The 51,921-nt window shown below is 38.3% G+C and carries 53 protein-coding genes and 1 tRNA gene; 53 read left to right on the top strand and 1 reads right to left on the bottom strand.

Annotation, left to right across the window (positions count from 1 at the left end; genetic code table 11):
- The 10 genes from TR08_RS33020 to rsmI form a co-directional block, all read left to right on the top strand.
- Positions 1-183, top strand: a 183-nt coding sequence (locus TR08_RS33020) for a hypothetical protein (RefSeq protein ID WP_045515598.1), incomplete at its 5' end; no start/stop codon positions are given.
- A 418-nt stretch (positions 184-601) separates the two neighbouring features.
- The gene (locus tag TR08_RS02810; protein WP_045515596.1) at positions 602-817 is read left to right on the top strand and encodes a sigma factor G inhibitor Gin; all 216 of its coding nucleotides are present in this window, start codon (positions 602-604) and stop codon (positions 815-817) included.
- Between the two features lie 93 nt (positions 818-910).
- Positions 911-2,350 carry an aminotransferase class I/II-fold pyridoxal phosphate-dependent enzyme gene (locus TR08_RS02805; RefSeq protein WP_045515595.1) on the top strand — a complete coding sequence of 480 codons (1,440 nt, stop codon included), beginning with the start codon at positions 911-913 and terminating at the stop codon, positions 2,348-2,350.
- A 21-nt stretch (positions 2,351-2,371) separates the two neighbouring features.
- Positions 2,372-2,989, top strand: coding sequence for a dTMP kinase (gene tmk, locus TR08_RS02800; RefSeq protein WP_045515594.1), 618 nt, complete (start codon positions 2,372-2,374; stop codon positions 2,987-2,989).
- Between the two features lie 138 nt (positions 2,990-3,127).
- A complete protein-coding gene (locus TR08_RS02795; protein WP_045515592.1) occupies positions 3,128-3,457 on the top strand; it encodes a cyclic-di-AMP receptor in 330 nt (109 codons plus the stop codon).
- Between the two features lie 30 nt (positions 3,458-3,487).
- The gene (holB, locus tag TR08_RS02790; RefSeq protein WP_045515591.1) at positions 3,488-4,495 is read left to right on the top strand and encodes a DNA polymerase III subunit delta'; all 1,008 of its coding nucleotides are present in this window, start codon (positions 3,488-3,490) and stop codon (positions 4,493-4,495) included.
- Positions 4,488-5,315, top strand: a complete 828-nt coding sequence (locus tag TR08_RS02785) for a PSP1 domain-containing protein (RefSeq protein WP_045515590.1) — start codon at positions 4,488-4,490, stop codon at positions 5,313-5,315. The genes holB and TR08_RS02785 overlap by 8 nt, the downstream gene beginning before the upstream one ends.
- A 12-nt stretch (positions 5,316-5,327) precedes the next feature.
- Entirely contained in the window at positions 5,328-5,699 is a 372-nt protein-coding gene (yabA, locus tag TR08_RS02780; protein ID WP_045515589.1) for a DNA replication initiation control protein YabA, read from the top strand.
- Positions 5,700-5,754: 55 nt separating this feature from the next.
- Positions 5,755-6,501, top strand: coding sequence for a tRNA1(Val) (adenine(37)-N6)-methyltransferase (locus TR08_RS02775; protein WP_045515588.1), 747 nt, complete (start codon positions 5,755-5,757; stop codon positions 6,499-6,501).
- 18 nt (positions 6,502-6,519) lie between these two features.
- Positions 6,520-7,401 (top strand): 16S rRNA (cytidine(1402)-2'-O)-methyltransferase, encoded by an 882-nt coding sequence (rsmI, locus tag TR08_RS02770; RefSeq protein ID WP_045515587.1) that lies wholly within the window; start codon positions 6,520-6,522, stop codon positions 7,399-7,401.
- Between the two features lie 44 nt (positions 7,402-7,445).
- Here rsmI and TR08_RS02765 read toward each other — a convergent pair whose 3' ends face one another.
- Positions 7,446-7,736, bottom strand: coding sequence for an AbrB/MazE/SpoVT family DNA-binding domain-containing protein (locus tag TR08_RS02765; RefSeq protein WP_174524443.1), 291 nt, complete (start codon positions 7,734-7,736; stop codon positions 7,446-7,448).
- Between the two features lie 474 nt (positions 7,737-8,210).
- Here TR08_RS02765 and metG point away from each other — a divergent pair, with 474 nt between their 5' ends.
- The 43 genes from metG (at position 8,211) to lysS (ending at position 51,588) form a co-directional block, all read left to right on the top strand.
- Complete coding sequence (gene metG, locus TR08_RS02760) at positions 8,211-10,178, top strand: methionine--tRNA ligase (RefSeq protein WP_045515585.1); 1,968 nt, start codon at positions 8,211-8,213, stop codon at positions 10,176-10,178.
- A gap of 315 nt (positions 10,179-10,493) precedes the next feature.
- Entirely contained in the window at positions 10,494-11,261 is a 768-nt protein-coding gene (locus TR08_RS02755; RefSeq protein WP_045515584.1) for a TatD family hydrolase, read from the top strand.
- A gap of 237 nt (positions 11,262-11,498) precedes the next feature.
- Positions 11,499-12,677, top strand: coding sequence for a G5 and 3D domain-containing protein (locus TR08_RS02750; protein ID WP_045515583.1), 1,179 nt, complete (start codon positions 11,499-11,501; stop codon positions 12,675-12,677).
- Between the two features lie 267 nt (positions 12,678-12,944).
- Positions 12,945-13,505 (top strand): ribonuclease M5, encoded by a 561-nt coding sequence (gene rnmV, locus TR08_RS02745; RefSeq protein WP_045515582.1) that lies wholly within the window; start codon positions 12,945-12,947, stop codon positions 13,503-13,505.
- A complete protein-coding gene (gene rsmA / locus TR08_RS02740) occupies positions 13,498-14,376 on the top strand; it encodes a 16S rRNA (adenine(1518)-N(6)/adenine(1519)-N(6))-dimethyltransferase RsmA (protein WP_045515580.1) in 879 nt (292 codons plus the stop codon). Before rnmV ends, rsmA begins: the two co-directional genes overlap by 8 nt.
- Positions 14,377-14,764: 388 nt before the next feature.
- Positions 14,765-15,649 (top strand): sporulation peptidase YabG, encoded by an 885-nt coding sequence (yabG, locus tag TR08_RS02735; protein WP_045515602.1) that lies wholly within the window; start codon positions 14,765-14,767, stop codon positions 15,647-15,649.
- 346 nt (positions 15,650-15,995) lie between these two features.
- Entirely contained in the window at positions 15,996-16,259 is a 264-nt protein-coding gene (gene veg, locus TR08_RS02730) for a biofilm formation stimulator Veg (protein ID WP_045515579.1), read from the top strand.
- Positions 16,260-16,603: 344 nt separating this feature from the next.
- Positions 16,604-16,789 (top strand): small, acid-soluble spore protein, alpha/beta type, encoded by a 186-nt coding sequence (locus tag TR08_RS02725; protein WP_045515578.1) that lies wholly within the window; start codon positions 16,604-16,606, stop codon positions 16,787-16,789.
- Between the two features lie 194 nt (positions 16,790-16,983).
- Positions 16,984-17,853: a 4-(cytidine 5'-diphospho)-2-C-methyl-D-erythritol kinase gene (gene ispE, locus TR08_RS02720; protein ID WP_045515577.1), complete on the top strand. Its 870-nt coding sequence runs from the start codon at positions 16,984-16,986 to the stop codon at positions 17,851-17,853.
- Positions 17,854-17,909: 56 nt separating this feature from the next.
- Positions 17,910-18,740 carry a pur operon repressor gene (purR, locus tag TR08_RS02715; RefSeq protein WP_045515576.1) on the top strand — a complete coding sequence of 277 codons (831 nt, stop codon included), beginning with the start codon at positions 17,910-17,912 and terminating at the stop codon, positions 18,738-18,740.
- 1 nt (position 18,741) lies between these two features.
- Complete coding sequence (locus TR08_RS02710) at positions 18,742-19,116, top strand: RidA family protein (protein WP_045515575.1); 375 nt, start codon at positions 18,742-18,744, stop codon at positions 19,114-19,116.
- 182 nt (positions 19,117-19,298) lie between these two features.
- Positions 19,299-19,589, top strand: coding sequence for a septation regulator SpoVG (spoVG, locus tag TR08_RS02705; protein WP_003347151.1), 291 nt, complete (start codon positions 19,299-19,301; stop codon positions 19,587-19,589).
- Positions 19,590-19,781: 192 nt separating this feature from the next.
- On the top strand, positions 19,782-21,155 hold the full coding sequence (gene glmU, locus TR08_RS02700) for a bifunctional UDP-N-acetylglucosamine diphosphorylase/glucosamine-1-phosphate N-acetyltransferase GlmU (RefSeq protein ID WP_045515572.1): 1,374 nt from the start codon (positions 19,782-19,784) through the stop codon (positions 21,153-21,155).
- 21 nt (positions 21,156-21,176) lie between these two features.
- The gene (locus tag TR08_RS02695) at positions 21,177-22,133 is read left to right on the top strand and encodes a ribose-phosphate diphosphokinase (protein WP_045515571.1); all 957 of its coding nucleotides are present in this window, start codon (positions 21,177-21,179) and stop codon (positions 22,131-22,133) included.
- Positions 22,134-22,358: 225 nt separating this feature from the next.
- Entirely contained in the window at positions 22,359-22,994 is a 636-nt protein-coding gene (locus TR08_RS02690) for a 50S ribosomal protein L25/general stress protein Ctc (RefSeq protein WP_045515570.1), read from the top strand.
- 261 nt (positions 22,995-23,255) lie between these two features.
- Positions 23,256-23,816, top strand: coding sequence for an aminoacyl-tRNA hydrolase (gene pth, locus TR08_RS02685; RefSeq protein ID WP_045515600.1), 561 nt, complete (start codon positions 23,256-23,258; stop codon positions 23,814-23,816).
- 128 nt (positions 23,817-23,944) lie between these two features.
- Positions 23,945-24,175, top strand: a complete 231-nt coding sequence (locus TR08_RS02680) for an anti-sigma-F factor Fin family protein (protein WP_045515569.1) — start codon at positions 23,945-23,947, stop codon at positions 24,173-24,175.
- 109 nt (positions 24,176-24,284) lie between these two features.
- Positions 24,285-27,818, top strand: a complete 3,534-nt coding sequence (mfd, locus tag TR08_RS02675; protein WP_045515568.1) for a transcription-repair coupling factor — start codon at positions 24,285-24,287, stop codon at positions 27,816-27,818.
- Between the two features lie 184 nt (positions 27,819-28,002).
- The gene (spoVT, locus tag TR08_RS02670) at positions 28,003-28,539 is read left to right on the top strand and encodes a stage V sporulation protein T (RefSeq protein WP_045515566.1); all 537 of its coding nucleotides are present in this window, start codon (positions 28,003-28,005) and stop codon (positions 28,537-28,539) included.
- Positions 28,540-28,745: 206 nt separating this feature from the next.
- Positions 28,746-30,368, top strand: a complete 1,623-nt coding sequence (locus TR08_RS02665; RefSeq protein WP_045515565.1) for a putative polysaccharide biosynthesis protein — start codon at positions 28,746-28,748, stop codon at positions 30,366-30,368.
- A gap of 6 nt (positions 30,369-30,374) precedes the next feature.
- On the top strand, positions 30,375-31,835 hold the full coding sequence (gene mazG, locus TR08_RS02660) for a nucleoside triphosphate pyrophosphohydrolase (protein ID WP_045515563.1): 1,461 nt from the start codon (positions 30,375-30,377) through the stop codon (positions 31,833-31,835).
- Positions 31,836-31,852: 17 nt separating this feature from the next.
- On the top strand, positions 31,853-32,122 hold the full coding sequence (locus tag TR08_RS02655) for an RNA-binding S4 domain-containing protein (protein ID WP_045515562.1): 270 nt from the start codon (positions 31,853-31,855) through the stop codon (positions 32,120-32,122).
- A 90-nt stretch (positions 32,123-32,212) separates the two neighbouring features.
- Entirely contained in the window at positions 32,213-32,515 is a 303-nt protein-coding gene (yabP, locus tag TR08_RS02650; RefSeq protein ID WP_045515561.1) for a sporulation protein YabP, read from the top strand.
- Entirely contained in the window at positions 32,512-33,144 is a 633-nt protein-coding gene (yabQ, locus tag TR08_RS02645; RefSeq protein ID WP_045515560.1) for a spore cortex biosynthesis protein YabQ, read from the top strand. The genes yabP and yabQ overlap by 4 nt, the downstream gene beginning before the upstream one ends.
- 13 nt (positions 33,145-33,157) lie before the next feature.
- Positions 33,158-33,550, top strand: a complete 393-nt coding sequence (locus tag TR08_RS02640) for an FtsB family cell division protein (RefSeq protein ID WP_045515559.1) — start codon at positions 33,158-33,160, stop codon at positions 33,548-33,550.
- An 87-nt stretch (positions 33,551-33,637) separates the two neighbouring features.
- The gene (locus tag TR08_RS02635) at positions 33,638-34,081 is read left to right on the top strand and encodes a S1 domain-containing RNA-binding protein (RefSeq protein WP_045515558.1); all 444 of its coding nucleotides are present in this window, start codon (positions 33,638-33,640) and stop codon (positions 34,079-34,081) included.
- A gap of 144 nt (positions 34,082-34,225) precedes the next feature.
- Positions 34,226-34,299: transfer RNA gene (locus TR08_RS02630), tRNA-Met, on the top strand.
- Positions 34,300-34,638: 339 nt separating this feature from the next.
- Positions 34,639-37,119 (top strand): stage II sporulation protein E, encoded by a 2,481-nt coding sequence (gene spoIIE / locus TR08_RS02620; protein WP_045515555.1) that lies wholly within the window; start codon positions 34,639-34,641, stop codon positions 37,117-37,119.
- A gap of 44 nt (positions 37,120-37,163) precedes the next feature.
- On the top strand, positions 37,164-37,952 hold the full coding sequence (locus tag TR08_RS02615) for a vWA domain-containing protein (RefSeq protein ID WP_370576255.1): 789 nt from the start codon (positions 37,164-37,166) through the stop codon (positions 37,950-37,952).
- Complete coding sequence (locus TR08_RS02610; RefSeq protein ID WP_045515553.1) at positions 37,921-38,931, top strand: protein kinase domain-containing protein; 1,011 nt, start codon at positions 37,921-37,923, stop codon at positions 38,929-38,931. Before TR08_RS02615 ends, TR08_RS02610 begins: the two co-directional genes overlap by 32 nt.
- 152 nt (positions 38,932-39,083) lie before the next feature.
- A complete protein-coding gene (tilS, locus tag TR08_RS02605) occupies positions 39,084-40,472 on the top strand; it encodes a tRNA lysidine(34) synthetase TilS (protein WP_045515552.1) in 1,389 nt (462 codons plus the stop codon).
- A 25-nt stretch (positions 40,473-40,497) separates the two neighbouring features.
- On the top strand, positions 40,498-41,043 hold the full coding sequence (gene hpt / locus TR08_RS02600) for a hypoxanthine phosphoribosyltransferase (protein WP_045515551.1): 546 nt from the start codon (positions 40,498-40,500) through the stop codon (positions 41,041-41,043).
- Between the two features lie 87 nt (positions 41,044-41,130).
- Positions 41,131-43,077, top strand: coding sequence for an ATP-dependent zinc metalloprotease FtsH (gene ftsH / locus TR08_RS02595; RefSeq protein ID WP_045515549.1), 1,947 nt, complete (start codon positions 41,131-41,133; stop codon positions 43,075-43,077).
- Positions 43,078-43,188: 111 nt separating this feature from the next.
- Positions 43,189-43,974 carry a type III pantothenate kinase gene (locus tag TR08_RS02590; RefSeq protein ID WP_081954323.1) on the top strand — a complete coding sequence of 262 codons (786 nt, stop codon included), beginning with the start codon at positions 43,189-43,191 and terminating at the stop codon, positions 43,972-43,974.
- 14 nt (positions 43,975-43,988) lie between these two features.
- Positions 43,989-44,867 carry an Hsp33 family molecular chaperone HslO gene (gene hslO, locus TR08_RS02585; protein WP_045515548.1) on the top strand — a complete coding sequence of 293 codons (879 nt, stop codon included), beginning with the start codon at positions 43,989-43,991 and terminating at the stop codon, positions 44,865-44,867.
- 21 nt (positions 44,868-44,888) lie between these two features.
- Positions 44,889-45,785: a peptidyl-prolyl cis-trans isomerase gene (locus TR08_RS02580; RefSeq protein WP_045515547.1), complete on the top strand. Its 897-nt coding sequence runs from the start codon at positions 44,889-44,891 to the stop codon at positions 45,783-45,785.
- Between the two features lie 167 nt (positions 45,786-45,952).
- A complete protein-coding gene (gene cysK, locus TR08_RS02575; RefSeq protein WP_045515546.1) occupies positions 45,953-46,879 on the top strand; it encodes a cysteine synthase A in 927 nt (308 codons plus the stop codon).
- Between the two features lie 185 nt (positions 46,880-47,064).
- Positions 47,065-47,838 (top strand): dihydropteroate synthase, encoded by a 774-nt coding sequence (gene folP / locus TR08_RS02570; protein ID WP_081954324.1) that lies wholly within the window; start codon positions 47,065-47,067, stop codon positions 47,836-47,838.
- Positions 47,831-48,190, top strand: coding sequence for a dihydroneopterin aldolase (gene folB / locus TR08_RS02565; RefSeq protein WP_045515543.1), 360 nt, complete (start codon positions 47,831-47,833; stop codon positions 48,188-48,190). The genes folP and folB overlap by 8 nt, the downstream gene beginning before the upstream one ends.
- Positions 48,191-48,192: 2 nt before the next feature.
- Entirely contained in the window at positions 48,193-48,720 is a 528-nt protein-coding gene (gene folK / locus TR08_RS02560; protein WP_045515542.1) for a 2-amino-4-hydroxy-6-hydroxymethyldihydropteridine diphosphokinase, read from the top strand.
- Positions 48,672-48,878, top strand: coding sequence for a helix-turn-helix domain-containing protein (locus TR08_RS02555; protein ID WP_045515541.1), 207 nt, complete (start codon positions 48,672-48,674; stop codon positions 48,876-48,878). The genes folK and TR08_RS02555 overlap by 49 nt, the downstream gene beginning before the upstream one ends.
- Before the next feature lie 18 nt (positions 48,879-48,896).
- On the top strand, positions 48,897-49,895 hold the full coding sequence (gene dusB, locus TR08_RS02550; protein ID WP_045515539.1) for a tRNA dihydrouridine synthase DusB: 999 nt from the start codon (positions 48,897-48,899) through the stop codon (positions 49,893-49,895).
- A gap of 208 nt (positions 49,896-50,103) precedes the next feature.
- Positions 50,104-51,588, top strand: coding sequence for a lysine--tRNA ligase (gene lysS / locus TR08_RS02545; RefSeq protein ID WP_045515537.1), 1,485 nt, complete (start codon positions 50,104-50,106; stop codon positions 51,586-51,588).
- The last annotated feature ends 333 nt before the right edge of the window (positions 51,589-51,921 follow it).

Here is a 51,921-nt window from a genome sequence, read left to right as displayed (position 1 = left end):
GTTAAGCTTCTCAGCGCCGATGGTAGTTGGGACTTTGTCCCTGTGAGAGTAGGACGTTGCCAGGCAAACGAAGCACAACCTGATAAGGGTTGTGTTTTTTTATATGTTCTAAAAATGAAAAGGGAAGTAGTGGTGGAATCGTGCCCGTGCGTGGTTACTTTTGGAGGAAACGGTATCGATTAGAAGGTAATCGTGCCAGCGCGGTGATACTTTTAGAGAAAACGGTAACGATTAGCAGCTAATCATGCCCGCGTGGCAACACTTTTAAGGAAAACGGTAACGATTAACCCTTATCATGCAAGTTTGATTCCCAAAGCCTCATTTTTAATGAGTTAAGGTAACTAAAACCGTTTTTTGATTACTACAAACTTAACTTTTCTATATTAAAGGTAATCAAAAATCCAGACCATCCCCGTCAATCAACCTTAATAGCCAACCATCCTAATCTTTATATATAAAAAAGTACGAAGTGTTTTAGAATAAATCGTTACTAGACATACACCCAAAAGCAATTACCTACATAGGATATAACGAGGGATGCCCTGAGGAGGATAATTCGAAATTTTGTATACAATTATAGAATATCGGGAAGAATAGGTATATGGAGGTGGTGTGGTTGAGTTCATTAGCACATAGTCATTATCACGAAACGTGCGTTATATGTGAGGGTCTAAAACCAAAAGGGATACATCTATATACTTCGTTTATTTGTACAGATTGCGAAGAAGACCTAATTCAAACAGAAACAAATGACCCAAAATATAAATATTATCTAAAACAACTAAAAAAAATAACAACACCGGAAATTTTTTCATAGAAAGTCCATTTGGGCTTTATTTTTTTGTGAAGAAGGGGGTAGGTTTTGTCGTATTTTGTTAAAATAAATAAGACTCTTTGAAGGGGTATAACAATGAACAAACAAAATCGAATTCCATTATATGAAGCACTAGTCAATCACACAAAAATGAATCCTATGTCCTTTCATGTTCCAGGTCATAAATCTGGAACTATTTTTCACCAACAGGCAAAGGATATTTTTCAAAAGATTCTTAGAATCGATGTCACCGAATTATCAGGATTAGATGATTTGCACTCTCCTGTAGGCGTAATAAAAGAGGCCCAAGAGCTCTTAGCTGATCTTTATCAGGCTAAAGAAAGCTTTTTCTTAATCAATGGATCTACCGTGGGTAATTTGGCCATGATCTTGTCAGTTTGTGAGAAAGATGATGTTATCCTCGTACAAAGAAATTGCCATAAGTCAGTCTTAAATGCTTTAAAACTAGCAAAAGCACGACCTGTTTTTATTGAACCAGATTATCATCAGGAATGGAAGACAGCGACAGGTGTTTCGAAGGATATAGTTGAAAGAGCCATTTCCCTCTACCCAGAAGCAAAAGCGATTGTCTTAACCTATCCTAACTACTATGGAATGGTGTATGATTTAAAAAGCGTCATTGATCTTGCCCATCATCATAACATTCCTGTATTAGTAGATGAGGCACATGGTCCTCATTTTATTATTGGTGAGCCATTTCCGACGTCCGCTATCAAATTAGGGGCTGATATGGTCGTTCATTCAGCACATAAAACCCTTCCTGCCATGACAATGGGTTCTTATTTACATATAAATAGCAATCGGATTAGCAGCGACAAAGTTAAGGAGTACCTACAAATGCTTCAGTCCAGCAGCCCATCATACGTCATCATGGCTTCATTGGATCTAGCGAGAAATTATTTAGCAACATACCAACGAAACGATATAGAATACTTACTAAAAGAAATATCACGCTTTAAAAAAGAGCTATCAACCATCCAAAGTATAAAAGTACTAGAGTATCCTGACTCACATGGGGATAAATTAAAAATAACCATACAGTCAAGGAGTAAGTTAACTGGCTTTGAGCTTCAAAAAAGATTCGAAGAGATAGGTATATATACAGAGTTGGCAGATCCTTATAATGTTTTGTTGATTCTTCCCTTATTGAAGGAAAACCAAGACAGTATGCTAGTTGAAACAAGCAGGAAAATAAAAGAGGTATTAGCAGAGGTACCACAACATTCAATAGAGGAGGAATATAAAATTAGCTCTGGCAAAATCTCAGAGTTAGCCATCCCTTATGAAAAGTTGTTGAGCTATGAAAAAAAAGCAGTACCTATTTTACAAGCTATAGGAAATGTATGTGCGGAGACAATCATACCATATCCTCCTGGTATTCCCATTTTGCTAATCGGGGAGCTGATTACAGAGGAAAAGATAAATCATCTTGACCAACTAATGAATGCAGGAGCAAGATTTCAAGGAGGATCCTATTTAGATAAAAACCTAATTAACATATTTAGGACAAGTTAAGATTTTGGAGGTTTACTATTGATGAAGAGCGGTTTTTTTATTACATTTGAAGGCCCTGATGGTGCAGGGAAGACAACAATCATTAGTATGGTAGCTAAGGAACTAAACGAAGCACTACTAACCCGGGAACCAGGCGGTATAGATATTGCGGAACAAATCAGAAGAGTTATTTTGGATAAGGAAAATACATCAATGGACCCTAGGACGGAGGCATTGCTCTATGCTGCAGCTAGAAGACAGCATTTAGTAGAGAAAGTAATGCCAGCTATTGAGGATGGTAAGGTGGTATTGTGTGACCGCTTTGTCGATAGTTCACTAGCTTATCAAGGTCATGCCCGCGGTTTAGGAATTGATGAGGTATTTACCATTAATCAATTTGCTATTGAGCAAATGATGCCTGATCTCACTATTTATTTTGATATTGAACCTGAGTTAGGTTTGCAGCGAATTAACAAAAATAAAGGGCGAGAAGTGAATCGCTTAGATTTAGAAAACCTAGAATTCCATCATAAGGTCAGAGAAGGGTATCACCTACTAATGAAAAGGTTTCCTGATAGGATTGTAAGAATTGACGCCTCTGGTGAAGTAAATGACGTTTTTTCAAAAACGATGGAGGTTCTAAAAGCTAAATTATTCTAAAAAGAGCCTTCTGAGGCTCTTTTAATTTTTTTAGACAAATTTCAAAAGCACTCACTGTCGAATATCAATGTGCCAAGGACAAATAACTGTTATAATATAGGAAAGATAAATGACATATTGACGAAGGGGTTGGTCGAGATGAAACTTATCATCGCTGTTGTTCAGGACCAGGATAGCAACCGGTTATCAAAAGCACTGGTTGATAATAATTTTAGAGCGACGAAGTTGGCAACTACAGGCGGCTTTTTGAAATCTGGCAACACCACCTTTATGATTGGAACAGAAGATATTCGTGTGGACCGTGCATTGCAAATTATTAAGGATAACTGCAAATCACGGGATCAATTAGTAGCACCCGTTTCCCCAATGGGAGGGAATGCTGACTCCTTTGTACCCTATCCTGTTGAAGTTGAGGTTGGCGGTGCAACAGTTTTCGTTCTTCCAATTGAACAATATATGCATTTTTAAATCAATAATAATTGTAAGAGAGTGATGAACTTGGTAAAAACATGGGATCAACTAGAAGAGCTGCAGCCTACCGTACTAAAAATGTTAAAGAACAGTTTGTTGAAGAATCGTGTGGCCCATGCCTATTTACTTGAGGGAATCAGAGGGACTGGGAAAAAGGAAATCGCTTTATTAATCACAAAAGCTTTATTTTGTGAATCTTTAATAGAGGGCTTTAAACCATGTGGAGCCTGTCATAATTGCCGTCGTATTAATAGTGGTAATCATCCAGATGTCCATAAAGTTGAGCCCGATGGGTTATCGATAAAAAAACAACAAATTCAAGACCTTCAGGAGGAGTTCTCAAAAAAAGGTGTTGAATCGTCAAGAAAGGTTTATATGATTAGTGACGCTGATAAAATGAGTGTGAGTGCGGCAAATAGTTTGCTAAAGTTTCTAGAGGAACCAAACTCACAAACTACAGCTTTTCTATTAACAGAGCAGCCTCAGCAACTGTTACCAACTATTCTTTCGCGTTGCCAAATATTATCATTTAAACCATTATCTCCATTAGCAATGATTAATCAATTGACTGAAAACGGCGTAAATCCAATGAAGGCACCCTTATTAGCGCAGTTAACGAATAGCCTTGATGAGGCTTATGAATTAAATCTCGATGATTGGTTTGCACAAGCTCAAAAAATAGTGTTAAAATTGTATGAGGTGTTGAAAAAAAATTCTTTAGAAGCAATGGTAACGCTTCAAGGGGATTGGTTTTCACACTTTAAAGAGAAAGAACAGATTAATCGTGGTTTAGATCTTTTACTTCTTATTTTTAAGGATTTATTATATATACAATTAGATAAACAGGAGCAAATAGTCTTTAAAGCTGAAAGTGACCGGTTGAGACAGTATGCTCTTGAAACATCCGGACGGCGGTTATCGGATCAAATGTCGGCTATTCTCGAAGCAAAAAGGAAGCTTGCGGCTAATATGAATCCGCAGCTAATGATGGAAGAGCTTGTGTTAAATTTGCAGGAGGGATCTTCATTTGTATGATGTTGTAGGAGTACGCTTTAAAAAAGCGGGTAAAATCTATTATTTTGATCCAGGAGACCTCTCAATTCAAAAGGATGACTTTGTGATTGTCGAAACAGTACGTGGAGTAGAATACGGGAAGGCCGTTGTCCCACGAAAACAGGTTGAAGAGCACGATGTTGTTTTACCTTTAAAAAGGGTAGTGAGAATTGCGGATCACAAGGATCGAATGATCGTTGAAGAAAATAAACAAGCTGCCCAGGAAGCATATGATGTTTGTAATGAAAAAGTAAATGGACATCAATTAGATATGAAACTAGTGGATGTTGAATATACATTTGACCGAAATAAAGTGATCTTTTATTTTACTGCTGACGGAAGAGTAGATTTTCGTGAGTTAGTAAAAGATTTAGCATCCATTTTTCGGACAAGAATTGAATTACGCCAAATCGGTGTCAGGGATGAAGCAAAAATGCTTGGAGGAATTGGTCCATGTGGAAGAATGCTTTGCTGTTCCACATTTCTAGGTGATTTTGATCCTGTGTCCATTAAGATGGCTAAGGACCAAAATCTCTCATTGAATCCTACTAAGATATCCGGTTTATGCGGTAGACTAATGTGTTGTTTAAAATATGAAAATGATGAATATGAAGCTGCAAAAGAACAACTGCCTGATTTAGGAGAAGTGATTGAAACTCCTCAAGGTCGAGGAAAAGTGGTAGGATTAAATATATTAGAGCGGGTACTTCAGGTGGAACTAAAAGAACAGGATCGAGTTCTGGAGTATACATTGGATGAAATCAATAAAGAAGGTGCCTTTTCTATACAATCCACAGATTAAGAGGTGTGAGACGTGGATAAAAAAGAGATATTTGAATCAGTAAGTAATATGGAAACGCAAATTGGCCATCTTTACCAACAGCTCGGGGAATTAAAGCAGCATTTAGCCGAAATACTAGAAGAGAATCATTATTTAAAGCTTGAAAACGAACATCTAAGACGCCGTTTAGATGTAACCACGGAAAAAGAAAAGAAAGATGAGAAGGTTAAAAAAGGGACAACTTCTCGCGTATCTACTGGAGATCGATCTTTAGATATCGGAGAAGGCTATGATAATCTCGCTCGTCTATACCAAGAAGGATTTCACATTTGTAATCTTCATTTTGGAAGCTTACGTAAGGAAGGCGATTGCTTATTTTGTCTCTCCTTTCTTAATAAGAAATAACATGAAGAGGTTGACTCAGGTCAGCCTCCATTTTTTTATATATTATTTGAGGTGGATGGTTGTGGTTATTTTAAAGGATGATGAACGACTTGATTATTTGCTTGCTGAAAATCTAAGGATTATCCAAAGCCCGTCGGTTTTTGCTTTTTCGCTAGATGCAGTTTTACTTGCTCGGTTTGTATATGTCCCGATACAAAAAGGGAATATCATCGATTTATGTAGTGGGAATGGGGTTATTCCATTATTTTTAAGCGCCAGGACTAATGGCAATATTATAGGTGTAGAGATACAAGAACGTCTTTATGATATGGCAGTAAGAAGTATTGAATATAACAGCCTTCAGGAACGCCTTCAGATGATCCATGGAGATATAAAAGAAATGCCTAAGCAATTAGGATATGGGAAATATGATGTAGTTACCTGCAATCCTCCCTATTTTACAACTCCTTCAACAGAAGAAATAAATCCGAATGAACATCTGGCCATTGCCCGTCACGAGATACTATGTACACTTGAGGACTCTGTAAAGGCTTCAAGCCAATTAGTAAGGCAGGGTGGGAAGGTTGCATTTGTCCATCGTCCGGGAAGGTTAATGGATATCATAACTATCATGCGTCAGTACCGCCTTGAACCTAAGCGCATTCAGTTTGTCTACCCAAAGCAAGGAAAAGAGGCAAATACATTATTAATTGAAGCGATTAAAGACGGCAGTCCGGATTTAAAAATACTTCCTCCCTTATTTGTTTATAATGAAGAGGGAGAATACACAGCGGATATCAAAAAAATACTATACGGCGAATAAATGAAACGGGTGGTTACAGTGTGGCAGCAAAAGAGTTTTGAAAATGAGGCGCAAAAAGGAATACTTTATCTTGTTCCAACGCCAATTGGCAATCTTGAGGACATGAGTTTTCGTGCTATAAGGATTTTAAAGGAAGCAGATTTGATCGCTGCAGAGGATACACGAAATACAAAAAAGTTATGCAATTACTTTGAAATTCAAACGCCTGTTGTCAGCTATCATGAGCATAATAAAGAATCGAGCGGAGAGAAGCTCATTCATAAGATAAAGGAAGGCTTAAAAATTGCTTTGGTGAGTGACGCGGGCATGCCAGCCATATCAGATCCAGGATATGAGCTGGTTTATGCTGCAATAAATGAGAAGGTAACAGTGGTTCCGTTACCCGGTGCAAATGCAGCTCTCCCTGCTTTAACAGCTTCAGGGCTTATTTGTCAGCCCTTCTATTTTTATGGTTTCTTAAACCGAAGTAAAAAAGAAAAAAAGTCTGAGTTGGAGGGTCTAAAGAAACAAACAGGAACGCTTGTTTTTTACGAATCGCCCCATCGTCTTAAAGAAACCTTAACCAGTATGTATGAAATTTTGGGGAATCGCAAAGTAGCTATTTGTCGAGAATTAACGAAAAAGTTTGAGGAATTTATTAGAGGTAGTTTAGAGGAAATAGTGGAGTGGGCTAATCAGGATGAAATTCGCGGTGAATTTTGTTTGATTATTGAAGGTGCCGATGAAAGTAAATTAAAGGAAGAAGAAATATCCTGGTGGGAGACCTTATCGATTGAAGAACATGTTAATCACTACATAAGTGTAAAAGATATCCCTTCAAAAGAGGCAATTAAACAAACAGCTAAAGATCGAGGAATAAACAAACGTGAGGTGTATCAAGCCTACCATATCGATCAATAAATCATAAAAAAGCTTCTCCTGGTTTAGGAGAAGCTTCATTTATATTATTTTACTAATTCAAATTGGCTTTTGATTTCATTTACTAATTGTTCTGCACCTTCACGGCTAAGGATTAACTTTCCGCCAGCAAGTGCTAAGTTATCATCAGAAACTTCACCAGTTACTTGGCAAGTCATATTAGGTTTGTATTTCTTTAAGATAATACGCTCATCATCAACATAAATTTCAAGTGCATCTTTTTCAGCAATACCAAGTGTTCTTCTTAATTCGATTGGAATTACCACACGACCTAATTCATCAACTTTACGGACAATACCTGTAGATTTCATTTTAATAGCTCCTCTCATATTAAACCTATTAATTTATATTTCTATCTATTCGTCATTTTTCGACATTATTTTTATAAACTTATAATACCAGCCATTCCAATTTCCGTCAATTAATTTATAGTAAAAAATAATGGTAAATATTATCATTTTGTCGGATTGTTGATATATCAATGAATTATGAATGATCGTTCAGGTGAAATAGAAATTTAACACTATTGTTATGATAAAAAATACATTTTTAATCTATTTATAAAATTCGACAAAAAACTACAATAATCAACTATTTCATTAGTATAATTTTCGACAGGGATATAAGCTTTTTGGGGGGTGATGAGAAAAAATAAAATAAATCTAGTGTTTATAAATGGGGTTTATTGCACAATTATTGATTTTTGGGTATATTTTGATGATATAGAAGGATGAAAAAAGGTAATAATGTTTTAATAGAAATGTCGATTGTCTATATTAGGAGGGTATCAAATGCAAGAAAAATTAAAAACCTTTTATCTCACCACTCCGATTTATTATCCGAGCGGAAATTTACATATTGGCCATGCTTATACCACGGTAGCTGGAGATGCAATGGCACGCTATAAAAGGATGCGCGGCTTTGATGTTATGTATTTAACCGGTACAGACGAGCACGGGCAAAAAATCCAGCGCAAAGCAGAGGAAAAGGGAATATCCCCACAACAGTATGTGGATGAAATCGTCGATGGGATTAAGGACCTATGGAAAAAGCTTGATATCTCTTATGACGACTTTATTCGAACAACGGAAGAGCGACATAAACAAATTGTCGAAAGGATTTTTGCTAGACTACTTGAACAAGGGGATATTTACCTCGATAAATATGAAGGCTGGTATTGTACACCATGTGAATCCTTTTATACTGACCGCCAGTTAGTCGATGGGAATTGCCCAGATTGCGGCAGACCAGTAGAAATTGTTAAAGAAGAATCTTACTTTTTCAAGATGAGTAATTATGTAGATCGACTGTTGCAATATTATGAAGAAAATCCAGAGTTTATCCAGCCAGAGTCACGAAAAAATGAAATGATTAATAATTTTATTAAGCCAGGCTTAGAGGATTTAGCTGTTTCTAGAACGACCTTTGATTGGGGTGTAAAAGTACCGGGAGATCCAAAGCACGTCATTTATGTTTGGATTGACGCGTTATCCAATTATATTACAGCCCTTGGCTATGGCACAGATAATGATAGTAAATATTTGAATTATTGGCCTGCAGATGTTCATCTAGTTGGAAAAGAAATTGTTCGTTTCCATACGATTTATTGGCCAATCATGTTAATGGCCCTTGATCTTCCACTTCCTAAAAAGGTCTTTGCTCATGGCTGGCTTTTAATGAAAGACGGGAAAATGTCTAAATCAAAAGGAAATGTAGTCGACCCTGTCACATTAATTGATCGCTATGGCCTCGACGCCCTTCGATATTATTTATTAAGAGAAGTGCCATTTGGCGCAGACGGTGTCTTTACGCCAGAAGGATTTGTGGAAAGAATTAATTTCGATTTAGCCAATGACCTTGGCAACCTGTTAAACCGTACAGTGGCAATGATTGAGAAATATTTCGATGGCGTTATTCCTATTTATTCTGGCTCTACGGGTGAGTTTGATGAAGCATTGCTTCAAGTCAACCGTGAAACCGTCTCAAAATATGAGGAAGCAATGGAGAAAATGGAATTTTCAGTTGCATTGACATCCATTTGGCAATTAGTGAGTCGTACCAATAAATATATTGATGAAACACAGCCATGGACATTGGCAAAATCAGAAGAACGAAAAGCTGAGCTAGCTAGTGTAATGGTTCATTTAGCAGAATCATTAAGAAGAACAGCCATTCTTCTCAAGCCTTTCTTAACGGTAACACCGAATGGTATCTTTGAACAACTGGGTGTTAATAAAGAGGAACTTAAAACCTGGGAGAGTTTGTCTGACTTCGGTGCTATTCCAAGCGGAACGAAAGTTTCAAAAGGAAATCCTTTGTTCCCACGCCTTGATATTGCAGATGAAGTTGAATTTATCCGTGCAAAAATGGGAGGTTTTGCTCCAGTCGTTGAGGAGAAGCAAGAAGAAAAACAAGAAGAAAAGCCGGAAGAAATCGTTGAAATCGCTATAGATGATTTCATGAAAATTGATTTGAGAGTGGCAGAAGTCATTCAGGCTGAACCAATTAAAAAGGCAGATAAGCTTCTAAAGCTTCAGTTGGATTTGGGCTATGAAAAACGTCAAGTAGTCTCAGGTATTGCCGAGTACTATAAACCTGAAGAATTAGTTGGAAGAAAAGTCATTTGTATTACCAACCTTAAGCCGGTGAAACTACGCGGTGAATTATCACAAGGTATGATATTAGCAGGATCAAAGGATGGTGCATTATCGCTCGCCACAGTTGACCAAACATTACCTAACGGTTCTAAGGTAAAGTAAATAACCATTTAGAAGAGCCTTTATAGGCTCTTTTAATTTGAGAAATGTCTAGCTGCATAAGAGTAAGCTACGGAAGCGGAACCTCGCACGAAAGAAAGGCGTTAGCTTTTCTGAGGAGCGCCTAGGGGCTCGGGGTCATAAGCTTGTCTAGTTGCGGCTCCTTGGGACTCGAGGAAAAAATGAACTGCTTTTTTCCCTGGTCAAGGCGCTTCCGCTTTGAAATGTTCCACGTGAAACAAAATTCGTGGCATTTCCATTTTTTCTTTATACATTCGACAAGAAATAGTGATGAAAATCAACAAAGGAGATTTGATCATGTTATTTGATACACATGTCCATTTAAATGCGGAACAATTTGAGGAAGATTTAGAAGAAGTCATTTCAAGGGCTCAAGAGGCGGGAGTATCAAGTATGGTTTGTGTTGGCTTTGACAGACCCACCATTAAAAGAGCAATAGAGCTTGCTGAAAGCTACGATTTTATCTATGCATGTGTTGGCTGGCATCCAGTGGACGCAATTGATATGACAGATGAAGATCTGCTTTGGATAGAAGAGTTAGCCTCCCATCCAAAAGTGGTGGCAATAGGAGAAATGGGATTAGATTATCATTGGGACAAATCCCCAAAAGATATTCAAAAAGAGGTATTTCGTAAGCAAATTCAGTTAGCTAAAAAGGTAAAGCTTCCAATTGTCATTCATAATCGGGAAGCAACAGCTGATATCGTAGAAATTTTACAGGAGGAGGGAGCAGCTGAAGTTGGAGGAATCATGCATTGCTTTAGCGGAAGTCCTGAGGTTGCCGTAGAATGTCTAAAAATGAATTTTTACATATCACTTGGCGGTCCTGTTACTTTTAAAAATGCAAAAAAACCTAAAGAAGTGGCTGAGGTGGTCCCTTTAGAAAAGCTGCTGATTGAAACAGACTGTCCTTATTTAGCTCCACATCCTTATCGTGGAAAACGTAATGAACCGGGATATGTAAAGCTTGTTGCAGAGCAAATTGCCGAAATTAAAGGCCTATCCTTTGATGAAGTTGCAAACGTCACGACTGCTAATGCGAAAAAAATATTCGACATAAACTGATAGACAAGCTTGTCGAAGTTACTAGAAGCTTGTCCGAATTTATTAATATAACTTAAAGTTCTACACGTCTCCTTTTCCTCATAGGATAACCGTGTCGAGAAGTTTTCCTTTGCAAATTTCCCAACTATATGCATAATAGGAAATACGTTCACAACAAATGCAAGGGTTGACAGCCGACAGCATGTTTCTCAATAATCTCTCCGAGAGAAGGAGGCGTTTTTCATCGTATTCAAAAACATGAAAAACCTGTTTTCCAAGTCTTTGAGTAAGAAAAGGTTGGCGATCACTTTTGCTAGTTTTGTAGTTTTAGCAGCACTTCTTGGTTTTTCATACTATGAAGGATCTAAGTATAACGTTGCATTGACTCTTAACGGACAGCAAAAAGTAATAAAAACGCATGCCGATACGGTTAGGGATTTATTCGCTCAACTGGAAATACCACTCAACTCAAAAGACTACTTGTCACCTTCAGCTGATGCGAAGGTGAAAGACAATCAAAAAATTGTCTGGAAGCAAGCAAAGCAGGTTCATATTGTCCAAGACAACGAGAAAAAAACGATATGGACAACAGCAGGTACAGTCGCTGAGCTACTAAAAGAGCAACAAATTGTATTGAACGAACAGGATGAAATTTCACCAAAACCGCATGAAACGATCAAAAGCAAGATGGATATTCGCATTAAAGTAGCTCTTCATCTTACACTAGTTGACGGCGGGAATGAGCAACAGGTATGGTCCACTTCGGCTACGGTCGCTGACTTTTTAACACAACAGGGTATTAAACTTAATGAATATGACCGAGTTGAACCGTCATTATCAGAGACATTGCAAAAGGATGGCGTTATTAACGTCATACGCGTAGAAAAAGTCACCGATGTAGTGGAAGAACCAATTCAATTTGCCGTTATCACCAAGAAGGATGAGAGCTTAGAAAAAGGAAAACAAATAACTGTTAATGAAGGTAAAAATGGACTTGTTTCAAGAGAATATGAAGTCATCTTGGAAAATGGTAACGAAGTTTCTAGAAAATTAATCGGTGAGCAGAAACTAAGAGAGAAACTCGATAAAGTTGTGGCTGTCGGAACGAAGGAATTAGAATTTCAAGTTTCCCGTGGAGCAGAAACTGGAACTGAGTTTTATGTTAATACTACTGCCTATACTGCATATTGTAACGGCTGTTCAGGTAGAACAGCAACGGGATTTGATCTGCGTGCTAACCCAGGTGCAAAAGTAATTGCCGTTGACCCACGAGTTATTCCGCTCGGAACGAAGGTTTATGTGGAAGGCTATGGCTATGCTGTAGCGGCTGATACTGGTGGAGCCATTAAGGGACACAAAATTGATGTCTTTTTCCCAACAAAGGCGGAAGCTTTCCGCTGGGGAGTCAGAAAAGTTAAAATTAAGATATTACAATAAGCTTAACGGTGCAGAGGTTTATCCAGCCTCTGCATTTTGCTTTTTCATTAATATTCTTTATACTTACATCGAATACATTAAGCTATTTACTTAATGATATGAATGCATTTGTTAATATAGACGGCGGACATTACAAAAATGTTTCATTTTTTTTTCAAATTTTTTTATTTTTTAATAATGGCTGTGTAAAAGTTAAATTTTTGTTTATTGGATCGGAAATCAATAGACTAATTAACACAGCCTCTATAAAATTGTGCGGAGGAAATAATGAAGATTCAGGAATTCATTGTGGTGGAAGGAAAAGACGATACCACCACGATTAAACGAGCAGTTGATGCAGATACGATTGAAACCAATGGTTCTGCAATTAATGAAGAAACCATCGAAAAAATTAAAAGAGCACAAGAAACTAGAGGGGTTATTATCTTTACAGACCCCGACTATCCAGGTGAAAAAATCAGGAAAACGATTGCAGAAAAAGTACCTGGCTGTAAACACGCTTTTTTACCGAAAGAAGTCGCTATTGCTAAAAATGGAAAAGGTCTTGGTGTTGAACATGCTCCTCTAGAGGCGATAAGGAATGCTTTAAGAGACGCACAAATCATGTCAGAGACAATTAAAGAAGAAATCACGCAAGAGGATTTAATTATAGCGGGACTTATTGGCGGACCAGGTTCAAAAGAGCGAAGGATCTTGTTGGGAAAATTTTTGAAAATTGGTTATACCAATGGGAAACAATTATATAAAAGATTAATGATGTTCCAAATCAGCAGGCAGGAATTTGCAGAGGCACTTGCCGTTGTTATACAGGAGGAAGAAAATGAATAAAGACATTGCAACCCCGATTCGTACACGAGCGATACTTGAAAAATACGGCTTTTCTTTTAAGAAAAGTCTGGGTCAAAACTTTTTAATTGATACAAACATCTTACATAGAATTGTTGATTTTGCAGATATGGGCGAAAATTCAGGGGCAATTGAAATTGGCCCTGGAATTGGTGCTCTTACAGAACAGCTTGCTCGCAGGAGTAAAAAAGTTGTTGCATTTGAAATTGACCAAAGATTATTACCGATATTGTCGGACACGCTTTCACCATATGAAAATGTAAAAGTGATACATAAAGATATACTGGAGGCAGATGTTCAGGAAGTCATAGATACAGAATTTACGAATATCGATGACCTTATGGTTGTCGCCAATCTTCCTTATTACGTGACTACTCCGATTATTATGAAACTGCTAGAGGAACAAATCCCAATTCGAGGTATCGTGTGTATGCTTCAAAAAGAGGTCGCAGATCGTATTTCAGCGAAGCCGGGGACAAAGGAATACGGATCACTTTCAATCGCTGTACAGTACTACACAAAGGCTGAGACGGTGATGATTGTCCCGAAAACAGTTTTCGTCCCCCAGCCGAATGTAGATTCAGCAGTAATCCGGTTAACAAGAAGAGAACAGCCGGCAGTAATAGTAAAAGATGAAAAGTTCTTTTTCCAAGTTACACGAGCTAGTTTTGCCCAAAGGAGAAAAACATTACTTAATAATTTAACCAGTCAACTCCCAGATGGAAAACAAAAGAAGGAAGAAATCATTAAAGCCTTAAACGCAGCTGGAATCGAACCGACAAGAAGAGGGGAAACTCTTTCCGTTGAGGAATTTGGCCTTCTTAGTGACGAATTACTAAACTACTTTCAATAGACCTTTAAGGTCTATTTTTTATTGAAAAGAAATAATAAACTTCGACTTTGAGAATTGTCTAGCTACAGCGCCCTAGCGGCTAGTGTCCTTCGCTCTCCGCCCTACGATAAGTCAAGCACGAATGCGCCTCCGGCTCTTCGTGTTTCCTTTATCTCAGTTGGAGCGCTCCACAGGGAACGCTTCGGCAGCATAGGCTTCGCACGAAGGAAAAGCGTTAGCTTTCACGAGGAGGCCATACGCCGCTGACCAGGGCGCTTTCGCTTTTCTTATGGTCTAGACCTTGTATTAAACAACTAGTTGAATCACAAAACGATGTGTAGGTGCATAGCCTATCAAAGAGAAACTTTATTTGGAAGGCCTATATGCTGGTCTAATTGGAGTGACAGCAGTGAATATAAAGATGATGGATATTGTCGGCAGACGGTCCTATAACTGTGATATTCTATTCCGAGTTATTGATATTCAAACACTAAATGGCCAGAAATTTGCAGTCCTATATGGTGAAGACGTTCGCTTAGTGGCAGATGCTCCTTACGAGGATTTAGTAGTGATTAACAAAAATGTAAGGTCAAAAATGGTACAGGAATACAAAACCCTTGAAGAGCAATCCTTCCGTCTATTTGCACAGGACGTTGATTTACTAAAGCAAAGGCAGGATTATGAAGCGACGGGCGGCTATGTGCAACCAGCCAATTATTTTCAAATTCCAGGAAAGGTTCTTCACTTAGATGGAGATCCAGATTACTTACAAAAGTGCATGGCTTTATACGAGAAAATTGGTATTCCTGTCTACGGCATTCATTGTAAAGAAAAAGAAATGCCAAATAAAATTGGCGGTTTAATCGATCAATACCGTCCTGATATTTTAGTCATTACTGGCCATGATGCCTATTCAAAGGCGAAGGGAAAGATAACAGATATAAATGCATACCGCCACTCGAAGCACTTCGTCCAAACCGTCAAGGAGGCACGAAGGAAGATACCCCATTTGGACCAACTCGTCATTTTTGCAGGTGCCTGCCAATCACACTTTGAATCTTTGATACATGCAGGTGCAAACTTTGCTAGTTCCCCATCACGAATTAATATACATGCCCTAGACCCCGTTTATATTGTTGTGAAAATCGGCTTTACACCATTTATGGAGAGTATCAATGTTTGGGATGTACTAAGAAACACATTAACAGGAGAAAAAGGGCTGGGAGGCATTGAAACTAAAGGAGTCTTACGAACAGGAATGCCTTATAATCCTGTCCAGGAAGAAGAATCATAAGTCCTTATAGAAAAGAGGAAGGTGCCTGCCTATCGGCGACAGGCATAAGACAAACCGGCATGAAGGTTGCTCTTTATACTTCTTGACGGATTGGCTCATGACCCCGAGCCGAGGGCACCTGGAGCTAGACAGTTCTCAAAGTCATCTAGCCGAAACTTTTCTAGGGCTTATTTTTTTTATTACACATAATCCTTCCTTAATAAGGTAATCATAATGATTGTTGAAAATTTGGAGAAAAAGTAGAAGAAAAGATATTGACAATCTTTTTGTCGGACTGATATAATTTATGTTTTTATTTGACAGGACTATGTCAGTGTGATATACTTTACACAGTGAGGTGGACCGAATGCCAAAAACCTTAGCCGATATCAAAAAGGCTCTTGATTCAAATTTAGGGAAAAGATTGTTGCTCAAGGCAAACGGAGGACGTAGAAAAACAATCGAACGATCAGGTGTTTTAGCTGAAACGTACCCTTCGGTTTTTGTAATCGAGTTAGATCAAGAAGAAAACGCATTTGAACGAGTTTCATACAGCTATGCAGATGTACTTACTGAAACAGTTCAAATAACCTTCTATGAAGATGCAGCAGGAAACATAGCTTTAAGTTAGAATATAGGCAATTTTTTAGGCAGGAAATCATCTGATTTTCTGCCTTTTGCTATTTATGCAATGGGTATTTACAGCACATTATTGATTTTGCCACGAAGTTGATTGGAGCGGAAGGCACGAGGACTCCTCGAAAATGCTAACGCATTTTCTTCGTGCGGTGCTTATTCAGTGAAGATTATTCAATGTCCTGCAGGAGGCTCCCCCGGACCGCCCCCGGAAAGCGAAGTGCCTGGCGTAGAAATCAACAGACAAGGTTAACACAGCCATTATCAAATAAAATTAATGAAAAAACTCCTATATACCATACTAATAGTGCCGTGAGTGTAATAAAAGGGGTTGTTTAGATGGCAAGAAGAAGAGGTGTAATGTCTACTCAATTTAAAGAAGAGCTTGCAAAAGAGCTTGGGTTTTATGATGTCGTTCAAAAAGAGGGTTGGGGCGGCATCAGAGCTAAGGACGCAGGAAATATGGTAAAAAGAGCGATTGAACTAGCCTCAGAGCAGCTGATGAATAACAACAGGAAGTCTTAACTTAGGTAGTTCACAGCCACAAGTTGAAAAGCAGCACTTGCTTCTCAATGTTTAAACAAAACAGACACCACGGTATAGCCAGGGGGCAGAATCCCCCTGGCTTTTAAATATTATTGATAGACTTTTTTCCTATTAGAAGTTTTGTGGTAAAATAGGAAAAAAATATATGAACGATAGAAGTGTAGGTGTGCATAGTGAAGCTTTTAGTAAAAGCACCAGCCAAGATTAATTTATCCTTGGATGTTTTATATAAACGTCCTGATGGTTTTCATGAAGTTGAGATGATCATGACGACGATTGATTTGGCTGACCGTGTTGAACTGACATTATTAGAACAGGACAAAATACATATTCTTTCCCATAATCGCTATGTTCCTGATGACCAAAGGAACCTTGCCTTTCAAGCGGCGCAATTGTTAAAGGACCGATACCAAGTAAAAAAAGGGGTCCAAATAACAATTGAAAAAACAATCCCTGTTGCGGCCGGACTTGCGGGGGGAAGTAGTGATGCTGCTGCAACTCTTAGGGGTCTTAATAAACTCTGGGAACTCGGATTAACATTGGACGAATTAGCTAGTCTCGGTTCAGAAATAGGCTCGGATGTATCATTTTGTGTGTATGGCGGTACAGCTTTAGCAAAAGGTAGAGGTGAAATGATTACGGACCTTCCTGCTCCGCCAACATGCTGGGTCATTTTAGCGAAACCTTTTATTGGTGTCTCGACAGCGGAGGTTTATCGGCGTTTAGATTTAAATGGCATGAAGCACCCAAAAATTGATGAGATGGTCAAAGCGATTCAAAACAATGATTATCAAAGGGTATGTGAAAATGTCGGAAATGTCCTTGAAGATGTTACATTAAAACTTCATCCAGAGGTAGCGCAAATAAAGGAACAAATGAAACGTTTTGGTGCAGATGCTGTTCTGATGAGTGGAAGCGGACCAACTGTATTTGGCATTGTCCAGCACGATTCGAGAATGCATCGGATTTATAATGGGCTAAGAGGTTTTTGCGATCAGGTATTTGCTGTAAGGATGCTCGGTGAACGACACACTCTTGATTAAAAGCGTACATTAGTGATATCCTGTTAGTAGAATATTCGTCTTTTTGGAGGATTGCTATGAAGTTTCGCCGCAGTGAACGATTGATAGATATGACGAGCTATTTACTTGACCATCCGCGCCAGCTTGTACCGCTTACCTTCTTTGCTGAACGTTACTCTTCCGCAAAATCTTCTATCAGTGAAGACTTAACAATAGTTAAGGAGACTTTCGAACAAAGAGGAATCGGAACGTTGCAGACTGTACCTGGAGCATCGGGTGGGGTTAAATTTTTTGTAAATGTAAGTGATGATGAGGCAAGACCGTTTGTGAATGAGTTATGTTCGTTAATTGCACACCCTGACCGGCTATTGCCAGGGGGATACTTGTATTTAACTGATATTTTGGGCGATCCATCCATTGTCCAAAAAGCTGGTCGGATTATTGCTTCCGCCTATGTAAATACTAAAATTGATGTGGTCATGACAGTGGCAACAAAGGGGATTCCCCTTGCTTATGCTGTAGCGAGTCAATTAAATACACCAGTTGTTATCGTAAGACGAGACAGTAAGGTTACAGAAGGTCCAACCGTCAGTATTAACTATGTTTCTGGGTCGGCAAAAAGAATTCAAACGATGGTTCTTTCGAAAAGGAGTTTGGCACAAGGCTCCAGGGTCTTAATTGTCGATGACTTTATGAAAGCAGGTGGAACCGTTATGGGAATGATCAGCTTACTAGAGGAATTTAATGCTCAAGTAGCTGGTATAGCCGTTTTGGTTGAAGCCGAAAAAATTGAAGAACGACTCGTAGATGAATACAAATCACTTGTTAAGTTAACTGATGTGGATGTAAAGGAAAAAAGGATTCAGGTTAAAGAGGGTAACTACTTTAAACGCAGAACGGAGGAATAGTATGAAAGTTGTTCAAACTAACCAAGCGCCTGCCGCGATTGGACCATATTCTCAAGGAATCATCGTAAACAATCTTTTTTATAGCTCTGGCCAAATCCCATTAACAGCTGAGGGAGTCATGATCGAAGGCGGTATAAAAGAACAGACTCATCAGGTTTTTAAAAATTTGGATGCCGTGCTTACAGCTGCAGGGGCTTCATTTGAAACAGTCGTAAAGGCTACTGTTTTTATTAAGAGTATGGATGATTTTGCAGATATAAATGAAATATATGGTGAATATTTCTCAACTAATAAACCGGCGCGTTCCTGTGTAGAGGTAGCACGGTTACCAAAAGATGCTTTGGTTGAAATTGAAGTAATTGCGCTCGTGAAATAATCGAGCGTTTTTTTATTTTTCTCTATAACCACAATACTTAATATTAATAAGTCTGACTTTTAAAAATGTTCATTATTTTGCCTAAAATATTTTTAAAATATTTGATAGAAAAGAAGGATTTACTAGATTCCATGTTGAATTAATAACACTAGCTTTTTAACATATGAAAAGGGTGTGAGCACATGGAAGTAACAGACGTAAGATTACGCCGCGTTAACACGGATGGTCGTATGAGAGCAATCGCATCAATTACATTAGACAATGAGTTTGTAGTACATGACATCCGCGTCATTGATGGAAACAATGGTTTGTTTGTCGCAATGCCAAGTAAACGTACTCCAGATGGAGAATTTCGTGATATTGCGCATCCAATCAATTCTGGAACGCGCGGTAAAATTCAAGAAGCTGTATTGGCTGAGTATCATCGTTTAGGTGAATTAGAAGTAGAATTTGAAGAAGCCGGTGCTTCCTAGAAAGTAGTATTCAACTAGAGCCTACTACATAAGTAGTGCTCTTTTTTTGTTTCTCCCTCATTCCTCCTCTATATTACATCCTCTAATTTTCTCAAAATAACAAATTCGGACACTTTTCTAACATTCCTTGAAATGACTGACTAATTACGTTAATATTTTTAATGGATAAAAAGGTAAATTGGAGGACTGCTCATGTCTAATCGTTATGCTGTGATTTTGGCCGCAGGGCAAGGAACCCGGATGAAGTCAAAGCTTTATAAAGTGTTACATCCTGTATGCGGTAAGCCGATGGTTCAACATGTTGTTGATCAAGTGAGGAAGCTAAATATTCAAGAACTGGTTACCGTGATTGGTCATGGAGCTGAAATGGTAAAGGCTCAATTAGGGGAAGAAAGTCATTATGCCCTTCAAGAAGAGCAGCTTGGGACTGCGCATGCTGTAATGCAGGCACAAAAAATGCTTGAGGGTAAAGAAGGAGTTACCATTGTAGTGTGTGGTGACACTCCTCTAATTAAAGCAGAAACGATGGAGTCCTTATTTAAACATCATGAAGAATTATCTGCAAAAGCAACAATTCTTACTGCAAGGATTGATGACCCGACAGGATATGGTCGAATTATTCGAAATGAAAATGGTCTTGTTGAAAAGATTGTTGAACATAAAGATGCAACTGAGGCTGAGCGTGCAATAAATGAAATTAATACAGGTACTTATTGCTTTGACAATGCTGCCTTGTTTGAAGTATTAAAAAAGGTTTCAAATGATAATGTTCAAGGTGAATATTACCTGCCAGACGTCGTTGAAATTCTAAAAAATCAGGGAGAAGTGGTTACTGCCTTCCAAACGAAGGATTTGGGAGAAACACTTGGTGTAAACGACAGAGTTGCCTTGGCAGAAGCTGAAAGAATTATGCGCAGCCGTATAAATGAAGGTCATATGCGGAATGGAGTCACCATTGTTGATCCGGCGAATGCATACATTGAATCAGATGTTGTTATTGGTCAGGATACGATTGTTCTACCAGGTACAATCCTAAAAGGCAGGACCGTGATCGGTGCAGATTGCCAAATCGGTCCAAACTCAGAAATTGATTCATGTGAGGTAGGGAATGAAACGGTAATCCGTCAATCTGCCGCCTATAATAGTTCTATTGGGTCCCTGGTTAATATTGGTCCATTTGCTCATATAAGACCTGAATCTGCTATTCTAGATGAAGTGAAAATTGGAAACTTTGTTGAAATTAAGAAGGCTGTTTTCGGTAAGGGAAGCAAGGCTTCACATTTAAGCTATATTGGTGATGCTGAGGTTGGCAAAGATGTAAATATCGGATGTGGTTCGATAACCGTTAATTATGATGGAAAAAATAAATTTTTAACGAAGATTGAGGATGAAGTCTTTATAGGCTGTAATTCTAATCTGGTAGCTCCTGTTACCGTTGGAAAAGGAGCTTATGTTGCTGCAGGTTCAACAATAACAAAGGATGTTCCTGGCAATGCATTATCCATTGCACGTTCGCAGCAGGTTAACAAAGAAAACTATGTCGATAAACTTAATAAGAAAAAATAAGCATTAATATTGGAGGGCATTATGTCGAATCAATACTTAGATCCAAATTTAAAGGTATTCAGTCTAAATTCAAATCTTCCTTTAGCGAGAGAGATTGCCAAGGTTATTGGTGTGGAATTAGGAAAAAGCTCTGTAACAAGATTTAGTGATGGAGAAATTCAAATTAATATCGAAGAGAGTATCCGTGGCTGTGATGTATATGTCATTCAATCGACTAGCTCACCTGTTAATGAACACCTCATGGAATTGTTAATCATGATAGACGCCTTGAAAAGAGCCTCTGCCAAGACAATCAATATTGTTATGCCATACTATGGATATGCTCGACAAGACCGTAAAGCACGGGCACGTGAGCCAATTACAGCTAAATTAGTCGCAAACCTTCTTGAAACTGCAGGTGCAACCCGTGTAATCTGCTTAGATTTACATGCACCACAGATTCAAGGTTTCTTTGAAATTCCAACAGATCATTTAATGGGTGTACCGATTTTAGCGGAATACTTTAAAAAGAGGGAATTTAATGGTGATATTGTTATCGTTTCTCCTGACCATGGAGGTGTAACGAGAGCTAGAAAATTAGCAGAGCGATTAAAAGCACCTATTGCGATTATTGACAAACGTCGTCCACGCCCAAATGTGGCTGAAGTAATGAATATTGTCGGTAATATAGAAGGTAAAATTGCTATCCTAATTGATGATATTATAGACACTGCAGGGACTATAACACTTGCAGCAAATGCACTAGTTGAGAACGGTGCAAAAGAAGTATATGCTTGCTGTACACACCCTGTTCTGTCTGGACCTGCGATTGACAGAATTCAAAATTCAAAAATTAAAGAATTAGTGATTACGAATTCTATTGCCCTCCCAGAAGAGAAAAAGACAGATAAAATTATTAACCTTTCAGTAGCACCATTACTTGGAGAAGCGATTATTCGTGTCCATGAAGAACAATCTGTAAGCACATTATTTGATTGATCTCCTTGAATCCTTTTTTGAATCTAGCTCCAGCGCCTAGCCCCTCGGGGTCATAAGCCAATCCGGCAAGAAGGTTAAAGAGCAACCTTCATGCCGGCTCGTCTTATGCCTGTCGGGGCTGAGCAAGGCGCTTCCGCTTTTTAATAAATAAATGTTTAGACCTTCCTGTTTTGGGGAATTTTTATAGAGACAGTTAAGAACAAAACTAGGAAGGTGACTAAACTCATGAGTACGGTTTTACAAGCAAAGGAACGTAAGGAATTGCGTAGTTCAGAGTTAAGGAAGATTAGAGAGACTGGTAATATTCCTGCTGTAATCTATGGGCGGAAGATTGAAAGTAAACCTGTTTTTGTCAGCTCAGCAGATTTAACAAAAACAATCCGAAACGTAGGCAGAAATGGAGTTATTTCTCTTGATATAGACGGCAGTAAGCATGATGTCGTTTTAACTGAATATCAAGAGGATTTTATTAAAAAGGAAATTATCCATGTCGATTTTCTTGCAGTTGATAAATCCTCCAAAATTAACGTAACGGTAAGACTCGTCCTAACTGGCGAAGCAGCTGGTGTTAAGGATGGCGGTGTACTTCAGCAGCCTGTACATGAACTTTCGATTACTTCCACTCCAAGTGAAATTCCACAGCAGATAGAAGTGGATGTGACAAACCTGCAGGTTGGTGAAACCTTAAAGGTTTCCGATATCCTTTATCAAGGATCGTTTACAATCAACCATGAGGAAGAGGAAGTTATCGCGAGTATCCTGCCTCCTAAGCAAGAAGAAGAAATCAATGCAGGTGAGCAGCAAGAAGGCGGCCATCCTGATAACGAAGAAGGTAGAGAAACCGAACCAATTGGAGAATAGAAAAGCGGAAGCGCCTTCGGTTGGGGCGACAGGCATAAAGACCAGCGCTGACAGAAGGAGCGATTTTTGCCTTCCGAGGTGATTGGCTTAGACCTTAGAGCCCCTAGGCACTGGAGCTAGACATAATGATGTGGACGTAACCTCGACAGGGTTACGTCTTTTGTCGCATTTGTCACAAAAAAGACGTATTATTAAGTGGGAGAGATTATGATGCTCCGAAAATTAATGAACAGGTGGACTGGACCGAAAGAGAGGATAAGAATGAAATTAATAGTTGGTTTAGGAAACCCTGGGAAGCAATATGACAAAACGAGGCATAATATTGGATTTGAAGTAATTGATGAGCTTGCAGAGCAATTAGCCATTCCTTTAAATCAATCAAAATTCAAAGGACTATTTGGAATCGGTTTTCATAAAGGTGAAAAAGTAGTTTTATTAAAACCACTAACTTATATGAACCTCTCCGGAGAATCAATTAGAGCAATAATGGACTATTATCAGATTGAGATCGAAGATTTTGTAGTAATCTATGATGATCTTGATTTGCCGGTCGGAAAAATCAGGCTTCGTCAAAAAGGAAGTGCTGGTGGTCATAATGGGATAAAGTCTACGGTTGCCCATCTCGGAACCCAAGAATTTAACAGAATACGGATTGGGATTGACCGGCCAAAAAACGGTATGAAGGTTCCAGATTATGTGCTAGGACGTTTTCATGAAAATGAATTTGGATTAACAAAAGAAGCTGTACAAAAGAGTGCGGAAGCGTGTAAAACCTGGTTGGAAAAACCATTTTTACAGGTAATGAATGAATTTAATCAATAATTGTTCATGAGATAACCTTTTCTTTCATAAAATAAACCAATTCTCTTTTTTATGAAAGAAAACAAATGAATAACTTCCCTCTTCACCGTAAATACTATTATCAATAGTAGAATAGGGAGGGTACCTGAGTGGCCATTCATTACCATTGCCGTCATTGTGGCACAAACCTAGGTTCCATTGAACAGTCATCGATACACAGCGAAGCACTCGGTCTTCATAAATTAACGGAGCAGGAAAGACAAGAGATGGTCGCGTATGATATGTCTGGTAATATACACATTACTGCCATTTGTGAGGATTGTCAGGAGGCATTAGAAAGAAATCCAGATTATCACCAATATGATTTCCTCATTCATTAAACAGCTTTGGAAAGCACTCCAAAGCATTTTTCTATTTTTTTAAACACTACCATTAAAGTTAAAATAGTTAAAATACGAAAAAAGATTCAAAGAGAGGAGGAACGAGCTTTTGAAAGGTTTAAAATCACTATTCCTAGATCAGGAAGATATTCACTCTATCATTTCTGGAGTCCAAGAAGGCTTGAAGGAACAGCTTATTGCTGGATTATCGGGTTCATCAAGAACAGTCCTAACTGCTGCAATTTATGAGCAGATGAACAGACCGATTCTCTTTATTACCCATAATCTCTTGCAAGCACAAAAACTCTATGACGATATTGTAAATCTATTAAGTGAGGATGAAGTTTTTCTTTTCCCAGCAAATGAACTAATAGCGGCTGAGATGAGTATTGCCAGTCCTGAGTTAAAGGCACAAAGGATTGAAGCCTTAAACCATTTAAGTAAGAGAAATAAAGGTGTCATTATTGTTCCTATTGCTGGGCTAAGAAAAGTCATTCCGCCAAAAAACGTCTGGAAGAAGTACCAGTTGACATTCAAAATAGGCGATGATCTCGATGTAACAGAGGTACTAACAACATTTGTTAAGATGGGATATATTCGGGTAGAAATGGTTTCCACCCCTGGAGAGTTTAGTATAAGGGGCGGGATTATAGATATTTATCCACTTACGGTGAGCAATCCTATACGAATTGAATTATTTGATACTGAGATCGATTCAATCCGCTATTTTTCCTTAGAAGACCAGCGTTCCATCGAAAAAACAGGTGAAGTTTTAATTGGGCCTGCTACTGAGGTTCTTTTTGAAGCAGAGAATTATAGCCGCTTAATTGGTAAGCTAGAGGATGGCTTGGCTAAAAGTCTGCGAAAATTAAAGGACGATAAAGCAAAGATTCAGCTCTCGCAAAATATTAGTTATGAGCTCGAACAATTAAAAAATAGTCATAAACCAGATCAAGTATTTAAATATCTTTCACTAGCATATGAAGGCGGTACTAGTTTACTAGACTATCTTCCTCATAATGGAATGGTATTTATTGATGAAATTAGCCGGGTCCAAGAAATGAATGACTCATTAATTAAAGAAGAGGCTGAATGGTATACCGCCCTGCTTGGTGAAGGTCAAATTATTCATGATTTGAATATTTCCCATGATTTACATGGCTTGCTTCATAAAAAAGAGGTTCCGATTCTTTATATGAGTTTGTTTCTTCGCCATGTTGTGAATACAAGTCCGCAAAATATTATCAATGTTTCCTGTAAACAGATGCAAAATTTCCATGGACAAATGCACTTACTTAAAGCTGAAGTGGACAGGTGGAAAAAAGGAAATTACTCGATTCTTTTTTTAGGACCAGATGATGACAGAGTAAAAAAATTAGAACGAGTTTTAGAGGATTATGAAATAGAAGCTTCTATTTCACGAAGCAATCAGCAGCTTTTACCTGGAAAAGTGCAGATTATGAAGGGGAACCTGCAAACTGGATTTGAGCTTTCCATTCAGAAGATAGCTGTCATTACGGAAGAGGAGCTTTTTACTAAACGTGTCAAAAAGTCTGCCAACAGACAAAAGCTCTCAAATGCCGAAAGGATTAAGAGTTATTCCGAACTTAAAATTGGCGATTATGTTGTCCATGTTAATCACGGAATAGGAAAATACTTAGGAATTGAAACGCTCGTTATTAACGGAGTTCATAAGGATTATCTCCACCTCCGCTATCATGGAACAGATAAGCTTTATGTTCCAGTTGAACAAATTGACCTTGTTCAGAAGTATGTGGCTTCAGAAGGAAAAGAGCCCAAAATTTATAAACTTGGCGGCAGTGATTGGAAAAAGGTAAAGAAGAAGGTTCAATCATCGGTTCAAGACATTGCGGATGATTTAATCAAGCTTTATGCAGAACGTGAAGCAGCTGTAGGTTATGGATTTTCTCCGGATGGGGACATGCAAAGGGAGTTTGAAACTGCGTTTGCCTACCAGGAAACAGAGGACCAGCTCCGCTCTATCCATGAGATTAAAAAGGATATGGAAAGACCTAGACCCATGGACCGTTTGCTTTGTGGTGATGTTGGCTATGGAAAAACGGAGGTCGCCATTCGAGCTGCATTCAAAGCGATTGCAGATGGTAAACAAGTGGCGCTGCTTGTACCAACAACGATTTTAGCCCAGCAGCATTTTGAAACGATGAGAGAAAGATTTCAAGACTATCCGATCAATATTGGCCTGCTAAGTCGCTTCCGGTCGAAAAAACAACAAACAGAAACAATCAAAGGATTAAAAGCAGGTACAGTTGATGTGGTAGTTGGAACGCACCGTATTCTATCCAAAGATATCGTTTATCGTGAGTTAGGCTTATTAATCATCGATGAAGAGCAAAGATTTGGGGTAACCCATAAAGAGAAGATAAAAAGGTTAAAAACAAATATTGATGTATTAACATTGACAGCAACACCTATACCTAGAACGCTGCATATGTCCATGCTTGGTGTCCGCGACTTATCTGTTATCGAGACACCGCCTGAAAACCGTTTTCCTGTTCAAACCTACGTAATGGAATACAACGGATCGCTTGTCAGAGAGGCAATTGAGAGAGAACTGGCACGTGACGGACAAGTATACTTTTTATATAACAGAGTAGAAGATATTGAACGGAAGGCTGAAGAAATATCGATGCTTGTTCCAGATGCTCGCGTTACTTTCGCACATGGACAAATGTCAGAAAATGAATTGGAATCTGTCATGCTCAGCTTTCTATCAGGTGAGTTTGATGTTCTGGTCAGCACAACCATCATTGAAACCGGGGTCGATATTCCGAATGTTAACACATTGATTGTCTATGATGCGGATAAAATGGGACTTTCACAGCTGTATCAGCTTCGCGGGCGTGTAGGAAGGTCAAATCGTGTTGCCTATGCTTATTTCACGCATCGGAAGGATAAGGTATTGACTGAGGTTGCTGAAAAGCGCTTACAAGCTATAAAGGAATTTACTGAACTTGGTTCCGGTTTTAAAATTGCTATGCGTGACTTATCGATTAGGGGCGCAGGTAATTTACTAGGAGCCCAGCAGCATGGATTTATCGACTCAGTAGGATTCGATCTGTATTCTCAAATGCTGAAAGAAGCGATTGAGGAAAGAAAAGGTGATTTGAAAGCAGAGGAAAAAGCCACTGTGGAAATTGATTTAGAAATAGATGCCTATATTCCTGATACCTACATTAAAGATGGCCATCAAAAGATTGAAATGTATAAGCGTTTTAGAGGTGTGCAAACGCTAGAGGATATTGAAGAACTTCAAGCAGAAATGCTCGATCGTTTTGGTGAATATCCTGAAGAAGTCGATTTTCTATTCCAGGTGGCAGAAATGAAGGTTTATGCGCTTTTAGCGGGAGTTGAAATCATTAAACAAGCTAAACAGGAAGTAACTATTTTAGTAAATGAACGTGCGAGCAGCGCGATAGATGGGCAAAAGGTTTTTGCTATCAGCAGTAAATATCCACGAATGATTGGACTGGGAATGGAAGGACAGAAGCTTAAAATGACCCTTCAGACAAAAGGTCATCAGACAGCCCACTGGCTAAATGTAGCGTTTGAGATGATTAAAGGGCTTCAAGCCGCGAAAAAGGGTCAGGAGAACCCTGTCTAAAACCAGTTGTCTCACATTACGCGAGAATTGGAATATTTTTCACTTTGTGAAAAAATATTATGATTGTGTATAGAACTTTCCAGATGAAAGATACTAAGTTCAAAGTTGGTGATGATTCCTACAAAAGGAAAGAATATCATTACCAAGTTAGTAAAATCATCAGATGAAAGTGAGGCAACATTGGATGAAAGCAACTGGAATAGTTCGTCGAATCGATGATTTGGGTCGTGTTGTCATTCCCAAAGAAATACGCAGAACTCTGCGTATCCGTGAGGGGGATCCGTTAGAGATCTTTGTAGATCGAGATGGAGAAGTTATTTTAAAGAAATATTCACCAATCAGCGAGTTAAGCGATTTTGCCAAAGAATATGCAGAAGCCCTTTTTGACAGCCTCGGAAACCCGGTATTAATTTGCGATAGAGATAGTTATATTGCATTAGCAGGTAGTTCTAAAAAAGATTATTTAAATAAAAATATAAGCGATTTAGTGGAAAAAACCATGGAAGACCGTAATTCTGTTCTTGTTACACAGCAAGGTGATATTGCACTGGCAGATGGAAATGACGAAAGCATCTCATCTTATACAATTGGACCAATTATTGCAAATGGTGACCCAATTGGAGCAGTTATCATTTATGCAAAAGAAGGCACACTTGGTGAAGTAGAGAAAAAGGCTGTTGAAACTGCAGCTGGATTTTTAGCAAGACAAATGGAGTCCTAGTACTAATATTATTCTCACAAATAAAAAAGGCAGCCTTTGCTGTCTTTTTTATTTGTTTCGAAATCCAGCTCCACAAGAGTAAGCTTCGGAAGCGATACATCGCACGAAAGAAAAGCGTTAGCTTTTCTGAGGAGCGCCTGGATAAGGCGCTGAAGCTTTATATTATGCTATAATACAGTCGAGTTTGGTTAGTTAGGAGATAAGAAATGAAGCACGTAAATCAATCAAAAGCTCTTTTTAGAGGAGCTTTTATTTTGGCCATTGCAGCATTTATAACAAAAATCCTAAGTGCTGTTTATCGGATCCCGTTTCAAAACATTGTTGGTGATGTTGGCTTTTACATATATCAGCAGGTATACCCGTTTTATGGTCTTGCCATGGTCTTGGCAACAACAGGTTTTCCTGTCGTCATTTCTAAGTTATTAGCTGAACAAAGGGAAAAAGGCAATCATGAGAAAATAAGACGACTTTTATTTGTATCATTTATCATTTTACAGTTATTTGGATTTATCTGTTTTCTGATCCTTTATTTTGGTGCCGATTCTATTGCTTTATGGATGAATGATGAAAAGTTAGCCATTTTATTAAGGGTTGTCTCCATTGTCTTTTTATTATTTCCGATTGCTTCCATTCTGAGAGGTTACTATCAGGGAAAGGGAGACATGGTGCCAACTGCACTATCACAAGTGGGTGAACAATTAATAAGAGCTTTCACCATTCTCTTTTTGGCGTATGCTCTCACGAAGCTGGGTTATTCACTGTATATGGTTGGTGGCGGTGCAATGTTTGGGTCGATTACGGGAAGTATGGTATCAGCCATTATTTTGTTTACATTCCTTTGGATTCGTAAAGAATGGAGAATAATTGCTCCAAGAAAAGGAATACTGGTTGGTTATTATCGAGAGGTTGGCGCTATTTTAAAAACGCTTACCTACCAAGGTCTAACGATCTGTATTAGTGGAATGCTGATGGTTTTGATACAATTAGCTGATGCCTTGAACCTTTATTCCTTACTTACAGCGAATGGATATGGGACAGAAATGGCCAAAGGTATTAAAGGAATATTTGACCGTGGGCAGCCATTAATCCAGTTAGGGACCATTGTGGCTGCATCGATGTCCTTATCTCTTGTTCCATTAATAACGAGTGCAAGGATAAAAAAGGACACTTCTTTCATACAGGATAAAATTCAGTTGGCCATTAGGATCAGTATCGTCATTGGTGTCGGGGCATCTGTAGGCCTTTGGGCAATTATTGAACCAGCCAATATTATGTTATTTGAAGATAGCTCAGGTTCATCGGTGTTAGGAATGCTTAGTTTTGTCATTCTCCTCAGTTCAGTCATTACAACAATTATTGCCATTATGCAAGGTCTAGGGTCATTACTTTTTCCTGCAGTTACTGTACTTGCAACATTTCCTTTAAAGTACGGTCTAAATACTTTATTCGTCCCGACATTTGGCACAATGGGGGCAGCTTATGCTACATTAATTACTTTAGTATTTGTTTGCTTTCTTCTATATGTAAAATTTAAAAAAATGAAGTCCATTTCGCTGCTATCGTTTCACTTCCTACGAACACTTTTGACAGCAGCTTTATTGATGGTGCTACTATTAAAAGGCTATCTAGCCTTAACAAATATGATAACAATACCGGTTGGAACCGAGAGGATAATGGCAGCTATCCAGGCGCTAGGCGGAGCCTTTTCCGGAGGCTTCCTATTCTTATTTATTATTGTTAGAGGTGGAGTCTTTTTAGAAAAGGAACTATCATTATTTCCTTTCGGCAGCAAATTAAGCCTTTTATTACCTAAAAAGAATAGGAGTTAAAAATATATGGATAAAACAATTGAAGTTCTCGGTTTAGGAGCGGGAGACTTTGAACAGCTCCCCTTTGGTGTTTATAAAAAGTTAATGAAGGCAAATCATGTTTACTTAAGAACAAAGGAACATCCCGTTATTGATGAACTAGTTCAAGAAGGACTGGGCTTTACATCATTTGATTCCATTTATGAAAAGCATGACCAGTTTGAAGAGGTATATCAAGAAATTGTCCAGAACTTACTGCAAAAAGCAAAAGTGGAGCAGGTAATTTACGCGGTACCTGGTCATCCGCTGGTTGCCGAAAGGACTGTTCAATTGCTGTTAGAATATGGTCCAAAAGAGGATATAGACATCATCATTGGCGGAGGTCAAAGCTTTGTCGATGCCATTTTTCAATCTTTAAAAATTGATCCTGTAGATGGCTTCCAGCTTTTAGATGGAACCTCACTCCGGTCCAATCAGCTGCAAATCGACCAGCATATTTTTATCAGTCAAGTCTATGACCAGTTTGTAGCCTCTAATATTAAACTAACCCTTATGGAGAGGCTTCCTGATGATTATGAGGTTGTCATTGTTTCAGCAGCTGGGAGTAAGAATGAACGAATAGAGCGCGTCCCTTTGTATGAGCTGGATCGAAAGGTAACCCTTGATAATCTCACATCTGTTTATGTACCTCCCGTAAAAGATGAACAAATTTTGCTGAAAAATTTCTCTAAGTTAAGAGAGATTATTGCTGTATTAAGAGGTCCGAATGGCTGTCCATGGGATAAGGAACAAACACATGAATCCTTAAAGAAATACTTAATTGAAGAAACCTATGAAGTAATTGAGGCAATAGATAATGGTGATATTGACCATATAATAGAAGAGCTTGGTGATGTTTTGCTGCAGGTCATGCTTCATGCCCAAATTGGTGAGGATGATGGCTATTTTGCGATTGAAGATGTCATTGAGGTACTATCAGCTAAAATGATTCGCAGGCACCCGCATGTATTTGGAAATAGAAAAGCGGAAGACTCAACAGAAGTCCTTCGTAACTGGCAGGAAATAAAGAAACAGGAAAAAGGTGAAACAGAGGCCTCCCTTCTTGATGGTATTTCCAAATCCATCCCGAATTTATTAAGAGCTTACAAAATTCAGAAGAAAGCAGCGAAAGTTGGTTTTGATTGGCAGGAAATAACACCAGCTTTGGAGAAAGTGAAAGAAGAGCTTGAGGAATTTGAGAATGAAATAAAGAAAGAGAGCCTTCTTCATGCAAAAAAGGAATTTGGAGATATCCTGTTTGCTTTTGTTAATGTTGCTAGGTTTTTAGATATCCATCCTGAAGAGGCATTATTTGAAACCAATGAAAAGTTTATTAGAAGGTTTCGTTTTATAGAAGAAAAAGTTAAGGAAAGCAATAAGTCTATTGAGGAGCATTCATTAGAGGAACTTGATCAATTTTGGGATGAAGCAAAATCAAAAGGACTTTAGAATTGGGGGATATATTAATGAGATTAGATAAGTATTTAAAGGTATCAAGATTAATAAAAAGAAGGACGCTGGCTAAAGAGGTATCCGATCAAGGGAGAATTCTCATAAACGGAAAAGAAGCAAAAGCAAGTTCAACGGTAAAAGTTGGTGACGAGCTTACGATCCGTCTTGGACAAAGACTGGTTACAGCAAGAGTTGACCAGATTCAAGATACCACTCGAAAAGAAGCAGCCGCTGAGATGTATACGATTATCAAAGACGAAAGAATCGGTGAATCACAGTTCTAATGGTAACAACGAAATGGCTTGTTCTAATTCAATTATCCCTTACATAAAATTGTAATAAATGGTTGTACAAATGATTGTGAGGGATGAATGATGAGCCAATATTATGAAACAAATCCTGTCAAAAGTACTGTTCCAGATCATGATGTCATCATGAGGGGAAGAAAACTCCTCGATATAACAGGGGTTAAACAAGTAGAGAGCTTTGATAATGAGGAGTTCTTATTGGAGACTTCCATGGGCTTTTTAGCGATTAAAGGGCAAAATCTACAAATGAAGAACCTCGATGTTGAAAAGGGAATTGTCTCCATTAAGGGAAAGATATTTGACTTAGTGTACCTAGATGAACAGCATGGGGAGAAAGCTAAAGGGTTCTTTAGTAAGTTGTTCCGATGACACTTTCTACTCAATTCCTTACCATGCTTTCGATGATTGGGATGGGTTCGCTGTTTGGGGTTATGTTTGATACCTATCAGCGTTTCTTAAATCGACCTAACCGAAAGTCTTGGATTGTTTTTTTTAATGACTTGTTATTTTGGGTCATTCAAGCATTGATCATTTTTTATATCTTATTCCTTGTTAACAATGGAGAATTACGTTTCTACATTTTTGTTGCCCTTCTTTGTGGTTTTGCTGCATATCAAAGTTTATTTAAAGGTATTTATTTAAAGTTACTTGAATTCATGATCAATACTGTAATAGCAATTTATCGATTTATGACAAGAGCTTTCCAACTACTTATCTATAAACCTGTCCTTGGTCTCATCCAGTTGGTAATTTCTATTATTATCTTACTTGGCAGGGGGCTTTTTTCCCTTGTCAAGTTTATTTTAAAGGTTTTATTATTTATTCTTAAGGTAATATGGGTACCATTTGTAAAAGTAATATTAATCCTATGGAAACTTTTGCCGAAAAGTATTAAAAAATACGTCGAGAAGTTATATAATAAAACGGCAGGAATTTTTATGGAAATCAAGAATTATTTACTAAAGATAATTAAAAAGTGGAAAAAACCAAAAAAGTAAGGGGGGATGGGAAATGAGTTCAGTAAAAGATAAAAATATAGCAAAAATCCAGTCAACTTATGTCCACCAACAAGAAATAGCAGAAATTGCATCGGCGAGAAAAAGGAAATTACTTTTCAGAAGACTTTTCATTTTTTTAGTTTTTGCGACTGTCATGTCCTATTTAATGATTACTAGCTTTGTTTCCCAGAACTACACTTTAGATAAAAAAGTGGCACAAAAGAGACAGCTAGAACAAGAGCTGTCTGATTTAAAAAAACAACAGGAAATCCTGAAAGAAGATATCGTAAAGTTAAATGATGATGATTACCTTGCTAAGCTTGCTAGAAAAGAATATTTCTTCTCGGAAAACGGTGAAATTATCTTCAATATACCTGAAGAAAAAGAAGGTAAAAACACCCAATAACTAGTCTTATTGACACTTATTTTTCCCATTTTGTATAATATAAAGTAAGTATGATTTTTTTAATTCTTAAGGAGGAAAATTCTTTTTATGTCAATCGAAGTAGGCAGCAAGTTACAGGGAAAGGTAACAGGGATTACAAATTTCGGAGCTTTTGTGGAGCTGCCTGATGGCTCAACTGGACTCGTACACATCAGTGAGGTTGCTGACAATTATGTGAAAGATATCAATGATCATCTTAAAGTTGGTGACCAAGTAGAGGTTAAAGTCATCAATGTCGGGAAAGATGGGAAAATTGGGCTATCCATAAAAAAGGCAAAAGATAGACCAGAGGCGCCGCAAAGATCCCATTCACAATCGAACTCACATTCACAACGTCCTCGTCAGAACAGGTCGAACGATCGGAATGCTCCTAGAGCAGAGACGTTTGAGTCAAAAATGGCGAAGTTTTTAAAAGATAGTGAGGATCGTTTAACTTCTTTAAAACGTCATACGGAATCTAAGCGTGGCGGAAGAGGAGCTAAAAGGGGTTAACTTGCTGCTTATTTTTTAATAGAAGCAGAGTTTTCTACATTGCCTATATAAGACAGGTCTAGCGGCTTGTCTTTTTTGTTTTAAAAAAACTTATTGACATTAATTTTCACTCTATGTAATATATAGTTTGTGTCTTAAATACTTGGCGGTGTAGCTCAGCTGGCTAGAGCGTACGGTTCATACCCGTAAGGTCGGGGGTTCGATCCCCTCCGCCGCTATACAAAAAAAGCGGAAGCGCCAGTCACAGCCCCGACAGGCATAAGACGAGCCGGCGGGAAGGTTGCTCTTTAACCTTTCTGACGGATTGGCTTATGACCCCGAGGGGCTTGGCGCTGCAGCTCGACAAAATTAAAGAAGAAGTACCGATTATAATAATCGGTGCTTTTTTTTTGTAAAAAACTCTGTATTCCGACATCAATTAAATTTGTCAACATTATTTGAATGAATATAGTGAAAACCGTCGAACGAAACTTTGCATACGTTCACTAATTTGACAAAATTTTGAATCTATTAATTTTATAATAGTTTTAACGAGAATTAATAGAGGAGTGTGATTTATGGAAAAGCTAGAACGGAGTTTACTAGAACCGGTCGGAGAGGTTAACTTTCAATCCTCTAAAAGGACTTGGGATAGCGTCTTGAAAAAAATCCAGTTAAAAGTTGAATCCTTCTTCCTTGTTAAGGGTTACCTTTTACTTTTGGTAGGTTTCTTACTAGGAAGGGCTTTGATATTGTCCACGCTTGCTCCCTTTAGTCTGCCATTTTTCGCTGCAGTGTTTTTAATAAAAAGAGATCGATCCCCACTTGCCTTAGTTGGATTGGTTGCGGGTGCTGCCACTGTCTCCTTAAAGAATGCAGCTTTTACGTTTTTGGTATCCATCTTTTTTCTAGTCATATATCGGATTAGTGAAAGGTGGATAAAAAATGAGATGAGAATGATTCCATTTTTTGTGGCCATCATTCTAGGGACGGGGAAGCTAGCCGAAGCTTTTATTATTTCTAAGCAACTAACACTATACGATGCAATGATGGTAGGTGTTCAGACAAGTCTATCCTTTATCCTAACGCTTATCTTTTTACAGAGCATCCCCTTATTAATCTTGAACAAGCGCAGACAATTGTTAAAAACAGAGGAAATTGTTTGCTTAATCATTATGCTTGCCTCGATTATGACGGGGACCATCGGTTGGAAAATTTACGATTTATCAGTTGAACATATTATGTCTCGCTATCTTGTTTTAGTATTTTCATTTATAGCTGGTGCCACTGTTGGTTCGACCGTAGGTGTCGTAACTGGTTTAATTTTTAGCCTTGCTAGTGTATCAAGCTTCTTTCATATGAGTTTACTTGCTTTTTCGGGGGTATTAGGCGGTTTATTAAAAGAAGGAAAAAAAATAGGCGTTGCGGTTGGTTTGTTTATTGCAACACTGTTAATTGGAATGTATGGTCAGGAGGGTGGTTCCGGTTCGTTAACGATTACACTATTGGAGTCCGCCGCAGCTATTTTACTTTTCCTATTGACACCCCAAATATTCACCTCTAAATTGGCTAAATATATTCCTGGTACACCGGAATACACATCTGAACAACAAAAATACATGAGAAAAATGCGTGATGTGACGGCACAGAGAGTAGCTCAATTTTCTAATGTATTCCATGCACTTTCAAATAGTTTTTCGCAAATGGAAACAAAGCCTAGCGATAAAGAAGATGAACGTGAAATGGATTATTTTATGAGCCATGTAACGGAAAAAACCTGTAACACATGCTTTAAGAAGGAACAGTGTTGGGCGAAGAATTTTAATACAACCTATGGATATCTAGAAGAGATTATTCATGAGATGGACCAAAATGAAGGAGTAGTTTCACCTAAATTATCTCGTGAGTGGGACAAGCACTGTACCCGGTCTAAAAGAGTATATGAAGCGGTCGGACAAGAGTTGACCTTTTATCAAGCAAACCAAAAATTAAAGAAACAGGTTCAGGAAAGTAGGAAACTAGTAGCGGATCAACTTCTTGGTGTTTCAGAGGTAATGGATAACTTTGCAAAAGAGATTCAGCGTGAAAGAGAAAATCATCATAAGCAGGAAGAACAAATTATGGAGTCGATTCAAGCGTTCGGTGTTCATGTTGAGCATGTAGAGATTTATAGTCTTGAGTCAGGAAATGTGGATATCGAAATGTCCGTTCCGTTCTGCAATGGACATGGAGAGTGTGAAAAGTTAATAGCGCCAATGCTTTCAGATATCCTCGGTGAACAAATTATCGTTACCTCCGAAGAATGTGCTGCATATCCTAACGGTTTCTGCCATGTAGTCTTTCGATCGTCAAAAGCCTATACCGTTGAAACAGGGATGGCTCACGCTGCAATGGATGGTGGTTTTGTATCGGGTGACAGCTATTCTACCATGGAACTAGGGTTGGGGAAATTTGCCATTGCTATCAGTGATGGCATGGGGAATGGAGAAAGAGCTCATTATGAGAGTAAAGAAACACTGCAGCTTTTACAAAAAATACTACAATCAGGTATAGAGGAAAGGGTCGCAATTAAATCAGTTAATTCCATTCTTTCGCTTCGAACGACAGATGAGATTTTTTCGACCTTAGACTTAGCCATGATTGATCTTCAAAACGCTTCGGCTAAATTCTTAAAGATTGGTTCAACTCCTAGTTTCATAAAAAGGGGAAATAAAGTAATTAAAATCCAGGCAAGTAATCTGCCAATAGGCATGTTAGAAGAATTTGAAGTGGATGTGGTTAGTGAGCAATTGAAAGCCGGAGATCTTCTTATTATGATGAGCGATGGAATATTTGAGGGTCCCAAGCATGTAGAAAATTACGACTTGTGGATGAAACGGAAAATACAAGAATTACAAACGGATGATCCTCAAGAAATATCAGATTTAATATTAGAAGAGGTGATACGTTCACGGGATAACTTGATTGGAGATGATATGACCATTGCTGTGGCAAAAATAAAGCACAATACACCTAAATGGGCAAGTATACCAGTTACAAAGATAAAGAAAAGAGCGTAAAAAACTATTTTATGCGGTTTATCCTTTAAATATGTATAAATCCCATCCACAGTGTCGAAAATGGAAATAACTCGAAAAGTGGAGGGAGAATGAGTATGTATACAGGGAAAATTCGTCAGATACTATTAATAACGGACGGCTGTTCAAATCAAGGGGAAGATCCCATTGCCATGGCTGCACTTGCAAAAGAACAAGGTATATCTGTAAATGTTATCGGTGTAATGGAGCAGGATGTAATTGATGAAAAGGGAATGACGGAAATAGAAGGAATAGCGATGTCCGGTGGCGGAGTCAGTCAAATTGTTTATGCTCAGCAACTCTCACAAACCGTTCAAATGGTTACAAGGAAAGCAATGACACAGACCATCCAAGGTGTAGTAAACCGGGAATTGCAGCAAATTCTTGGTCGCTCACAGACAATAGAAGATCTTCCTCCTGAGAAAAGAGGGGAAGTAATGGAAGTGGTCGATGAACTTGGAGAGACTGTCGAATTAGAGGTGTTGATTCTTGTCGATACAAGCGCAAGTATGAAACATAAGCTTCCTACAGTTAAAGAAGCACTGCTTGACCTTTCACTTAGCTTGAATGCACGTACAGGGGATAATCAGTTTGCTGTTTTTGTATTTCCCGGGAAAAAGAATGATGTCGAAAAAATTCTAGATTGGACGCCAAAGCTACAATCTTTGACAAGTATCTTTTCCCAGCTTACAACAGGCGGAATTACTCCAACTGGACCTGCAATCCGTACAGCACTATCTTCTTTTAATTCAAAAAGTTCATTAAGGAGTCTCATGACCGGTGATGATGAATCATTCCTTGAAGAGTCTATGTAAAGTAGCTCCTGGCACAGTAATAACGGGGAAATGGCATTCTAACAAATATACAGTTTTAAAGGAACTAGGATATGGAGCAAACGGCATTGTCTACCTTGCGAAGTTTAAAAATACGCAAGTAGCGTTAAAGATGAGCGATAACGGGATGTCCATTACCTCGGAGGTAAATGTATTAAGATCGTTTGCAAAGGTCCAAGGGTCAACCCTCGGACCTTCTTTGCTTGATGTCGATGATTGGAAAAGTAATCGAGGCCAGATTTCCTTTTACACAATGGAATATATTCAAGGACCTGATTTGCTGACCTTTATTCAAAAAAAAGGAAAATCATGGACCACAGTCCTCTTTCTTCAATTATTAAATGATTTAAATAAGCTCCATGAAAATGGCTGGGTATTTGGGGATTTAAAGCCAGAAAACTTAATCGTAACCGGACCAACACCAAAAATAAGGTGCATTGATGTCGGTGGAACAACCATACAAGGAAGAGCCATTAAAGAATTCACCGAGTTCTATGACCGGGGATATTGGGGATTAGGAACGAGAAAGGCAGACCCTGGTTATGATTTATTTGCTGTTGCCATGATCATGATTAATACAGCCTATCCAAAACGTTTTAACAAGACAACAGGTGGTATTTCACAGCTTAGGGAAGCAATTAGAAAACAAAAGGATTTACTAAAAGTAGAAAAGGTGATTGTAAAAGCACTCCAAGGACATTATACGAATGCCATTCAAATGAGAACAGAATTATTGTCGTTAGTAATGGATAGAAAAAATCCCGTCCCAGTCAATAAATCATCTGTTACCACTACCAGTAGTACCATTCAAAAACAAAAGATAAATCAAACAGTAAGTCAGCCAACGACCCGGCAGAATTACCGAAGGAAAAAGAAAAAGAGTCGCTGGGCAGAAACTTTTATCATTACGATCTCCATTGCACTTTTATACTTTTTGTATATTTTTCAAAAACTTCTTTGATTTTTGAAACTATTGGTTAAACATATCGTATAAAAGGGAAGGAAACAAAGACCTAATCAATTAGGTCTTTGTTTTTGATACTTTTGTCATAAAAGTGGTAAGCTAGGGATATTAAAAAATTATTAAAGAAACTTTTTAAGGAAGAATGCAAAATGTTAGAAGCAAAGGTAGCAGCACTACTTGATCGCCTCTCATTTCAAATGGAAAATAAAAAAATGGTGGTTGGTGTTTCGGGTGGCCCAGATTCACTGGCATTGCTTCACTATTTGTGGGTACAAAAGGAAAAGAAGAATCTCTCCATTGTTGTAGCGCACGTTGATCATATGTTCCGTGGTCAAGAGTCATATGAAGATGCCTTATTCGTGAAGGATTATTGTGAACAATGGGGTATTCCTTTTGAAATGGCACGAATAAATGTCCCTGGGATCATTCAGGAAACAAAGAAAAACTCACAGGTTGCATCGAGACAAGCGAGATATGAGTTTTTTGAAAAAGTAATGGATAAATACAATTATAATTATTTAGCCCTTGGTCATCATGGAGATGACCAAGTTGAGACCATTTTAATGCGGTTGACACGAGGAAGTTCAGGTGCTGCAAGAGCAGGTATTCCGTTCACAAGACCTTTTGGTAATGGATTTGTTTTTCGTCCCTTCTTATCTTTAACTAAGGCAGAGCTTGCTGAATATTGTCAGAGGCAAAATTTGGTACCAAGAATAGATCCAAGTAATAAAAAAAGTATTTATAGCAGGAACCGCTTTCGTAATGAAGTCCTTCCCTTTTTAAAAGCAGAAAATCAACATGTTCATGAACATTTTCAACGTTTTAGTGAAGAAATTCAGAATGATGAAATACTTCTGCAGGAATTAACTGTCCAAAGAATGAATAAAGTAATGAAAATAAGAGAAAAAAATGCAATTACCATTGACATTATCCCGTTTTTAGAAATGCCAATTTCTTTACAAAGAAGAGGTATTCAACTAATATTAAACTATCTTTACAAAGTAATACCAGTGTCACTTTCTGCTTTACATATAGATCATGTTCAATCTTTAATTCGAAATCATCATCCTTCTGGAACACTAGATCTTCCCAATGGTTTAAACGTTATTCGATCTTATACCCTTCTTTCCTTTCAATTTGAAAGAAAAGAAACTCTCCCGTATTCCTTTGAATTGCCGGGACCAGGTGTGATTGAATTACCAAATGGAGAAAGTATAAGAATGGATATAATTGATGATAAGGATACCATTGAACCAAAAGGAAATTATGCACTATTTCCTGCAGACAGAATTAAGTTGCCCATTGAGATTCGAACAAGAAAAATGGGGGACCGCATGAACCTGAAGGGAATGTCGGGAACAAAAAAGCTAAAGGATATTTTTATCGATAGTAAAGTTCCCGTTCAGGATCGCGATGTTTGGCCTGTAATTACTGACAAAAATGGGTGTATTCTTTGGCTTCCTGGAATAAAAAAATCAGCATTTGAAGGCATTAATCATTCAACAAGTCAGTATATTCTACTCACATATTATAAGTAATGATCTTCTAGGAGGCACAATTATTATGAAACAGGATATTAAAGAGATCTTATTTTCTGAAGAAGAGATTCAGGAGAAAATCAAGGATTTAGGGGCTCAATTATCAGAAGAGTATCACGACCGCTTCCCTCTCGCAATTGGTGTATTAAAGGGTGCAATGCCATTTATGGCTGATTTACTTAAACGAGTGGATTGCTATTTGGAAATGGATTTTATGGATGTATCAAGCTATGGTACTGCCATGGTATCTTCAGGAGAAGTAAAAATCCTAAAGGATTTAGATACTTCAGTTGAAGGAAGAGATATCTTGATTATCGAGGATATCATCGACAGCGGCTTAACACTAAGCTATCTCGTTGATTTATTCCGTTACCGAAAAGCAAAATCAATCAAAATTGTTACCTTGCTTGATAAACCAACAGGAAGGAAGAGCGCAATAAAAGCAGATTACGTAGGTTTTATTGTCCCAGACGAGTTTGTGGTCGGTTACGGTTTAGATTATCTTGAAAAATACCGAAACCTTCCATATATTGGTGTTTTAAAACCAGAAGTATATAGCGATAATCTTTAAGGAAACTAAAACAAGAGAAATTTAAGAATTGGAATGATTTTCTATGATACTATCTAAAAAAGTTTTTATCGCGGGAGGAGGTAAGAGATGAATCGGATTTTCCGTAATACCATCTTTTATTTATTGATATTTTTAGTCATAATTGGCGTGGTAAGCTTCTTTAATGGCAGCAATGAACCTACGGATAACATTTCCTACAATGAGTTTGTAGCACATTTAGAAAAAAATGAAGTGGATTCATTTTCTATGCAGCCTGAACGTGGGGTATTTGAAGTTCGGGGGCAGTTTGAAAAAGAGGTAAAAGGCGGTAAGAACTTTTTAACGTACGTTCCAAACAGTGAGAAAATTCTAGAACGTATTGATGCAGCAGGCTCGACGGTAGAAGTAATGCCTGCCAAGGAAACCAGCGGCTGGGTAACATTCTTCACCTCCATTATTCCATTTGTGATTATCTTTATCTTATTCTTCTTCTTATTAAACCAAGCTCAAGGCGGCGGCAGCCGTGTCATGAATTTTGGTAAGAGTAAAGCAAAGCTTTATAACGATGATAAGAAGAAAGCACGTTTTAAGGATGTTGCTGGTGCAGATGAAGAGAAACAAGAATTAGTCGAAGTGGTAGAATTCCTAAAGGATCCGAGAAAGTTTGCTGAACTTGGTGCACGTATTCCAAAAGGAGTCCTTCTTGTTGGACCTCCAGGAACAGGTAAAACATTACTTGCACGTGCAGTAGCAGGTGAAGCTGGTGTACCTTTCTTCTCCATTAGTGGTTCTGACTTCGTTGAAATGTTTGTCGGGGTCGGTGCATCCCGTGTACGTGATTTGTTTGAAAATGCTAAGAAAAATGCTCCTTGTATCATTTTTATCGATGAAATTGACGCTGTTGGTCGTCAACGTGGTGCTGGTTTAGGCGGCGGTCACGATGAACGAGAGCAAACATTGAATCAATTATTAGTTGAAATGGATGGATTTGGTGCTAATGAAGGAATCATCATTATTGCCGCAACCAATCGTCCGGACATTCTTGACCCTGCATTATTACGCCCAGGACGTTTTGACCGTCAAATCACAGTTGACCGTCCAGATGTAAATGGTCGTGAAGCAGTCCTAAAAGTACATGCAAAGAACAAACCGTTAGATGAATCAGTTAACTTAAAAAATATTGCTATGCGAACACCTGGTTTTTCTGGTGCAGACTTAGAAAACTTATTAAATGAGGCGGCCTTAGTTGCTGCACGTCAGAATAAGAAAAAGGTCGACATGGAAGATATTGATGAAGCAACTGACAGGGTAATTGCCGGTCCTGCTAAAAAGACTCGTGTTATCTCAAAGAAAGAACGCAATATTGTTGCTTTCCATGAAGGTGGACATACGGTAATTGGTTTGGTACTAAATGAAGCAGACATGGTTCACAAGGTTACGATTGTCCCTCGTGGTCAAGCAGGCGGATACGCAGTTATGCTTCCAAGGGAAGATCGCTACTTTATGACTAAACCTGAATTACTTGATAAAATCGTTGGTTTATTAGGCGGACGTGTTGCGGAAGAGATTGTTTTTGGTGAAGTAAGTACTGGTGCTCACAACGATTTCCAACGTGCAACAGGGATTGCTCGCAGAATGGTCACTGAATTTGGTATGAGTGACAAGCTTGGAGTTGGACAGTTCGGTCAAGCTTCTGGCGGGCAAGTATTCTTAGGACGTGACATTCATAATGAGCAAAACTATTCTGATGCCATTGCCTTTGAAATTGACCTTGAAATTCAACGCATTCTTAAAGAATGTTATGAAAGAGCTAAAACTATTCTTACTGAGAATCGAGATAAACTCGATCTGATTGCTAAGACTCTTCTTGAAGTCGAAACGCTTAATGCAGAACAAATTGAGTATTTAATTGAAAATGGACGTATGCCTGAGTCTGCATCGGAGTTAGAAGGTATTAAAGTTGATACTAAAAAGTCAGATGACGTAAAAGTAACGATTAATACTAAAAAGGATGAAGATTCTGCCAGCCAGACTTCTGAAAAGGATGAAAAGTAGTTTTCTTAAAGAGTGCTTACAAAAAAGCACTCTTTTTTTCACGATAAAAAGTAATTATGATATGATGTTTGCAGTATGATCAAAGAAATATCAGAAAAGTGAGTGATTCTTTTGATTTTCGTATTTGACGTAGGTAATACAAATACTGTTTTAGGTGTATATAAAGGGGAAGAACTTAAATATCACTGGCGTGTAGAAACGAACCGAAACCGAACAGAAGATGAATTCGGGATGATTATTAAATCCCTTTTTGATGCTTCAGGCCTTTCGTTTTCTCAAATTGATGGAATTATCATTTCATCTGTCGTTCCACCTATCATGTTTGCCCTAGAAAGAATGTGCAAAAAATATTTTCAGCTTACCCCATTAGTAGTTGGACCTGGGATGAAAACGGGGCTAAATATTAAATATGAAAACCCTAAAGAAGTAGGGGCTGACCGAATTGTTAATGCGGTTGCTGCTATTCATGAATATGGCAGTCCATTGATTATAGTCGATTTTGGTACAGCTACGACTTATTGCTACATCAATGAACAGCGTCAGTATATGGGAGGGGCTATTGCTCCTGGGATTGGTATTTCGACAGAGGCACTATATTCGAAGGCTGCAAAACTGCCGAGGATAGATATTGCACATCCTGAAGGCGTTATTGGTAAAAATACAGTTGCGGCCATGCAGGCGGGAATTGTCTACGGGTATGTAGGTCAGGTCGAGGGGATTGTTAAAAGAATGATGGATCAGAGTGATCAAAAACCAACAGTCATTGCGACTGGAGGATTATCTTCCTTAATAGCCCAAGAATCAAAGATTATTGATATCGTCGATCCATTTTTAACTTTAAAAGGATTGCAGTTAATCTATAAGAGGAATATGGATACTATAAGAAGTAGCAACTAGAAAGGAGTTACATAATGACTGATTATTTAGTAAAGGCTTTGGCTTATGAAGGTCAAATAAGAGCATATGCTGTCCGTACGACTGAAGTAGTTTCTGAAGCCCAGCGTAGACACGAAACATGGCGCACAGCCTCAGCAGCCTTAGGACGTTCTCTAACTGCTGGTGTAATGATGGGAGCAATGTTGAAGGGCGAAGACAAACTAACGATTAAAATTGATGGGGGCGGCCCGATTGGCGTCATCTTAGTGGATAGTAATGCAAAAGGTGATGTTCGTGGCTATGTATCAAATCCCCAAGTAGACTTTGAAGCAAATGAGCATGGCAAGTTAGATGTTCGCCGCGCGGTTGGCACTGATGGTACATTATCTGTCGTTAAAGATACTGGTCTTCGTGACTTTTTCTCGGGTCTTGTACCAATCGTCTCTGGAGAATTAGGGGAAGACTTCACCTACTACTTTGCTACTTCGGAACAGGTACCTTCCTCGGTTGGAGTAGGTGTCCTGGTAAATCCTGATGATACCATTCTTGCGGCAGGTGGATTTATTTTTCAACTAATGCCGGGAATAAAGGATGAAACCATTACCAAGGTAGAGGAGCGTTTAAAAACGATTCCTCCGATTTCAACATTAGTAAAGCAAGGTCTTACCCCTGAAGAAATTTTGGAGGAGCTGTTTGGGAAGGAACAGGTAAATGTTCTAGAAGCAATGCCTGTTCAATTTAAATGTGTCTGTTCTAAGAATCGTTTCGCTGATGCGATTGTTGGTCTAGGTCAAGGTGAAATTGAGGATATGATAATTGAAGATGGACAGGCAGAAGCTCACTGTCACTTTTGTAATGAAAAATATCTTTTCACAAGGGAAGAATTAGAGGAATTAAAAAGTCAGGCAAAATAAAAAGTGCGGGGGGAGGAGTAGTTGAGGCGGAAGCAGCTATGGATGGTTATTGCAGCACTTATTCTGTTGAACTGTCTAACGATTGTCTTTTTCCTTTCGAAAGTAAAAGAGTTAAGCGGGACTGCTTTAAGTGAAGAAGTAGTCGCAACAGTGGGGGAAAGTAAAATATCAAGACAAGAATGGCTCAACGAATTAGAGTCAAGATACGGAAAAGATGTACTAAAAGATATGATTGACCAAAAAGTGATTAAAGAGATGGCTGACAAATATAACATTCAGGTATCTGAAAAAGACGTGGACCGCGAATATAGAATCCTTCAAACTACATACAGCTCGCCAAGTGAAAATAAAAAGACGACTGAAAATAAATGGAAAGAGCATATTCGTAACAGTCTGCTGCAGGAAGAAATCCTGACAAGAGATGTAAAGGTCTCTGAAAAAGAGATGAAAGCTTATTTCGAAGCGAATAAAGAACTCTTTACCATCCCTGACGCCTATCATTTATCACATATTATTGTGAAATCAAGTGATGAAGCAGAAAAGGCGCTAAAGGAATTATCGCAAGGTTCTAGTTTCTCAGCACTGGCTATGGAACGATCAGTTGAAGAATTTTCTGCTAATGAGGGTGGAGATATTGGATATTTGATGGACGGGGAAGAACGGTATCCTTCAGAGTACTTACAAGCAGCAAAGAAGTTAAAAAAAGATGCTTGGAGTGACCCTATCAAAGTGGAACAGGGATATGCGATTGTTAAACTTGAAGGAAAAATAAAGGGTAAAAAGTATTCTTATGACGATGTTAAACAACAAATTCGCCGAGAAATTGCACTAGAACAAATGAAAACTTCAGCGTCTGCCACAACCTTTTGGGAAGAAGCAAAGGTAGACTGGTTTTACGGTAATAAAGATACAAACTAAGAGAAGCACAGAGACATTTTCTGTGCTTTTATTAATAATTAATTCTAAAAGTGTATTGATAAATTTGGAATTTTTGCTGCGTAAAATGGTTGACAAAACAAGTAGAAAACTGATAAATTCATAATAATACCAATAAAAATACTCGGAATAAAGAAAGAGGTGCTCTAATGGTACGTGTAGCGAATTCAGTTGCAGAATTAGTTGGTCAAACTCCTATTGTTAAATTAAACAGATTAGTAGATGAAAACAGCGCAGAGGTTTATTTAAAGCTTGAGTATTTCAACCCTGGCAGTAGTGTAAAAGACCGTATTGCTTTGGCAATGATTGAAGCTGCGGAAGAGAAGGGTCTAATTAAACCTGGAGTCGATACAATTATTGAACCTACAAGTGGAAATACAGGTATCGGTTTAGCTATGATTGCAGCAGCTAAAGGTTACAAAGCAATTTTTGTTATGCCTGAAACAATGAGCTTAGAAAGAAGAAACTTACTTCGTGCTTACGGTGCAGAGCTAGTTCTTACTCCTGGACCTGAAGGAATGAAAGGTGCTATTGCAAAAGCGAATGCACTTGCTGCTGAAAACGGATACTTCGTACCGCAACAATTCGAAAATGAAGCAAATCCTGAAGTACACCGTAAAACTACTGGTAAGGAAATTGTAGAACAAATGGATCAACTTGACGCATTTATTTCAGGTATCGGTACTGGCGGAACCATTACAGGTGCAGGAGAAGTGCTTCGTGAGAAGTTCCCAAATGTAAAAATTTATGCTGTAGAGCCTACTGATTCACCGGTACTATCAGGTGGTAAGCCAGGTCCACACAAGATTCAAGGAATTGGCGCAGGATTTGTTCCAGCAGTTTTAAATACAGAAGTATATGATGAAGTCATCCAAGTTCAAGCGGAAGATGCTTTCACTGCTTCGCGCCGAGCAGCAAAAGAAGAAGGAATCCTAGGTGGAATTTCCTCAGGAGCAGCTATCCATGCCGCTTTAGAAGTTGCTAAGAAACTTGGAAAAGGTAAAAAGGTACTTGCCATTATTCCTGATAATGGAGAACGTTATTTAAGTACACCTCTTTACCAATATGAAGGATAATTAGTAACTCGGAAGAGGTTCTAGCTTAAAGCTAATGCCTCTTTTTTTTGCTTTAAAAAACAATCTTCTTGTATGATGTAAGAAGTAAACAATTTAAGTGGAGGTTTTTAAGGGTGCATACATCTGGAGATTACAGTATTAAATGCGGACCATATCATTTGGATTTCAGTAAAAAAACCTATATTATGGGGATTTTAAATGCAACCCCTGATTCTTTCTCAGATGGGGGAAAATATAACAATATTGATCAGGCCGTTGAGCATGCCAAAGAAATGGTTAAAAATGGAGCTGATATCATTGATATTGGCGGTGAATCAACACGTCCAGGATATACAGTTATTTCTGAAGAGGATGAAATTGCGCGTATTGTTCCAGTCATAGAGGCAATTTCTAAGCATGTAAATGTTCCTATCTCCATCGATACATATAAAGCAAAGGTTGCTCAAAGAGCGATTGAGGCTGGTGCCCATATTATTAATGATATATGGGGAGCTAAGGCTGATGATAAAATCGCAGCTGTTGCTGCAGAGTATAATGTTCCGATTATCCTAATGCATAATCGACATGATCGAAACTACTCCTTTTTTATTAGAGACGTATTAAATGACCTGTACGAGAGTATTAACATCGTAAAACAGGCAGGTGTACGAGATGATCAGATTATTTTAGACCCAGGAATTGGTTTTGCTAAAGACTTGAATGAGAACATTTTGATGATGCAAAACTTAGATACGCTAACCGCACTAGGATATCCTGTTCTTTTAGGGACATCAAAAAAATCCATGATTGGACAAGCGCTAGATCTTCCGGTAAGTGAAAGGATGGAAGGTACAGGGGCAACGGTATGCTTTGGTATTCAAAAGGGATGTCAAATCATTCGTATTCATGATGTTAAGGAAATGAGCAGAATGGCAAAAATGATGGATGTTCTAATCGGGAAGGGTGTCAGCCGTGGATAAAATATTGGTAAATCAAATGGAATTCTACGGTTATCATGGTGTTTTTCCTGAAGAAAACAAACTTGGACAGCGATTTATCGTCGATTTAATGGTTCTAGTAGATTTAAAAAAAGCCGGTGTAACAGATGAACTAGAACATTCGGTAAACTATGGTGAGTTATTTCAGGTGTGTAAAGAGGTTGTAGAGGGAAAGTCGTATAAGCTTGTTGAAGCTGTTGCAGAAAAAATTGCAGAAAACGTTTTGAAGCAATTTACTCTTGTTTCTGAAGTATCAATAAAGGTAATCAAACCAGATCCACCAATCCCTGGTCACTATCGGTCCGTTGCAGTAGAAATTACGAGGAGAAGATAAATATGGGAAATAAAGCATTTGTTGCCCTTGGATCTAATATCGAAAATAGGTATGATTATTTATCGAAAGCCATTGAATGCCTAGCAAAACATCCAAAAATTCAGTTGGTAAATACCTCCTCTGTTTATGAAACAGATCCTGTTGGATATGAGGAACAAGATTTATTTTTAAATATGGTGATCGAGATCCAGACTGACTGGAGCGCCTTAGAATTATTAGATTTTTGTTTAAAAGTTGAATTAGAACTTGGGAGAAAAAGGGAAATTGTGTGGGGACCAAGAACAATTGACCTTGACATTCTCCTCTATAACCAAGAAAATATTAAATCAGAGAAACTTATTATTCCGCATCCACGGATGCTAGAGCGGAATTTTGTCATGATTCCTTTGGCAGAGATTAAACCTGACATAATCATTCCAAATATAGAAAAACCACTTGAAGCATGGATCAACGAATTACCTAACAAAGAAGGAGTCCGAATATGGAAGCGGAAAAATGGGGAAGACGTATTCGAGCCTATCGGAAGCTAAAGGGTTACACGCAGGAAAGCTTTTCGAAGGAACTTGGTGTATCAGTATCAATTATTGGGGAGATTGAAAGAGGAAACCGCCTGCCTACAGGTGAGTTGCTAAAGAAAATTGGTCAAACCTTAAATATTTCTATCGAAGAATTATCACCAAATGAATAGAATGGGAGGTATTATCATATGTTGAAAATCGGCAATATTGAAATGAAAAATCAAGTCGTTTTAGCGCCGATGGCTGGTGTATGTAACTCTGCCTTCCGTTTAACGGTTAAAGAGTTCGGGGCTGGCTTAGTTTGTGCGGAAATGGTCAGTGATAAAGGAATCGTCTTAAAAAACGAAAAAACGATGAATATGCTTTACATCGACGAACGTGAAAAACCATTAAGCCTGCAAATCTTTGGCGGAGAAAAGAAAACACTTGTGGAAGCAGCACAATTCGTAGATAAAAATACGAATGCAGATATTATTGATATCAATATGGGCTGTCCGGTTCCAAAAATCACAAAATGTGACGCTGGTGCTAAATGGCTGTTAGACCCAGATAAAATTTACGAGATGGTATCAGCTGTTGTAGAGGCGGTTGAAAAACCAGTAACCGTAAAAATGCGTATGGGCTGGGACGAGGACCATATTTTTGCTGTAAAAAATGCACAGGCAGTAGAAAGAGCCGGCGGTCAAGCAGTTGCGCTTCATGGACGTACACGCGTTCAGATGTATGAAGGAAATGCGAACTGGGATATTATTAGAGAAGTAAAGCAATCAATAAACATCCCATTAATTGGGAATGGTGATGTGCAAACTCCACAAGACGCGAAAAGAATGCTTGAAGAAACTGGCTGTGATGGAGTTATGATAGGAAGAGCTGCTCTAGGAAACCCATGGATGATTTACCGCACGGTTCAATTCCTTGAAACAGGTAAACTTATGGGCGAGCCTTCCGTTCGTGAAAAAATGGATGTGTGTATTTTACACTTAGACCGTTTAATTGCTTTGAAAAATGAGGATGTAGCGGTTAGAGAAATGCGCAAGCATGCAGCTTGGTATTTAAAAGGTGTAAGAGGCAATGCAAAAGTAAGAAATGCGATTAATGAGTGTGATACTCGTGATCAATTGGTTACGTTGTTAAATGATATGGTTGCGGATGTAGAAGAAAAGGAAAGTCAAGTAACTGTAGGCTAAATTTGACATACCTCTACTCTTTTTCTATAATAACTTTGTTTAATCACAAGGCTGCCAGTGAAAACTGGCAGTTTTTATTTATAAAGGACTTTTTTGATGTCTGAATTCTCTAGTTTGTGTAAAATAATAAAGTATGTAGAAAAAAGTGAATGTCGCAGGCATGGACCCAAGGTTTACATAAAAAGATAGTAATTGGAGTTGATTGAGTATGAGTCAGGAAGAATTAAATGACCAGCTGCAGGTCAGACGTGACAAAATGAATGCGATGCGTGAAAGAGGGCTAGATCCTTTTGGTAAACGCTATGATCGATCTCATAATATTAAAGAATTAGTAGGGCAATACGCGGAATTAGAAAAAGAAGACTTAGAAGCTAAAAATGTATCTGTTACTCTTGCAGGCCGGATCATGACAAAACGTGGTAAGGGTAAAGCAGGATTTGCTAATATTCAAGATCTCACTGGGCAAATTCAAGTATATGTTAGAGTAGATGCGATTGGTGCGGAAGCTTATGAAGTATTTGATTCATCTGATTTAGGAGATATCATCGGTGTAAAGGGTACTCTATTTAAAACAAAGGTCGGTGAACTTTCTGTAAAGGTTCAAGAGTTTGAGTTTTTGACCAAGGCTCTCCGTCCATTACCAGATAAATTCCACGGGTTAAAGGATGTGGAACAACGCTACCGTCAGCGTTACCTTGATTTAATTATGAGTCAAGAAAGCAGGTCTACTTTTATTACACGCAGCAAGATTATTCAATCAATGCGTCGTTACTTAGATAATCATGGTTATTTAGAAGTGGAAACACCGATGATGCACTCTATTGCCGGTGGTGCGTCAGCAAGACCGTTTATTACCCACCATAATGCACTTGATATGGAGCTATACATGCGGATCGCTATTGAACTCCACTTAAAGCGTCTAATCGTTGGAGGACTTGAAAAAGTTTATGAAATTGGCCGTGTATTCCGTAACGAAGGTGTTTCTACCCGTCACAATCCAGAGTTTACGATGATTGAGCTTTACGAGGCTTATGCGGATTATCAGGACATTATGAGTCTGACTGAAAATCTAATAGCGCACATTGCTAAAGAAGTATTAGGAACAACTACAGTTCAATACGGAGAGTATGAAGTCAATCTCGAGCCACAGTGGAAAAGACTGCACATGGTTGACGCGATAAAAGAATTTACTGGAGTAGACTTCTGGAAAGAAATGAGTGTGGAAGAAGCCCGCGCGATTGCGAAAGAACATGGAGTAGAAATTACTGAACATATGCTTTATGGTCATATAGTTAACGAATTCTTCGAGCAAAAGGTTGAAGAAAAGTTAATACAGCCAACTTTCATTTATGGTCATCCGGTTGAAATCTCTCCACTTGCTAAGAAAAACGAAGAGGATCCAAGATTTACAGACCGGTTCGAGTTATTTATAGTTGCTCGTGAACATGCTAATGCATTTACTGAGTTAAATGACCCAATTGACCAAAGGGAACGTTTTGAAGCGCAATTAAAAGAGCGTGAGCAGGGTAATGATGAGGCACATGAAATGGACGAAGACTTTGTTGAAGCACTAGAATATGGTATGCCGCCTACAGGTGGATTAGGAATCGGAATCGATCGTATCGTAATGCTATTAACCAACTCTCCATCTATTCGTGACGTACTATTATTCCCATTAATGCGTCATCGTTAATATTATTTTAGAAAGCACTGGGCAACTAGTGCTTTTTTGTTTTATTGATAAAAGATATTTGAAAATTATTATTTTAATATATTGGACAAATAAGTTTAAAAAGGTATTGCACTGAGGAATCAATGGTGGTATATTAATATCTGTTGTTGCGAAACAAACAACCTTCTTTAAAAAAAGAAGTTAAAAAGTTGTTGACATTAAGTTAATAACTTGGTAAGATGATAAAGTCGCTTTTGAGCGATACGAATTAATTGTTCTTTGAAAACTAAACAAACAAGAACGTCAACAAACAATTTTTTAGCTTTTTATAAAAGCTAAGCCAACGTAACTTTT

The sequence above is a fragment of the Neobacillus niacini genome (genome assembly GCF_000759675.1).
Taxonomy (GTDB): Bacteria; Bacillota; Bacilli; order Bacillales; family Cytobacillaceae; genus Neobacillus; species Neobacillus niacini_A.
The sequence above is the reverse complement of the archived record's forward strand: the minus strand, read 5'-3'. Positions and strand labels throughout refer to the sequence as shown.

Excerpts from the sequence above, each read along its gene's own strand:
- TR08_RS02810 (WP_045515596.1), top strand. The coding sequence starts at position 602 with ATGGAGGTGGTGTGGTTGAGTTCATTAGCACATAGTCATTATCACGAA.
- TR08_RS02805 (WP_045515595.1), top strand. The coding sequence starts at position 911 with ATGAACAAACAAAATCGAATTCCATTATATGAAGCACTAGTCAATCAC.
- tmk (WP_045515594.1), top strand. The coding sequence starts at position 2,372 with ATGAAGAGCGGTTTTTTTATTACATTTGAAGGCCCTGATGGTGCAGGG.
- TR08_RS02795 (WP_045515592.1), top strand. The coding sequence starts at position 3,128 with ATGAAACTTATCATCGCTGTTGTTCAGGACCAGGATAGCAACCGGTTA.
- TR08_RS02775 (WP_045515588.1), top strand. The coding sequence starts at position 5,755 with ATGGTTGTGGTTATTTTAAAGGATGATGAACGACTTGATTATTTGCTT.
- metG (WP_045515585.1), top strand. The coding sequence starts at position 8,211 with ATGCAAGAAAAATTAAAAACCTTTTATCTCACCACTCCGATTTATTAT.
- TR08_RS02755 (WP_045515584.1), top strand. The coding sequence starts at position 10,494 with ATGTTATTTGATACACATGTCCATTTAAATGCGGAACAATTTGAGGAA.
- TR08_RS02750 (WP_045515583.1), top strand. The coding sequence starts at position 11,499 with ATGAAAAACCTGTTTTCCAAGTCTTTGAGTAAGAAAAGGTTGGCGATC.
- rnmV (WP_045515582.1), top strand. The coding sequence starts at position 12,945 with ATGAAGATTCAGGAATTCATTGTGGTGGAAGGAAAAGACGATACCACC.
- rsmA (WP_045515580.1), top strand. The coding sequence starts at position 13,498 with ATGAATAAAGACATTGCAACCCCGATTCGTACACGAGCGATACTTGAA.
- veg (WP_045515579.1), top strand. The coding sequence starts at position 15,996 with ATGCCAAAAACCTTAGCCGATATCAAAAAGGCTCTTGATTCAAATTTA.
- TR08_RS02725 (WP_045515578.1), top strand. The coding sequence starts at position 16,604 with ATGGCAAGAAGAAGAGGTGTAATGTCTACTCAATTTAAAGAAGAGCTT.
- purR (WP_045515576.1), top strand. The coding sequence starts at position 17,910 with ATGAAGTTTCGCCGCAGTGAACGATTGATAGATATGACGAGCTATTTA.
- TR08_RS02710 (WP_045515575.1), top strand. The coding sequence starts at position 18,742 with ATGAAAGTTGTTCAAACTAACCAAGCGCCTGCCGCGATTGGACCATAT.
- spoVG (WP_003347151.1), top strand. The coding sequence starts at position 19,299 with ATGGAAGTAACAGACGTAAGATTACGCCGCGTTAACACGGATGGTCGT.
- glmU (WP_045515572.1), top strand. The coding sequence starts at position 19,782 with ATGTCTAATCGTTATGCTGTGATTTTGGCCGCAGGGCAAGGAACCCGG.
- TR08_RS02695 (WP_045515571.1), top strand. The coding sequence starts at position 21,177 with ATGTCGAATCAATACTTAGATCCAAATTTAAAGGTATTCAGTCTAAAT.
- TR08_RS02690 (WP_045515570.1), top strand. The coding sequence starts at position 22,359 with ATGAGTACGGTTTTACAAGCAAAGGAACGTAAGGAATTGCGTAGTTCA.
- pth (WP_045515600.1), top strand. The coding sequence starts at position 23,256 with ATGAAATTAATAGTTGGTTTAGGAAACCCTGGGAAGCAATATGACAAA.
- spoVT (WP_045515566.1), top strand. The coding sequence starts at position 28,003 with ATGAAAGCAACTGGAATAGTTCGTCGAATCGATGATTTGGGTCGTGTT.
- TR08_RS02665 (WP_045515565.1), top strand. The coding sequence starts at position 28,746 with ATGAAGCACGTAAATCAATCAAAAGCTCTTTTTAGAGGAGCTTTTATT.
- mazG (WP_045515563.1), top strand. The coding sequence starts at position 30,375 with ATGGATAAAACAATTGAAGTTCTCGGTTTAGGAGCGGGAGACTTTGAA.
- TR08_RS02655 (WP_045515562.1), top strand. The coding sequence starts at position 31,853 with ATGAGATTAGATAAGTATTTAAAGGTATCAAGATTAATAAAAAGAAGG.
- yabP (WP_045515561.1), top strand. The coding sequence starts at position 32,213 with ATGAGCCAATATTATGAAACAAATCCTGTCAAAAGTACTGTTCCAGAT.
- yabQ (WP_045515560.1), top strand. The coding sequence starts at position 32,512 with ATGACACTTTCTACTCAATTCCTTACCATGCTTTCGATGATTGGGATG.
- TR08_RS02640 (WP_045515559.1), top strand. The coding sequence starts at position 33,158 with ATGAGTTCAGTAAAAGATAAAAATATAGCAAAAATCCAGTCAACTTAT.
- TR08_RS02635 (WP_045515558.1), top strand. The coding sequence starts at position 33,638 with ATGTCAATCGAAGTAGGCAGCAAGTTACAGGGAAAGGTAACAGGGATT.
- spoIIE (WP_045515555.1), top strand. The coding sequence starts at position 34,639 with ATGGAAAAGCTAGAACGGAGTTTACTAGAACCGGTCGGAGAGGTTAAC.
- TR08_RS02610 (WP_045515553.1), top strand. The coding sequence starts at position 37,921 with ATGATGAATCATTCCTTGAAGAGTCTATGTAAAGTAGCTCCTGGCACA.
- tilS (WP_045515552.1), top strand. The coding sequence starts at position 39,084 with ATGTTAGAAGCAAAGGTAGCAGCACTACTTGATCGCCTCTCATTTCAA.
- hpt (WP_045515551.1), top strand. The coding sequence starts at position 40,498 with ATGAAACAGGATATTAAAGAGATCTTATTTTCTGAAGAAGAGATTCAG.
- ftsH (WP_045515549.1), top strand. The coding sequence starts at position 41,131 with ATGAATCGGATTTTCCGTAATACCATCTTTTATTTATTGATATTTTTA.
- hslO (WP_045515548.1), top strand. The coding sequence starts at position 43,989 with ATGACTGATTATTTAGTAAAGGCTTTGGCTTATGAAGGTCAAATAAGA.
- cysK (WP_045515546.1), top strand. The coding sequence starts at position 45,953 with ATGGTACGTGTAGCGAATTCAGTTGCAGAATTAGTTGGTCAAACTCCT.
- folP (WP_081954324.1), top strand. The coding sequence starts at position 47,065 with ATGGGGATTTTAAATGCAACCCCTGATTCTTTCTCAGATGGGGGAAAA.
- folK (WP_045515542.1), top strand. The coding sequence starts at position 48,193 with ATGGGAAATAAAGCATTTGTTGCCCTTGGATCTAATATCGAAAATAGG.
- TR08_RS02555 (WP_045515541.1), top strand. The coding sequence starts at position 48,672 with ATGGAAGCGGAAAAATGGGGAAGACGTATTCGAGCCTATCGGAAGCTA.
- dusB (WP_045515539.1), top strand. The coding sequence starts at position 48,897 with ATGTTGAAAATCGGCAATATTGAAATGAAAAATCAAGTCGTTTTAGCG.
- lysS (WP_045515537.1), top strand. The coding sequence starts at position 50,104 with ATGAGTCAGGAAGAATTAAATGACCAGCTGCAGGTCAGACGTGACAAA.